Origin of the sequence: Salinicola sp. DM10 (assembly GCF_017306975.2) — a bacterium.
Lineage (GTDB): Bacteria > Pseudomonadota > Gammaproteobacteria > Pseudomonadales > Halomonadaceae > Salinicola.
Window position 1 is genome coordinate 1,101,906 of the sequence record NZ_JAFLEN020000001.1, and the last position, 57,671, is coordinate 1,159,576.

Sequence of the window (57,671 nt, forward strand, 5' to 3'; positions counted from 1 at the left end):
ACTCTCACTCGAGCAGCCTAGCAACGTGCTGCTAAAGCTCTCTCCTGACCAGATCGGAGAAGTGGTACGCCAAGGCGACGACCTGATCGTAACGCTGTCAGATGGTCAGGTCCTGCGTATCACCGATTTCTACGGCTACGGCGAAACGGCCACCAGCCAACTTTATCTGCTGGGTGAGGATAACCAACTTTATCTGGCGGATCTCGGTGTTGCCCAGAGCAATGGTTTACTCGTTGCCGACTATATCCCGCTCGATGACAGTTCGGGCCTTCTCGCGCTCGCCGGCGATACCGCCGGTGGTGGCGGCCTTTCCGCCGCCGGCATCGCGGCCATCGCCGCCGGGGTGGGTGTAGCGGGTGCGGTGGCAGCAGGTAGTGGCGGTGGCGGCGGCGGCGGAAATGCCCCCGACGATGGTGGCAACAATGGCGGTGGTGGCGATGCCCCTGACGATGGTGGCAACGATGGCGGTGAGGGGAATGGCGGCGACACTCTACCGCCGAGCGCCCCGACACTGTCACTGGCCACCGATACCGGCGCAGATACCGATGACGGCATTACCGGGGACCCCACAGTCAACGTTTCGGGCCTTGAAGCCAACGCGACCTGGGAGTATTCCACGGACGGTGGTACGACCTGGGCCACAGGAACCGGCACCAGCTTCGAACTGCCGGCGGGAAGCTGCGCCGATGGTGCCATTCAGGTACGTCAGACCGATAGCGCTGGCAACACCAGCCCGGTCGGCAATCTAGGCGCCATTACCATCGATCTCAGCGCGCCCGCGGCGCCGGTCGTCAATCCGACCGACGGCGAGATCGTCACCGGCACGGCCGAAGCCGGCAGCACGGTGACCCTGACCGATGGCGACGGTAATCCCATCGGCTCCACCACCACCGATGCCAACGGCAACTGGTCGTTCCAGCCCGGCACCCCGCTCGCCGACGGCAGCGCGGTCAACGCCGTCGCCACGGATGCCGCCGGCAACGCCAGCGCACCGACCTCGGCCACCGTGGAGGGTGATCTCAACGACACCACCCCGCCGGCCGCACCGACCCTGACCACCGTCAGCGACGACGTCACGCCGCAGACCGGTGCGCTCGCCAGCGGCGACAGCACCAATGACACCACCCCGCGCTTCACCGGCCGCGCGGAAGCCGGCAGCACAGTGACGGTCTACGCCAATGGCGATGCAATCGGCACGACCAGCGCCGATACTCAGGGCAACTGGAGCTTCACGCCGGACGCACTGGCCCAGGGTGATTACGACTTCACCTTTACCGCCACCGATAGCGCCGGCAACGACTCGCCGGCCAGCGCCCCCTTCACCCTGACGGTCGATACCCAGCCGCCCGCGGCGCCGGTCGTCAATCCGACCGACGGCGAGATCGTCACCGGCACGGCCGAAGCCGGCAGCACGGTGACCCTGACCGATGGCGACGGTAATCCCATCGGCTCCACCACCACCGATGCCAACGGCAACTGGTCGTTCCAGCCCGGCACCGCGCTCGCCGACGGCAGCGCGGTCAACGCCGTCGCCACGGATGCCGCCGGCAACGCCAGCGCACCGACCTCGGCCACCGTGGAGGGTGATCTCAACGACACCACCCCGCCGGCCGCGCCGACCCTGACCACCGTCAGCGACGACGTCACGCCGCAGACCGGTGCGCTCGCCAGCGGCGACAGCACCAATGACACCACCCCGCGCTTCACCGGCCGCGCGGAAGCCGGCAGCACCGTGACGGTCTACGCCAATGGCAATGCAATTGGCACGACCAGCACCGATGCCCAGGGCAACTGGAGCTTCACGCCGGACGCACTGGCCCAGGGTGATTACGACTTCACCTTTACCGCCACCGATAGCGCCGGCAACGACTCGCCGGCCAGCGCCCCCTTCACCCTGACGGTCGATACCCAGCCGCCCGCGGCGCCGGTCGTCAATCCGACCGACGGCGAGATCGTCACCGGCACGGCCGAAGCCGGCAGCACGGTGACCCTGACCGATGGCGATGACAATGAACTCGCCACGGTGAACGTGGACCGCAATGGTAATTGGTCCTACGCACCGGATACGCCACTGGCCGATGGCAGTACCGTCACCGCCGTCGCAACGGATGCCGCCGGCAACGCCAGCGATCCCGGTAGCGCCACCGTCGACTCGGACCTGGTAGATAACCGTCCGCCGGCAGACCCGGTCATCATCACGTCTCTGGATACCGAAGCTCCCATCACCGGCGAAGTCGGAGATGGCGGTACCACCAACGACACCATGCCGACGCTGATTGGCACCGCAGAAGCGACCAACCGCGTACAGCTTTGGGCGGATAGTGGCAGCGGCATGCAAATGTTGGGAGAGACTCAAGCCGATAACTTCGGTAACTGGAGCTTCCGCATCCTTTCGCGGCTGGCCAGCGGCAACACCACTTTCCGGGCACTCTCTTTCGATCCCACGGGACAGACATCCCAGCCCAGCGGCCCATTCGCCATCAATGTGGACACCACTCCGCCTGACGCGCCCTCTATCGATACCGTGGTCGACGACGTCTCCCCCGCCGGCGACCTGGCCAGCGGTGACATCAGTAATGACAACACACCCGCACTAAGCGGCAGCGCAGAGCCCGGTAGTAGTATCAGCGTGTTCGCCGGCGGCGTGCTGCTGGGCAACACGATGACCGATGCCGAGGGCAACTGGTCGTTTACGCCAGATGCACTGGCTGACGGCAGCTATGACTTCACGGTCACCGCCACTGATGCGGCGGGCAATACATCTCAGGAGAGTGCAGCGTTCTCGCTGAACATCGATGCCACGGCCCCAACCGCACCGACGATCTCACTGGCCACTGATACCGGCGCGGATATCGCCGATGGCATCACCAACGATGCCACCGTGACTGTCGACGGCCTCGAAGCCAACGCCACCTGGGAGTACTCCACCGACGGCGGCACCACCTGGACCACGGGCACCGGCACCAGCTTCGAGCTGGGTGACGGGACCTATGCCGACGGTGATGTGCAAGTTCGCCAGACCGATGTCGCGGGCAACGTCAGCCCCGTCGATGCCTTGGGACCAATTACTGTCGACTTGAGCGACCCCCTTACACCGACGATTTCGCTGGCCACTGATACCGGCGCGGATATCACCGATGGCATCACCAACGATGCCACCGTGACTGTCGACGACCTCGAAGCCAACGCCGCCTGGGAATACTCCACCGACGGCGGCACCACCTGGGCCGCGGGAACCGGCACTAGCATCGAGCTGGCTGAGGGGGCCTACGCCGACGGTGCCGTGCAGGTCCGTCAGACCGATGTCGCAGGCAATGTCAGCCCCGTCGATGCCTTGGGACCGATCACGGTCGACTTGAGCGCGCCCACCGCACCGACGGTCGCTCTCCAAACCGATAGCGGTATCGATACCACCGATGGCATCACCAACGACGCCACTGTGACTGTCGACGGTCTCGAAGCCAACGCCACCTGGGAATACTCCACCGACGGCGGTACCACCTGGACCGCGGGCACTGGTACCAGCTTCGAGCTGGGTGAAGGCACCTATGCCGACGGTGCCGTGCAGGTCCGTCAGACCGATATCGCGGGCAACACCAGCCCAGTCGGCAACCTGGGCCCGGTCGTCGTGAACCTCAGCGCACCCACCGCACCGACGCTCTCGCTGGCCACTGATACCGGCGCGGATATCACCGATGGCATCACCAACGATGCCACCGTGACTGTCGACGGCCTCGAAGCCAACGCCACTTGGGAATACTCCACCGACGGCGGCACCACCTGGACCACGGGCACCGGCACCAGCTTCGAGCTGAGTGAAGGGACTTATGCCGATGGCGCCGTACAGGTTCGCCAGACCGATATCGCGGGCAATGTCAGCCCTGTCGATACCTTGGGGCCAATTACTGTCGACTTGAGCGAGCCCCTCGCCCCGACGATCTCGCTGACCAACGATACCGGCGCGGATATCGCCGATGGCATTACCAACGACGCCACGGTCAATGTCGACGGCCTCGAAGCCAACGCCACCTGGGAGTACTCCACCGATGCTGGTACCACCTGGACCGCTGGCACCGGTACCAGCTTCGAGTTGGGTGAAGGGACCTATGCCGACGGTGCCGTGCAGGTCCGTCAGACCGATATCGCGGGCAACACCAGCCCGGTTGGCAACCTGGGCCCGGTCGTCGTGGACATCAGCGCTCCAGCTGCGCCAACGATCTCACTGGTCACTGATACCGGCGCGGATATCGCCGATGGCATCACTAACGATGCCACCGTGACTGTCGACGGCCTCGAAGCCAACGCCATCTGGGAATACTCCACCGACGCTGGTACCACCTGGACCACGGGCACTGGTACCAGCTTCGAGCTGGGTGAAGGGACCTACGCCGATGGCGATGTGCAGGTGCGCCAGAACGATGTCGCCGGCAACACTAGTCCGGTAGATAGTCTGGGCCCGGTCGTCGTGAACCTCAGCGCACCCACCGCACCGACGCTCTCGCTGGCCACTGATACCGGCGCGGATATCACCGATGGCATCACCAACGATGCCACCGTGACTGTCGACGGCCTCGAAGCCAACGCCACCTGGGAATACTCCACCGACGGCGGCACCACCTGGACCACGGGCACTGGTAACAGCTTCGAGTTGGGTGAAGGGACCTACGCCGATGGCGATGTGCAGGTCCGTCAGACCGATATCGCGGGCAACACCAGCTTGGTTGGCAACCTGGGCCGGGTCGTCGTGGACCTCAGCGCACCGACCGCACCGACTCTCTCGCTGGCCAACGACACCGGCGCGGATATCACCGATGGCATCACCAACGATGCCACGGTCAATGTCGAAGACCTCGAAGCCAACGCCACCTGGGAGTACTCCACCGACGGTGGCACGACCTGGACCACGGGCACCGGCACCAGCTTCGAGCTGGGTGAAGGGACTTATGCCGATGGCGATGTGCAGGTGCGCCAGACGGACGTCGCGGGCAACACCAGCCTGGTTGGCAACCTGGGCCCGGTCGTCGTGGATCTCAGCGCTCCAGCTGCGCCAACGATCTCGCTGGCCACTGACACCGGCGCGGATATCACCGATGGCATTACCAACGATGCCACCGTGACTGTCGACGGTCTCGAAGCCAACGCCACCTGGGAGTACTCCACCGACGGCGGCACCACCTGGACCACGGGCACCGGCACCAGCTTCGATCTGGATGAAGGGACCTACTCCGATGGAGATGTGCAGGTGCGTCAGACCGATGTCGCCGGCAATATCAGCACTATCGATAGCCTGGGGCCGATCACGGTCGACTTGAGCGCACCTGTCGCACCAACGATCTCGCTGGCCAGCGATACCGGCGCGGATATCGCCGACGGCATTACCAACGACGCCACCGTGACTGTCGACGGCCTCGAAGCCAACGACACCTGGGAATACTCCACCGACGCTGGCACCACCTGGACCACGGGCACCGGCACCAGCTTCGAGTTGGCTGAAGGGACCTATGCCGATGGCGATGTGCAGGTCCGCCAGACCGATATCGCGGGCAACACCAGCCCGGTTGGCAACCTGGGCCCGGTCGTCGTGGATCTTAGCGCCCCCCTCGCACCGACAATCTCGCTGGCCACTGATACCGGCGCGGATATCGCCGATGGCATTACCAACGATGCCACGGTCAATGTCGATGGCCTGGAAGCCAACGCCACCTGGGAGTACTCCACCGACGCTGGTACCACCTGGACTACCGGAACCGGCACCAGCTTCGAGTTGGGTGAAGGGACCTACGCCGATGGCGATGTGCAGGTGCGTCAGACCGATGTCGCCGGCAATATCAGCCCTGTCGATGCTTTGGGACCAATTACTGTCGACTTGAGCGCCCCCCTCGCACCGACGATCTCGCTGGCCACTGATACCGGCGCGGATATCGCCGATGGCATTACCAACGATGCCACGGTCAATGTCGATGGCCTGGAAGCCAACGCCACTTGGGAGTACTCCACCGACGGCGGCACCACCTGGACTACCGGAACCGGCACCAGCTTCGAGCTGGGTGAAGGGACTTATGCCGATGGCGATGTGCAAGTTCGCCAGACCGATGTCGCGGGCAACGTCAGCCCGGCCGATGCATTGGGACCAATTACGGTCGACTTGAGCGCACCGACCGCACCGACGCTCTCGCTGGCCACTGACACCGGCGCGGATATCGCCGACGGCATTACCAACGATGCCACCGTGACTGTCGACGGCCTGGAAGCCAACGCCACCTGGGAGTACTCCACCGACGCTGGTACCACCTGGACTACCGGAACCGGCACCAGCTTCGAGTTGGGTGAAGGGACCTATGCCGATGGCGATGTGCAGGTGCGCCAGACCGATGTCGCCGGCAACGTCAGCCCCGTCGATGCTTTGGGACCAATTACTATCGACTTGAGCGCGCCCACCGCACCGACGCTCTCACTGGCCACTGATACCGGCGCGGATATCGCCGATGGCATTACCAACGATGCCACCGTGACTGTCGACGGCCTGGAAGCCAACGCCACTTGGGAGTACTCCACCGACGGCGGCACCACTTGGACCACTGGCACTGGTACCAGCTTCGAGCTGGATGAAGGCACCTATGCCGATGGCGATGTGCAGGTGCGTCAGACCGACGTCGCGGGCAACGTTAGCCCTATCGATAGTCTAGGACCGATCACGGTCGACTTGAGCGCCCCCCTCGCACCGACAATCTCGCTGGCCACTGATACCGGCGCGGATATCGCCGATGGCATTACCAACGATGCCACGGTCAATGTCGATGGCCTGGAAGCCAACGCCACCTGGGAGTACTCCACCGACGCTGGTACCACCTGGACTACCGGAACCGGCACCAGCTTCGAGTTGGGTGAAGGGACCTATGCCGATGGCGATGTGCAGGTGCGCCAGACCGATGTCGCGGGCAACGTCGGCCCCGTCGATGCCTTGGGGCCAATTACTGTCGACTTGAGTGCACCTGTCGCACCGACGATCTCGCTAGCCACTGACACCGGCGCGGATATCGCCGATGGCATTACCAATGACGCCACAGTGACTGTCGACGGCCTGGAAGCCAACGCCACTTGGGAGTACTCCACCGACGGTGGCACCACCTGGACCACGGGCACTGGTACCAGCTTCGAACTGGCTGAAGGCACCTATGCCGATGGCGATGTGCAGGTCCGCCAGACCGATGTGGCGGGTAATAGCAGCGTAGGCAATCTCGACCAGGTCACTATCGACCTCACACCGCCTCCCGCGCCTACCATCGATCCGACCAACGGGCAGATCATCACCGGCTCTGCCGAACCCAATAGCACGATCACATTGACCGATGGCGACGAAACGTTCCTAGGTGAGGTCACCGCCAATGCCAACGGTGACTGGTCGTTCCAGCCAGCGACTCCCCTCGCCGACGCGACGCAGGTGCAGGCGACGGCGACAGACGTGGCGGGCAATATCGGCGGTACCGACTCTCAAAATGTGGATGTCGACCTCGACGATACGACGCCACCGCCTACACCCATGATCGACTTCGCGGTCGACGACGTGGACCCTGTCGGAAATCTCGCCAATGGCGACAGCACCAACGACACGACGCCCACCTTGAGAGGGAGCGCGGAAGCTAGCAGCACCGTCACGATTTTCCTGGGAGGTATCCAGCTAGACACGGTAATCGCTGATGACACCGGCAACTGGAGTTACACACCGGCAGCGCTTGGCGAGGGCAATTATGACTTCACGGTCACAGCAACCGACGCTGCGGGCAACACGTCTCAAGAGAGCGCTCCATTCTCACTGAGCATCGACCTTAGCGCCCCCCTCGCACCGACGATCTCACTGGCCACTGACACCGGCGCGGATATCGCCGACGGCATCACCAACGACGCCACGGTCAATGTCGACGGCCTGGAAGCCAACGCCACCTGGGAGTACTCCACCGACGGTGGTACCACCTGGACTACCGGAACCGGCACCAGCTTCGAGCTGGGTGAAGGGACTTATGCCGATGGCGATGTTCAGGTCCGCCAGACCGATATCGCGGGCAACGTCAGCCCGGTCGATGCCTTGGGGCCGATCACGGTCGACTTGAGCGCACCTGTCGCGCCGACGATCTCACTGGCCAATGACACCGGCGCGGATATCGCCGATGGCATCACCAACGATGCCACGGTCAATATCGACGGCCTGGAAGCCAACGCCACCTGGGAGTACTCCACCGACGGTGGTACCACTTGGACTACCGGAGCCGGCACCAGCTTCGAGCTAGGTGAAGGGACCTATGCCGATGGCGATGTGCAGGTACGCCAGACCGATGTCGCCGGCAACATCAGCCCTGTCGATAGCCTGGGGCCGATCACGGTCGACTTGAGCGCGCCCACCGCGCCGACGCTCTCGCTGGCCACTGACACCGGCGCGGATATCGCCGATGGCATTACCAACGATGCCACCGTGACTATCGACGGCCTGGAAGCCAACGCCACCTGGGAGTACTCCACCGACGGCGACACCACCTGGACCACGGGCACCGGCGCCAGCTTCGAGCTGGATGAAGGGACCTATGCCGATGGCGATGTGCAGGTACGCCAGACCGACATCGCGGGCAACACCAGCTTGGTTGGCGACCTGGGCCCGGTCGTCGTGGACCTCAGTGCGCCCCTCGCACCGACAATTTCGCTAGCCAGCGATACCGGCGCGGATATCGCCGATGGCATTACCAACGATGCCACCGTGACTGTCGACGGCCTGGAAGCCAACGCCACCTGGGAGTACTCCACCGACGGCGGCAACACCTGGAGCGCTGGCACCGGCGCCAGCTTCGAGTTGGCTGAAGGCACCTATGCCGATGGCGATGTGCAGGTCCGCCAGACCGATGTCGCCGGCAATATCAGCCCTGTCGATGCTTTGGGACCAATTACTGTCGACTTGAGCGCTCCCCTCGCACCGACGGTTTCGCTGGCCACTGACACCGGCGCGGATATCGCCGACGGCATTACCAACGACGCCACCGTGACTGTCGACGGCCTCGAAGCCAATGCCACTTGGGAGTACTCCACCGATGCTGGTACCACCTGGACCACGGGCACTGGTACCAGCTTCGAGTTGGGTGAAGGCACCTATGCCGATGGCGATGTGCAGGTTCGCCAGACCGACGTTGCGGGCAACGTCAGCCCTGTCGATAGTCTGGGCCCGGTCGTCGTGGACCTCAGCGCCCCGACTGCACCAACGCTCTCGCTGGCCACTGACACCGGCGCGGATATCGCCGACGGAATTACCAACGACGCCACCGTGACTGTCGACGGCCTCGAAGCCAACGCCACCTGGGAGTACTCCACCGACGGCGGCAACACCTGGAGCGCTGGCACCGGCGCCAGCTTCGAGTTGGCTGAAGGGACCTATGCCGATGGCGATGTGCAGGTCCGCCAGACCGATGTCGCCGGCAATGTCAGCCCGGCCGATGCCTTGGGACCAATTACGGTCGACTTGAGCGCACCGACCGCACCGACGCTCTCGCTGGCCAATGACACTGGCGCGGATATCACCGACGGCATCACCAACGACGCCACGGTCAATGTCGATGGCCTCGAAGCCAACGCCACCTGGGAGTACTCCACCGACGCTGGTACGACCTGGACGACTGGCACCGGCACCAGCTTCGAGCTGGGTGAAGGCACCTATGCCGATGGCGCCGTACAGGTACGCCAGACCGATGTCGCGGGCAACACCAGCTTGGTTGGCGACCTGGGCCCGGTCGTCGTGGACCTTAGCGCGCCCACCGCGCCGACGATTTCGCTAGTCAACGACACCGGCGTGGATATCGCCGATGGCATTACCAACGATGCCACGGTCAATGTCGACGGCCTGGAAGCCAACGCCACCTGGGAGTACTCCACCGACGGCGGCAACACCTGGAGCGCTGGCACCGGCGCCAGCTTCGAGCTGGATGAAGGGACCTATGCCGATGGCGATGTGCAGGTGCGCCAGACCGATATCGCGGGTAACACCAGCCCAGTCGATACCTTGGGGCCGATCACGGTCGACTTGAGCGAGCCCCTCGCACCAACGATCTCGCTGGCCACTGACACCGGCGCGGATATCACCGATGGCATCACCAATGACGCCACCGTGACTGTCGACGGCCTCGAAGCCAACGCCACCTGGGAGTACTCCACCGACGGCGGCACCACCTGGACCACGGGCACCGGCACCAGCTTCGAGCTGGGTGAAGGCACCTACGCCGATGGCGATGTGCAGGTGCGCCAGACCGACGTTGCGGGCAACGTCAGCCCTGTCGATAGTCTGGGTCCGGTCGTCGTGGACCTCAGTGCCCCGATCGCACCGACGCTCTCGCTGGCCACTGATACCGGCGCGGATATCGCCGATGGCATCACCAATGACGCCACCGTGAGTGTTGACGGTCTCGAAGCCAACGCCACCTGGGAGTACTCCACCGACGGCGACACCACCTGGACCACGGGCACCGGCACCAGCTTCGAGTTGGGTGAAGGCACCTATGCCGATGGCGATGTGCAGGTTCGCCAGACCGACGTCGCGGGCAATGTCAGCCCAGTCGGCAACCTGGGCCGGGTCGTCGTGGATCTTAGCGCCCCCCTCGCACCGACGATTTCGCTGGCCACTGACACCGGCGCGGATATCGCTGATGGAATCACCAACGATGCCACCGTGACTGTCGATGACCTGGAAGCCAACGCCACCTGGGAGTACTCCACCGATGCTGGTATCACCTGGACCACGGGCACTGGTACCAGCTTCGAGTTGGGTGAAGGCACCTATGCCGATGACGATGTGCAGGTCCGCCAGACCGACGTCGCCGGTAACACCAGCCCTGTCGATAGTCTGGGCCCGGTCGTCGTGGACCTAAGCGCACCCACAGCACCGACGCTCTCACTGGCCACTGATACCGGCGCGGATATCGCCGATGGCATCACCAATGACGCCACCGTGACTGTCGATGGCCTCGAAGCCAACGCCACCTGGGAATACTCCACCGACGGCGGCACCACCTGGACCACGGGCACCGGCACCAGCTTCGAGCTGGGTGAAGGGGCCTACGCCGACGGTGCCGTACAGGTCCGTCAGACCGATATCGCGGGCAACACCAGCTTGGTTGGCAACCTGGGCCCGGCCGTCGTGGACCTCAGTGCCCCGACCGCACCGACGATCTCGCTGGCCACAGATACCGGCGCGGACATCGCTGATGGCATCACCAACGACGCCACCGTGACCGTGGATGGCCTCGAAGCCAACGTCACCTGGGAATACTCCACCGACGGCGGTACCACCTGGACCACCGGAACCGGCACCAGCTTCGAGCTGGGTGAAGGGACCTACGCCGATGGCGATGTGCAGGTGCGCCAGTCCGACGTCGCCGGCAATGTCAGCCCCGTCGATGCATTGGGACCAATTACGGTCGACTTGAGCGCACCGACCGCACCGACGCTCTCGCTGGCCACTGACACCGGCGCGGATATCGCCGACGGCATTACCAACGACGCCACCGTGACTGTCGATGGCCTCGAACCCAACACCACCTGGGAATACTCCACTGACGGCGGTGCCACCTGGACCACGGGCACCGGCACCAGCTTCGAGCTGGGTGAAGGGACCTATGCCGACGGTGCCGTGCAGGTCCGTCAGACCGATATCGCGGGCAACACCAGCCCGGTTGGCAACCTGGGCCCGGTCGTCGTGGATCTCAGCGCCCCGACTGCACCAACGATCTCTCTGGCCACTGATACCGGCGCGGATATCACCGACGGCATCACCAACGACGCCACGGTCAATGTCGACGGCCTCGAAGCCAACGCCACCTGGGAGTACTCCACCGACGCTGGTACCACCTGGACCACGGGCACCGGCGCCAGCTTCGAGCTGGGTGAAGGCACCTATGCCGATGGCGCCGTACAGGTACGCCAGACCGACGTCGCGGGCAACATCAGCCCAGTCGGCAACCTGGGCCCAGTGCAGGTGGATCTCACGGCACCCACCGTCGAAGACACCGCGGTACCGATCTCGGAGTCCGAGCTGTTCTTCGTCCCCGCCATCACCACCACCGGCACGCTCGATTTTGCCACTGGCAGCGGCGTGGGTGAGCTGGATATCAGCGCCCCGAGCGGTATCACCAGCGCTGGCGTCAGCGTGAGCTGGAGCCTCACCGAGAACAACGGCACCTATCGCCTGAGCGGCAGTGCCGGCGGCGCCGAGGTCGCGGTGCTCGAGATCACCAGCGACGGCAGCTACACCTTCACGCAATCGCGTCCGTTCGATCATCTCGCAGCAGGCGCGGACGTGCTCAGCCTTGGCTTCGATATCGCGGTCACCGACCTGACCGGCAATCTCGGCAGCGGCACGCTGACCTTCGATGTCGAGGATGCCACCCCGACCGCGGCAGCGGATCAGGTCTTCGGCCTGGGTACGGAGGGCACCTCGGCGAGCGGCACCCTGGTGGCCAGTTTCGGCGCCGATGGCGGCTATGTGCAGAGCCTCGGTATCGGCGGCTACACACTGACCTATGACCCGGACAGCGCCAGTGTCACCACCAGCGGTAGCGATACCTTCGCACTGCAGCAGAGCTTCGATGCCGACAGCGGCCAGTTGACGATCGAGATCGGCAACGCCGAGACGCTGATCGTGGACATGACCACCGGCGAGTATCAGTACGGCAGCGTGGCATTGGGTAGCGCACCACAGGTCAGCCTCGATCCGTCGAACGATCTGCTAGGCCTGGTCGGCGTGGATGCGGTCGGCGGGCTGGTCTCCAACAGCAGCAACCAGGCCTTCCAAGTATCGGACCCGGACAACGACACCACGCGGGTCGCCATCAATACCGCGACCGGCAGCCTGCTGGGCCTGAACATCGCGGTCGGCAATGCCAGCCTGGCCTTCACCTACTCGCAGACCCTGGCCCAGGCGTTGGGCGTCGATGTCCAGCTGACCAGCAATATCCAGCAGACCACGGTCCTCGGCATCAGGATCATTTCGTCGATGAACGCCTCGATCACTCTGACCGGGCTCAATGGCGGCACCATCAGCAACCAGCAGCTCAACGCCCTGCTCTCGACCGTCCGGCTCGAGCAGTCCGGGGTCAATATCCTCTCGCTGACCGGCTCGTCGCTGTCGCTCTCCGCCACCGACGCCGCCGGCAATACCAGTACCACCTCCGACACCAGCGGGCTCAACGTCGATCTACTGACCGGTAGTGGGGGTGGAGCAGGCAGCATCATCGACCCGACCGCCACCGCTGGCGACGACGTGCTGGTGGTCGCCAGCGCCAGCGGCAGCCTCTCCGGTGGCGAGGGCAATGACTGGCTGCTGGGCGGTACCGGCGCCAACACCCTGATCGGCGGCGCGGGTAACGATGTGGTCATCGGCGGACGTGGCAACGACACCCTGACCGGCGGCGCGGGCAACGACACCTTCCTGTGGCAGTCCGGAGATGCCGGTAGCGTCGGCGCCGCCGCCACCGACACCATCACCGACTTCAGCGCGCAACCCGTGCGCGGTGGCGGTGATCGGCTCGATCTGCGCGGCCTGCTGGAGGGCGGCCGCGCCCGCGGCACCACCGCCGGCAACCTCACCAGCTACCTCTTCTTCGCCCTGGTCGGCGGCACCACCGTGCTCTACGTGAGTTCCGAGGGAGCGTTCGCCGACGGCATCACCGAAGCCTCGGCGCAGGCACAGGCGGATCAGGTGATTCGCATCGAAGGTAGCGATCTGGTAGGCGAGTTCGGCGCCAACCAGGCGGCGATCATCAACAATCTGCTGGCCAACGGCAATCTGCTGGTCAATCGCGAGACCGTCGATTCCAGCGCCGAGCTGCCGGACCAGACCGTGGTCGACGCGACGGTGGTCGATGGTGACGGCGACACCGACACCACCACCGTGACCGTCGATCGCAACAGCACCGACAGTACCAGCGCCAACGCGCCCATCGTGCAGGCCGACGATGGTTCCCTGCTGGGGCTGCTCGGTGTCGAGGCGCTCGGCATCATCGACCTCGATCAACAGTCGTTCATCGCGCTGGACCCCGATAACGACCTGCGACAGGTGGAGATCACCTATCAGGCACTCGCCGCGCTCTCCCTCGGCAGCGTCGCCTTTACCTACTCGACGGCGATGGCGCAGGCCTTCGGCTATCAGGTGAACGTAGAGACCGGCGCCCTCGCCGGGGTGCTGGTGCCTAATACCACCATCACCATCACTGCGCGCGACGGCGGCACGCTCGACAACCTGGAGATCAACGAATTCCTCGCCACACTGCAGCTCGACACCGGCTCGCTCGATCTAGCCGGGCTGAATCTGGACGCCGGCTTGAGCGCGCTGGGGAGTTTTACCGTCGCCGCCACGGATATCTCCGGCACCACCACCGCAGATGCCGCCGGCAACCTGGTCAGTCTCCAGGCGATCAACCGCCTGCTGGGACTGGATGGCAGCGACTTCCTGCTCGAAGGTGGCAGCGGCAACGACGTGCTGAACGCCGCTGACAGCGGCCAGCGGCTCTACGGCTACGCCGGCAATGACACCCTCAACGGTGGTGATGGCAATGATCTGCTGAACGCCGGCTCCGGCAATAACGTGCTCAACGGCGGCGCCGGCAACGATCTCCTGATCGGCGGCAACGGCGCCGACACCCTTGATGGCGGCACCGGCGACGACACCATCGTGGTCAGCGGCAACGCCTTCGCCTCGGTCGACGGTGGCGACGGCTTCGACACCCTGGTCCTGGATGGCGGTATCGATCTCGACATGATCGCGGGCGGCATCGGATCGATCGGCAACATCGAGCGGCTCGATCTGGGCAGCGGCGATGGCAGCAGTCGCGCCACGCTCAGCGCTCAGAACGTGCTCGACATGACCGACGACGACAACGTGCTGCAGATCACCGGCGACGAGCAAGACACCCTGAGCGTTCAGGGCGCCACGCTCACCGGCAGCGTGACGCTGGAGGGAACCGCCTATGACCAATACACCTTTGGCGACGCCACGCTGCAGGTGGAACACAACACCATCGTCGTGGAGACCTGAATCGGCCGCGTGACTAGCGCAAGGGATCGGGGCGCCAGCCGGCGCCCCGCGAGTCGAATCTGACAGATCGAGAATGCATGCGCAGCTACGCACGACCCCGCGCCATGGCGCCACGCGCGAGACGCGCCCTCGTGGCAGCTCCCCGACACCGGGGACTGTCTTCCGTTTCCACGCTGCTGCTGCTGGCGAGCCTGACACCGCCAGCGGCAGCGGCCAGCCACGCCGGCTGGTGGCAGGCCGCGTCGCTGCACCCGGCCACGCCACCGCGCATCACCCTGCCGGCGCCGGCGTGGTCGGCGTCACCGGTCGCGGCCGGGACGCCGACGCCCCCAGCGTCGGACGTACAGCCGATATCGCCCCCCGCCGGGTTGACCCTGGCCGAGGCGATCCGCCGCGGCCTGGCGATCAACCCATCGGTACGCGCCGCCGTGGCCGATCTCGAGAGCGCGGGTACCGAGGTCGATATCGCCCGCTGGGGCTACTACCCCGAGCTGAGCCTCTCCGCAGGGCCCGAGGACTTCCCCTTCCGCGAGTGGGGTTACGACGCCTCGGCCCGTCAGATGCTCTACGACTGGGGGCGTGTCGAGAGCCAGGTGGAAAATGCCGATGCCGCCGCCCGGGAGGCCCGCCGGGCCCTCGGCGTGGCCGAGGAGAAGGCCGCGCTCGAGATCGCCGAGAGCTATCTCGATATTCTCGCTGCCCAGCGCCGGGTGACGCTGACACAGCGCTATATCGACAGCCTCACGGCACTCGACGAGCTGACCCAGGCCCGCGGCCAGCAGGGCTACACCGACCGCAGCGAGCGCGCCCGGGTGGCGCTCGACCTGGCCCAGGCGCGTGATGACCGGATCACCGCCGCCGGCGAGCTGGCCGATGCCCGGCGCCAGTTTCGCGTGCTGGTGGGGCTGGCAGCCGACGACCTCACCGCGCCGGACCCGGCCACGCTGACCCGCCGGCTGGAGGCCAGCGGCACCTTGGACGACTGGATCGCCCAGGCGCCCGCCTACCGCCAGGCGCAGGCCAAGGCGGCGCAGGCCAGAGCGACCCTCGATGAAGACCTGGCCGCGCTCAAGCCGCAGCTCAATCTCGAAGGCTCGCTGCAGCGGCGCCAGATCGGTGGCGACCTGCAGAACGATTCGGTGATCGGCCTGCGCCTGCGCATGGATACCCTGCAAGGGTTGGCCAGCTTCGAGCGGCCCAAGGCCTCGCGTCAGCGTCTCGAGGCCGCCACCTATCGTATCGAAGAAAGCCGCCGCGAGATTCGGCGCGAAGTCCTGACCCTGATCGAGAACGCCGAGGTCTATCGCCAGCGTCAGCAAGTGCTCGTCGAGCAGGCGCGAGAAGCCGACTCGGTGGGCACGCTCTACCAGGATCAGTTCGGTGTCGGTCTGCGCGATATCAATGACCTGCTGACGATCCGCCAGGAGGCATTCAACGCACGCCGCCAGTTGATCGACGTGGAGAGCCAGCAGAAGCGCATCGAGTATCGCGCCGCCGCCCAGCTCGGCCTGATTCATCCCTTGATCGCCGACGCTCTGCCGCTGCCACCCACCGCCAGCACGGCAGCCGCCGCGAGTGATGGCGACCCGCGCCGGGAGAAACTGCCATGACCGCCGCCAACGCCAACAGCGATAACGCCAACAACGCCAAAAGCACCAGCAGCGCCGACAGCGACCCGCTGCGCGACGGGTTGGTGCTGCTCTGCGCGCGCCTCGAGCGCCCGACCTCCGTCAGCCAGCTCGGCGATGGACTGCCGCTGGTCCAGGGCAAGCTGCCGCTGGCAGAGGTCCCACGCGCGCTACGCCGCGCGGATGTCAGCGCGCGGGTGATGTCGCGCCCGCTGACCGGTCTCCCGGCCACCCTGCTGCCGGCGCTGCTGCTGCTCGATGACGGCAGCACGCTGCTGCTGGAAACCCTCGACGACGACAGCGCCGAGGTCGCCATCCCCGAGACCGGCGGCGGTATCCAGACGCTCAGCCGCGAGACGCTGGAGGCGCGCTACGCCGGCCTGGCGGTCTTCGCCCGCCCGCGCCACCGCCACGACGACCGCGCCGAGGGCTTCGCCAAGGCCGCACCCGAGCACTGGCTCAAGGGGCCGCTGCGCGCCTGCTGGCCAGCCTACGCCGAAGTGGGCATGGCCGCGCTGGCCGCCAACTTGCTGGCGATCTCGACCGCGCTGTTCGCGATGCAGGTCTACGACCGCGTGGTGCCCAACGCGGCCTTCGACACCCTCTGGGTGCTCGCCAGCGGGGTGGCTCTGGCGGTGGTGCTGGAGTTCGTGCTCAAGGGGCTACGCGCCCACCTGCTCGAGGTGATCGGCAAGCGTCTCGATCTCACCCTCTCCTCGCGCCTGTTCGCCCAGGCGACCCGGCTCAAGCTGGCGGCCAAGCCCGCCTCCACCGGCGCCTTCACCAGCCAGGTGCGCGAGTTCGAATCGGTGCGTGAGTTCTTCACCTCGGCCACCGCCGGGGCGATCAGTGATCTGCCCTTCGTGCTGGTCTTCGTACTGCTGATCGCCTGGATCGGTGGGCCCGTGGCCTGGGTACCCGTGGCCGCCATCGCCGGGATGATTCTCCCCGGGCTGCTGCTGCAGCGTCATCTGGCGCGTCTGGCGCGGGAGAACCTGCGCGAGGGCGCGGTGCGCAACGGCGTTCTGCTGGAGTCGCTGGATCAGCTCGAAACGCTCAAGGCGACCCGCGCCGAAGGGCGCAACCTGGCGCTGTGGGAGTCGCTCTCGGCGCAGCTCTCCAGCGCCTCGATCCGCCTGCGCGCCACCACCAGCCTGCTCGGTCACGCCGCCTCGATGCTGCAGCAGCTCGGCTATGTCGGCATCGTCATCGTCGGCGTCTATCGCATCAGCGCGGGAGAGATGACTATCGGCGCGCTGATCGCCTGCTCGATCCTGGGCTCACGGGCGATCGCTCCGATGGCCCAGACCAGCGCCCTGCTGGCGCGCTGGCAGCACGTCAAGGCCGCGATCGAAGGGCTGGACGAGATGATGCGGGCGCCCACCGAGGGCGGCAGCGGCCAGCGCGTGCGCAAGCCCGCGCTGCGCGGCGACTACCGCCTGGAGGAGATCGTGGTGCGTCACGGAGAAGACGCCCCGCCAGCGCTGCAGATTCCGGAGCTGCGCCTGGAAGCGGGCGCCCGGGTGGCACTGCTCGGCGGCAACGGCGCCGGCAAGTCGACCCTGCTGCGGCTGCTCTCTGGCTTCGCCGAGCCGCAAGGTGGCCGGGTGATGCTGGACGACGTCAACCTGGCACAGATCGACACCGCCGACCGCCGCCGTGCCATCGGCTACCTGCCCCAGGATATCGCGCTGTTCTACGGCACCCTGCGCGACAACCTCACCCTGGATGGCGGCGGCTACAGCGACGACGAGCTGTTCCAGGCCCTCGACGGCGTCGGCCTGGGCCGCTTCGTACGCGCGCATCCGCTGGGACTGGAGCTGCCGATCGCGTCCAGCGGCAGCGTCTCCGGCGGCCAGCGCCAAGCGATCGGGCTGGCGCGATTGGTCCTGCAGGATCCGCGTATCGTGCTGCTCGACGAACCCACCGCCGCCTTCGACCAGGCCAGCGAGAAGCACACCGTGGCGTTCCTGCAGCGCTGGATGAGCGGGCGCACGCTGGTCGTCTCGACCCACAAGCGGCCGCTACTGGCGCTCACCGAGCGGGCCATCGTGCTGCGCGACGGCCGGCTCGCCAATCAGGGCAGCATCGAGCAGATGGTGTCGGGCAACCAGGTCGCGGGTAAACGGGAGGCCAGCTGATGTCGACACACTACGAGGACGCGCGCCTGCGCCGCGACCTGGGGGACCCCAGCGAAAGCCTGCGCCACCCGCTGGCACGCCCCACGCTCTGGGTGGTGCTGCTGGCGCTGGCGAGCTTCATCGGCTGGGCGGCCTGGGCCGAGATCGCCGTGGTCACCCATGGCGAGGGCCGGGTGGTGCCGGTCAGCCGCATCCAGACGATCCAGAGCCTGGAGGGCGGCATCATCGCGCGCATCCCGGTCAAGGAGGGGGACATCGTCGATGAGGGGCAACTGCTTGTACAGCTCAACGGCACCCGCTTCGAGAGCGCCTACCGCGAGACCCGCAATCAGGTGGTCGCGCTGCAGGCGACCGTGGCCCGGCTGCAGTCGGAAGTCCTCGAACGCGAGTCGATCGAGTTCCCCGCCGAGATCGACCCGGACAGCTCGCTGGCCCAGTCAGAGCGCGAGCTATTCCGTGCCCGTCGCGACAAGCTACGCGCCGCCACCGACTCGCTCGAGCATGAGATCGGCATGGCCAATCGCCGGCTCGCGCTGATCGAGCCGCTGGTGGCGCGTCAGGCGGTGAGCCAGATGGAGGCCCTGCAGCTGCGCCAGGATATCGCCTCGCTGCGCGGCAAGCGCGCCGAGATCCAGAACAGCTACGTGCAGGATGCCTACACCGAGCTGACCGACAAGAAAGGCGAACTCGCCTCGCTCGAGCAGGTGCTGGTGCAGAAGCGCGATCAGTTCGAGCGCACCGAGATCCGCTCGCCGGTACATGGCCGGGTCAACGCCATCAACTACACCACGCGTGGCGGCGTGGTGCCGCCGGGGGAGACGATCATGGAGGTGATCCCGCTGGAGGACCGGCTGCTGATCGAAGCCAAGATCCAGCCCAGCGATGTCGCCTTTCTCGCCCCCGGCATGCCCGCCAGCGTCAAGATCACCGCCTACGATTACACCATCTACGGCGACCTGCGCGGCAGCGTGGAGCAGATCAGCGCCGACACCATCGAGGAGGAGACGCCGCGCGGCAAGGAGTCCTACTACAAGGTCTATATCCGCACCGACAGCGGCTCGCTCGAGCACGGCCGCGAGGCGCTGCCGATCATCCCCGGCATGATCGCCCAGGTGGATATCCAGACCGGAGAACGCAGCGTGATGGACTACCTGCTCAAGCCACTGCTCAAGGCGAAGCTCTACTGACCCGGCCCGCACGACAGCGAACCGGGAGGCGTCGGCAGCGACGTCTCTCGGGGGCGGGTAGCGAGGTTTTCAAGGACAGAGGTCTTGAAGAGCTGGAGTTTTGAAGAGCTGGAGTTTTGAAGAGCTGTAGTTTTTAAGAGCCAGAGTTTTGAAGAGCCGGGGTTCTGGAAAGGAAGTTCGAGCTCCACGCGTCTAGGCCAGAGATGCGAGAGCCGCGGCCAGAGACACGCGACTCGAGACGTTCAGCCTTGCCGCGCCAGCCATTGCCGCACTTCCTGACGCAGCGCCTCGTCCGAGGCTCTACCCTTACGCGCCTGCCCTTCCACCGCCCGCTCGGCGTACTGGCGGGCCTCGGCGTGCTGACCCTGATCTTCCAGGTACTGCGCATAGTAGAAGTTGGTATCGATGCCGTCGGGGCGAATCTCCACCGCACGCTTCAAAAGCTCCCCTGCCTTGTCGTCGTCGCCGAAAGCGATGGGCCAGCCCGGCGCGTGCTGATAGAGCGCACCCAGGGTGACATAGGCCGAACCGTTCTCGCCCTGGGGGTCGATCTGGATCGCCCGCTCCAGCGCCTTGCGCGCCTGCTTGGCCAGATCCAGCGCCCCCAGCCCACCCTTGGCCTTGGCGTAGGAGGCCAGAACCACGCCCTGCGCCGTCAGCACGTGGGCGTTATCGGGGTAGCGTTGGGCCAGCGCATCGACCTCCTTGACCAGGCTCTCGAAGGCACGCTGCTGGGCATCGCCCTGCATCTCGTACTCGACGTTGCCCCAGCGCTGCATCAGCGGGAAGAGCTCGTTCTGCTGGGCTGCGGCGCTGCCGATCAGCCCCGCGCTCAGCACTACCCCAGCGGTGATGCCCATCATCGTCTTGGTAAAGCGTGGCATGAGTCGTCGCTCCGGTTGCGATCCTGGGGAAAATCTAACGAGCGTTTGAATGCACGGCCATTGTGTTTTAGTCGCATCCAGTTCCGAGGGAGCTTACGCGCGTGGTCGCGGCGCCGTTCGATGCGTTAATCTAAATGGCCAGCCACTGTCAGCAAGCCCCTCCAGAGACAACGCATGCAAGGACGCAACATGACCCGCTGGCGCGATCCCAAGAAGGATCCGCGCCAGGAGAAAAAGAGCAACCTGATCACCCCTCAGGGTTATGATCGATTGCAGGGTATCCATGACCACCTCTCGCGGGTCAAACGCCCCCAGCTCTCGGCCAAGGTAGGCGAAGCCGCCGCGCTGGGCGACCGCAGCGAGAATGCCGACTACACCTATAACAAGAAAGAGCTCAATCGGGTCATCGCGCGCATCCGCTATCTGCGCAAGCGCCTCGATGAATTGCAGGTGGTCGATCGCTTGCCCGCAGACACTGGCAAGGTCTACTTCGGCGCCTTCGTCACCCTCGAGGACGACGACGGCGAGGAGTTGTCGATCCGTCTGGTCGGCCACGACGAGACCGACACTGCCAAGCACTGGATCAGCATCGACGCCCCGCTGGCTCAGGCCGCGCTGGGCAAGGCGCTGGACGACGACGTCGTGGTCGCCGCGCCGGGCGGCGAGACCCACTACATCATCACCGCGATCGACTACGCACCAGGCTGAATCGGGCCTCGCAACCAAAGCCGCCTTCAAACTTGATTGGTAACGGCCGATAGAACGCCCTGCAGGGGCGGCAGTGGCCAGGCCCGACACTCATGAGGAGCTTGCCATGTCAGCGCTCTCCGACCCTCATCAGCCCTCGGTGCTGTTCGCGCGTCAGCCGATCTTCGACAGCTCGCGTGAGATCGTCGCCTTCGAGCTGCTGTTCCGCCCCACCGACGGTGGGCCCATGCCGCTCCCCTTCGACGGCAATCGCGCCACCAGCACCGTGCTGCTCAATGCCTTCACCCAGGGCGATCTGAAGACCGTGGGCCAGGGCAAACAGCTCTATGTAAACTTCACCGCGGATACCCTGGCCGGCGAGATTCCGTTCGACAACGTGCACATGGTCGTGGAGATCCTCGAAGACACCCCCTGCACCACCGCCGTGTGCCAGCGCCTCATGGAGCTGCGTGAAAAGGGTTTCACTCTGGCGCTGGACGACTATACCGAGCACGATGCCACCCACCCCTTCCTGCCGCTGGTGGATATCGTCAAGCTGGAGTATCCCCACTACTCGAACGATGAGTTCTACTGGATCATCGACCAACTGCGGCGACACCACCCCCATCTCAAGCTGCTGGCCGAGAAGCTCGAAACCGAAGCGGAGCTGGAGCACTGTCTCGACGCCGGCTGCGACTACTTCCAGGGCTACTTCCTGGCACGCCCGCAGATCGTCCACGGCAAGCCGGTGACCACCGCCCGCCTGACCATCCTCAAGCTGATCACCGAACTCAACCAGCCCGATATCGGCACCCGCCATGTCGCCACGACGATCGAGCGCGACCCGGCGCTCGGCATGCGCCTGCTGCATCTGGTCAATACCACGCAATATCAGCGCCCCGGCGAGATCGATTCGCTGCACCAGGCGGTGAGGCTGGTCGGGATTCAGCGGGTCCGCAGCCTGGCCACGCTGCTGGCGCTCAGCAAGCTGAACGACAAGCCCCACTCGCTGCGCCAGCTGGCGCTGACCCGGGCAAGCCTTTGCCGGGAGCTGGCGATCGACGACCCGCAGCTCTCCGAACGCGCTTTCATCGTTGGCCTGTTTTCTTATCTCGAGGCGTTCTTCGACCGCCCGCTGAAGGATCTGGTCGCCATCCTACCGCTGCACCCCACGATCAACGCCGCCCTGCTGCTGCACGAGGGGCCGCTGGGCGCGCTGCTCGACACCGCGATCAAGCTGGAGCACGGCGACTGGAACGAGATTCCCTGGGCGCGACTACAAGCCCTCGGCATTCAGCCCATCGACGTCGGCGCCGCCAACCAGCGCGCGCTGAAAATCGTCGGCGAGCTGCAGGCTAGCGGCGGCTTTTGAACGCACGATAGACCCGATAACGGCGATCATCGGCGAGGGTCTCGAACTTACCGAACGCCGCCGTCAGCCAGTCGGGATACGGCAGGAAGGCGTTGACCACCAGCAGCAGCACCCCACCAGCCTCGAGATGCGCCGGCGCCTCCTCGATCAGACGTGCCGCCGGGCCATAGTCGACCGCCCGCTCCTGATGGAACGGCGGATTGCTGACGATCAGCGCAAAACGCTCCGGCACCGCCTCGAACACATCGCTCTGACGCGTCTCCCCTTCCAACTGATTGAGCGCCAGGGTGCGCTGGGTTGCCGCCACTGCAAAGCCACTGACATCGGTGGCCGTCACCGCCTGACCACGGCGCGAAAGCCACGCCGCCAGGATGCCGTCGCCGCAGCCGATATCCAGGGTAGGCCCGGCAGGCAGCTCGCCGCGCTCGGCGAGTATTTCCAGCGTCTCCAACAGCAGCCGGGTGCCATCATCGAGCTTGCCGTGGCCGAACACCCCCGGGTGGGTCGCCAGCGCCAGCCCGTGGGTCTCGAAGCGTTCCCAGCCCGCCTCCGGGTCGGGCGTGGCCTCTCCCGCCTCGGTCGCGAACAGGGTGCAGCGGCGGGCGTTATCCAGCTTGCGGCAGGCGTGGCCCATGGATGCGAGTACCTTGGGCACTCGTTTGATCCCGCCCTGGTGCTCACCGACGACCTGGATCGGGGTGCCGGCGGGCAGGGTCGCGCTCAGGGTGCGTAGCCACCACTCGCCCAGGGCGTGGCTCTTGGGCCAGAAGAGCACCGCGCCGGGGGGCGCCAGCGGCGGCAGCGCCAGCTCCGCGTGGGCTTCGCGCCCGGCCGCCCGCCACGCGTTCACCACGCCGAGATCGGCGCTCCACACCACGCCCTCGCCGCTCTCCAGCCAGCTATCCCGCGGCGGCGCCACCCACAGCCAGCCGCGGTAGTCCGCGTCCTGGCGCGCCAGCAGTTCACACGGGGGCGTTTGTGCCTTCATCGGCTCTCTCCTTGCAGGTGCGCGTCTCGCAGGGGTTCGCTCCCGGCGGGGACAGCGGGACGAATCAGATAGTGCAGGTAGCGGCCCAGACGCCAGTGCGGCTCGGTCTCGCAGTAGCGGCGCTCCAGCGCAATCAGCTTGGCCAGGTCGGCCTCGCTGGGCTCGCGCTCGCGCAGGTAGTCATGGAAGATGCGCACCCCGGCGACACGCTCGATCTCGAGCCCGCAGGCCCCGCACCAGCGCACGATATCGGCATGGGTCAGCGGCGAGATCGGCGTCAGCCGCTGGCGCTGACCGGTACCCGACAGGCGATCCTCCATGGCCTTGTCGAGATTGCCCTTGACCACGTTGGAAAAGCGCAGCGCATCGCGGTTGAACACCATCAGCGACAGCCGCCCCTGCGGCGCCAGCAGTGCCGCGAGCTGGCGCAGCCCGGCTTCCGGGTCGGCCAGCCACTCCAGCACCGCATGACACACCACCAGCGGCCACGGCCCGGGGGCCAGCTCGCCGAGCGCCTGCAGCGGCGCCTGCAGAGCCTGCACCGGCATCGCCGACGGGGTTTGCGCCAGAGTCTCGCGAGCCCGGGCCAGCATCTCGGCGGAGGGCTCCGCCAGGGTGACCCGATGCCCCCGGGCAGCGAGCCAGGCGCTCATCTGGCCCAGACCACCGCCGACATCCAGTGCCGCCGAACCATCCGCCGGCAACGCCTGCTCCAGCAGCGGCGTCAGCACCGCCAGGCGGATACGCCCGCGCGCGCTGGCATACAGGCTAGAGGCGAACTTGTCGGCCAGACCGTCGAAGATGCGGTCCTGCGCCACCGGCACATCGTTGCCATGGCGGTTGTCATGACGATTGCCATGCAGACCATCGGAAGGCGCGGCACTATCGGCGCGATCAGGCATGAAAAAGCTCGAACATGAACGGGCAAGCCCTGCATCCGGGAAAGCCGGGCATTGTAGCAATGCCCAAGGCGGGCGTCCCGGCGCGGCGGTCATGAGGCTATTGCCAAGGCGTATTTCCCCGTATGGATACGAGCTGGCAAGATAGCGCGCCTTCGACCCCACCCGTGAACCCACACATGGCGATACCTACCCCATGGTGAAGCAATATCTGAGCAAGATGAAAGGCGCCCCGGTCTCGCGCCCTGCCCCCAACTGGCGCGACGCGCTGTGGTCCTGGCTCGGCGCCTTTCTGGGCATGGCCGGCGTGGGCTGGCTCAGCACCCAGGCGGCCCAGGCCCATCCACTGCTGATGGTCGGCTCGTTCGGCGCCACCTCGGTGCTGCTCTACGCCGCACCGGAGAGCCCGCTGGCCCAGCCGCGCAATGTGCTCGGCGGCAACGTGCTCTCGGCGCTCTGCGGCTTCGTCACCTGGTCGCTACTGGGTGACGGCTGGATCGCCGCCGCGGTCGCGGTCTCCACCGCCATCCTGCTGATGCAGCTCACCCACACCCTGCACCCGCCCGGCGGCGCCACTGCGCTGATCGCGGTGATCGGCTCGGGCGACCTGCACCAGCTCGGCTGGATCTACGCCTTCTTCCCGGTCGGCCTCGGCTGCATCCTGATGCTCAGCGTGGCGGTGGTGATCAACAACCTCGCCCGGCACCGGCGCTATCCGCAGCACTGGTGGTGAGGTAGCCCAAACGTTTCCCAAACCGCGGATGACGAGCGCATCTGCGGGACTCTCTCAGACACCCCACTCTTCTGCAGTGATGGCGTAGCGCTCGTGGTCGCGCCATTCGCCATCGATGCGCAGATAGCGCGGCGAGAAGCCTTCATGGCGAAAGCCCAGGGACTGCACCAGCCCGATCGAGCGGCCGTTGGCGGGTTGAATATTAGCCTCCAGCCGATGCAGGCCGTGCCTATCGAAGGCGCGGGTAATCACCTCGCTCAGTGCCTGTTTCATCCATCCCCGGCCCTGGTGCGGCGCAAAGCCGTAATAGCCTAGATAGGCGGATTGCAGCGCACCGCGGACGATCTCATTCAGATTGACGCAGCCGATCAGGCTGCCATCGGGGGCAACGGCGAGGTAGCTCACGTGGGTCTCCGCCGCGTAGCGGGAGAGAAAGTCGGCGTAGGCTTGCGGCGTTGCCGGCGGGAAGACCCAGCCACCCAACAGCGGCTGGCTGTGCCGAACGGCGGCCAGAAAGGCCGACTGGTGCGCCTGCGTGGGGTGAACGAGTGTCAGCGTCATTAGACTCGGGCCTTTTCGAGATCCAGCCTGCACCTGCGAGCGTTACCGAGCCAGCCAGGGTTTGCGGGGGCTGAAACGAAAATACCCGGCCCAAGGGGCCGGGTTCAAACGCAGGCCCAAACGGGCACCCACACAGGATAACGAATCTCACCGCCCGCCATAGGACCAGTTTTCTAAGACTATCTGGTCCAACTTTGTAAGAGATCTCGCACAAGGCAATGGTCGATGACTACCCCAGGCCGCCTGGGGCCGCTTTTCGAGAGGCGTCTGAGCGCTCTATGGCGATGTGGGAGCCGTTCAAGGGCGAGCAGCCTGGGGGCAGGGCCTCGTCACGCTGTCCCTTGCGATAAGCACGGAAAATCGAGGGAGAGGCCCGAGAATCCGCGCTGCCGCAGATAAGCTTTTCAATCACAGCCAAGGGTATCGATCCATGTCAATTCAAGTGAGAGAAGCGAGAGAGACAGACATCGGGGAGATCTTCGACATTCGCACCAGCGTGGCGGAGAACCACCTTTCGCTCGCGCAGCTTGTCGAAATGGGCATCACGCCGGAGACCATCGCCGCCGAGCTCGCCAAGGAACCTTGTCTTTGGGTTGCAGAGATTGATGGAGTACCCGTGGGCTTTTCAATGGTTCGCAATGAGACCGGGTGCGTGTTTGGACTGTTCGTCCGGGCCGACCATGAAGGGCAAGGGGTGGGCCGCAGTCTTCTCGAACGCGCCGAGCGCCATCTATTCGCCAAATTCGACGAGATTTGGCTGGAGACCGAGATCGGCAGTCGAGCTCATGCATTCTACGAGCGTGCCGGCTGGCTTCCCGTAGAGAAACGGGATCGCGGCTTAATGAAATTCGTCAAAGTCCAAGCCGTGGCTAATAACCTTTGAGTGGCAGCATTCGGCCAGAGGCGGCATTTTAGAAGCCACTGATATAGCACTTTAACGCCCGAGTTTACGGCTAGCTGGGAGCGCAGCGAAAACCAGCTCAACAACATGCAATTGTTATACGGCATCTTGATAAACCCGAATTTCCCAAAAATCCCAAGAACCCCTTTCAACCCGTCTAAATTTAATAAGAATCGTAACTCCCTTCCGGTTGGGTTCGTCATTAGCTAGCGTCCATGACATCTCTTGTACTTCAGACCACTTCCACACGGGCAGGGTTCATTACGACCAATTTTTCTTGAGTTAATAGGTTTCGACGAAGCCGCCCGCCGTGAATTTACCATTTTTGCTTTTTGGCTCATACGGTTAGCATCGTCGAAGATATGCGCATTTTCATCAGACTGTTTGGAGGGAGCCTCAACCTTGAAGTACTGAGCATTTACATAGCCCCCTCCCCTACCAACCTCAACAAACACGCCCACAATTTCGGGGCAAACAACACACAGCGCGGCCGCTTTTGCTTTGTCATTTATTTTTTGCCAATCAAGAGGACGCCCTTTTCTTTGCATCCAGACAAATAGCGGCTGCCCATTGCCAGAAAATGCGAAGTAGCGTTCGGGGTGCTGTCCTACCGTGCTTTCCAAATTCGACAACAACTTAGCAAGGTCCTTACGTGCTTGCCCTCCATAGTTACGAATAAGACTTTCGGCTGAAAGCCATCCCTTTTCTCGGGTAATGCCGAGTGCTTCAAGAAGCTTCATTAATTCATTCGGGAAATCCTGAGTCGGAATGGGGTTGTCTTCCCAACTCTCCCCCTCGAAGCTTCTGTCGATGGCATTGCTCATTCCATTCCACACCACTAAGCTCGCTTCATCTTGCCTCAGCTGATCAGCCATGTCCTCATCAAAACGGTTTTTGGTTATGTACGCTCCAAGATGATCAAACTCATCAAATAGATGAGCGCGTCTCATTCCAGCAACTGCCTGGCGCACTTCCATGTAGTGAGCAAATATTCCAGGTGTCGGTAGGATACGCTTTAGGACAAACAGGTCGTCAATCGACATTGAGATAAATGCATGCTTCCCGAGAAGCGGCTTTACCTGAGGCAGTTCCTTGCAAAAAGATGAGAATGGAGAGAATGACTCAACTGTCAATCCAATGGGAAGCATCACACGAAAGTTAGAGCACCGGATTCGACCACACTCTATATATTTGCCATCCACCCGATTATAGAGCGGCACCTCATCCGCAGAGTTAATATAATTGAAGAAACGCTCGCATTGACTATAAGCTTTAAGAATCAAGTCCTTTACTGACTGGGCGTGCCGTTTAAAATCGAGCGCTGGCGAAGCAATAGTTGCTGCTGCACCCGCTTTAGCTTCAACGAGATAAAGCACATCATCGACCAGGACCAAGGTGTCGTTTTCCGACCACTGTTTAGTCACCGGGTCTTTATAATAAACCTCTTGATATATTATCGCCTCCGGCAACTGATCAGTGAGAATGTTTTGAAATGCTCCTTCGCTCATTATCTTTTGACGGTCTTCGAAAGATTTCTTATAGTCCGGTTTTTTCTGCAACAAATTAAAAAGGAGTGCACGATACCCTGAATCTCGGGTAAAACAGGGGTCAACAGCATAGTAGTCCGACCCAAGTTGAATCAGGGGCTTTTTACGGGCAGGTAGTGTTCTGTATGGGGTTCCAGACAGATCGCCTTCAGCAAAAAACTCAGTATCTTCACCGCGTTGATACGCCAGATCCACCAATAGTTCTGGTGGTAACTTCGTGTGACGACTGACATTGGAAATTCCGCCTCGGAGCATGTCATCCATGGCCCGTGCAGCTGCTTCCGATTGATCTGCATTTGACGCAACCCACTCTTCCATAACTTCTTCAAGAGGCTTTTCCTGCTCCAAAGCAAAATTCTGCGAAGCTTGGAACTGACTCATCATTTCTTCTATGGCGTTCGCATGGCCCGCACGAGTAGCATTAGCCATATCTTGGAAGCCTTCCGCAACCTCAGTGGCTCCGACCCCATAGACCTCTTTCAAGACATCATCGTGTGGCGCAAGCACATAACTATAAAATTCTCCTTCTAGAACCTGATAACGGTTCCCTCTGAGCAAAACCCATGTCGACTTTATGTGAAATTCAATATCCGCAGTGTCAGGCCCAAAATCCTCATTCTCTGTAACAGCAGACGAAGCCATGGCGAAGAGCATGGCTTGTTCTTTCAACTTGGAGCTTAGTGCGAACAACTCTGTGCATTTTGTCTCATCGAATTCGACTTTATCGGGAGCCGTATCCGATGCCAATACGGCATGAACGTACTCAAGCAGAAACTGCACTTCATTAATCGTGTCATCTGGACCTTCGTTGTCGCTTTCTGTTGAAGCTTCAGCGCTGCCAGCCACAATTTTCATCATGCGTTGAGCGTAAATGTATCCAAGAAGATCTTCCGGGGGCATGCTGACTATTAAGGCACGCATATCGGCAGCAGTTGCTTCCATTTTTTTCATTAGCGCGGCAACCGCTTCTTTTTGTTTTTGTTCAATAGTTAGCAATGTCATGAGCAACCTTGATTAAATAATAGCTCCGAGAAGCCTTTGCTCGCTTGAGCCCTATTTATGTGAAATAGGTACATTGAGTACCGTACCGATTTCAAGGCATATAACGCCCGCATTTGCGGCTGGTTTGGAGCGCAGCGGAAAACCAGTTCGACAACATCCGCTTGTCAAATTCATCTTCGCTTGTGCTCTGTTCTAGATGCAATGTCCGGGATCGAGTCGGCAGGACTGACAACGATTTGTACGTTTGCGCGCTCTTTCAACCGCTTCTGCGCTACAAAAGCGAATGATTTACCTGTTCGCTCAGCTTCTTGCTGTATTTCGTATATTTCTTCACCAGAAATTGGATTGTCCCTTGCGTCAATCATCGTCGAAAAATGATAAGTAGCCTCATCATCACTATCAGAACGACTGGTATGCTCAAGTATATCGTCTAGCTGGATACTTACAGCTTCCTGCATACCTGAGCCAATTGCCCCAAAATTATGCTTGAACCAGCCACCTTGTTCCATACTGTTTTTCAATATGAAAAGATCGTGATCAGTGAATGGGACATGAAAATCATTGAAGTTGATAAACTGCCTACCATCAATTCTCATTTGAAAGTGGTAATGGGGGTAGTCAATTGACGTCCCTTGATGCCCTTGAAAATCATTCTTGGAGCAATCAAACGTCCATTCAATATTTTTCCACTTGACGGTATATGACAAAACTTTTCCATCTAATCTCTCGTCTTCAAGGTCATTTATATTCGAAAGCAAACGCTCTTGGTTCGCGCACCATCGGATAAACGCAGCTATATTCCCATAACCGTATTTTTCGTAAATCTTGGGAAAATCCTTTTTCTTAAACTTACACTGTCGCAATGGCCAGTGTAAACATGGACCGTCTTTGCTAATGGTCTTAAAAGGTTTATTACAGAGGTAGCAAACCTCCTTCTCATAGCCGCTCTTGAACGCATCGGCTTGTTTTTGATGTTCCTCATCATTCAGCCGATTCATCTCCTCAATTTCTTCGGGGGACATCCCTTCAAAAACCCTTTTATACTTCTCAGTATCGTGCTGCACCTGACTTCCTTTTCAAATTTTACAGCGTGTTGCTCAGCACGCTCTATGACTGAATGAACCTGCTGGCATTTTTTCGGCAAATGCAGCCAGCTAGACCCTATCAAGCCTATGACTCTTTTAGGTATTAATTTCCGTTAGGCTATATATCCAAAACTCGCGCTCCTGCTGCATTTCCCGGCATGGCCGCTTTGGGTCGGTACCTGTCAGCCGTTTCAAGCCCTGTTAGGAACACTTATGGTATCAATCCGCCATACTTCGTTGCTCTTCTCCATGCAGCACCACCACTTCTCATCAGTTAATCTGCAAAACGCATCATTTCGCGCTATTTCTCGGGCCCATAGTCGGGCCGCTGATACAGCGCTGGTCCAACTTGGCACCCTCGCAAAGCTGCATCAAAACCGGCCTAATCGTCGCGTTGGCGGGGCGGGGAGTAGACAGTACGCCAGCGTCACAGGCAGAAATCCCGCGACTCAGCCCCCAATTAGCGATCATCGCTGATCTCTTTGTTGCCATACGTAACACTTAGCACATTTCTGTCTTTATTAGGAATACCCCCACACCCTGTCATTTGGTCGCATGTCGCAATCAGGAATGTTTCCCGAAATTGGCTTAGGGAAAAATGTTGCAGATATTTAGATAAATCCTCGGCGCTACCCGAGGCTTATAGCAGTACCAGTGGGAGTGCGACGTATGATTTGTCGGAGCCTGCGCAATTGCTGCCTCCTTTAGCTCACGGGCCGGGCGGGGTTCTGATCGTGCGAGAGGGAGACTGGCTCGGGAAGCAGTAGATGATCGAGATTGGCCACCAGTGCAACTCAGGGGGCACTGAGGCTATCGCACCCCGCTCCTATCGCGGGCTGAGCATGCTCCTCGGGGAACCATCACTACGGATAAGGTGATGCTTACAGACTCAGCAGTCTGGCCGCTATCTGCTTGGCTCTCTCGACCGGTTCAAGATTGCCTTCGCGTAGTACGCCCATGACGGCACCGTCGATCAGTAGTTGAAAATCGCGGGCGAGTTCCTCGCTCGATGAGTGGCCGGCTTGCCGGAGCTGGCGAGCGATGATCTCTATCTGAGCCAGTTTGTGCGCTCTGGCAATGCGGTGGGTCTCGCTGCTCCGGTCGGCGGCTTCGACCATGGCGTTGATAAAGGCACAGCCGCGAAAGTCGGCTTGCCCGTAGCGCTCGGCGACCACATCGAACACATCCAGGGGCGAGCCATCGCTGCCGGCAAGAGCTGCCTCGAAGGCGGCCAGCGCCCTCTCATTGCGGTGGCGTAGCACGGCATGCACCAGGGCGTCCTTGCTATCGAAGTGACGGTAGAAGGAGGCACGCCCCACGCCAGAGGCATCGATCAATTCGCTGATGCCGACCGCCTGGATGCCGCGTTGATAGAAGAGCGCTTCCGCCGTCGCTATCAGTCGTTCACGCGCCTGTGTCGCCATGGCTTATCCCTTCTGTGAGATTGACATGGGATGGTAATGATCAGTACCGTTCTACGCAAACGGTACTGATCGGTTCCGAACAGCAATGGCATGTCATGGCCTGTTTCGCTGCGAGAGACCGCACTCGGAGATGAAGGCTCATGTCGCCACTCACCACGCTCGCCATGACGGCAATGCTGTTGTTCGGCTCTCCGGGGCCGGGCCCCATGACCATCGTGGCGACATCCGCCACTTTTGGGGTACGCAAGACGCTCTCGCTCTATGTGGGCATTCTGACCGGGCTGGCGATATCCATGGTGGCCGCTGCCCTGGGCCTAGCGGCGCTACTGGCAGCCTGGCCAAGCGCGAAGCTGACACTACAGATCGTGGGCGGGCTCTACGTGCTCTACCTCGCCTACCGCATCGCGACCACGCCACTCGACACCCACACAGCCGAAGGTGCCCGCCTGACGATGCGCGATGGTGTCCTGCTCAACGTGCTCAACCCGAAGTCCTACGCGGTACTACTGGTGATCTACTCGCAGTTTCTGCTGCCGATCTCGCCAGCGGCCATCGCTTATGTGGCCACCATGGGGGTTTGCCTGGCGGTTGCCGTGTTCACCAATATCTTCTGGATGTGCGTCGGCGGCGCCATTCGGCCCCTTGTGCAGCGCCCTCTCTTCTCCCGGTTGCTACGTCTCACCTTCGCTATGCTGATGATCGGCGCTGTCTCCTGGGCCTTCATACAGAGTTGAGCCCTCTTGATGTGCCAAGAGAACCATGGCCGAGACGGCTTGGTCGATTCGATCTTTCTAATGCGTAGCGGCACGTGGGTAGACGGCTGCGCACCGAACGGAGAGCCATACCTCACTGCATAACCCTGCGTATGCAGAGGCTGGTGGCGCCTAGCGGATAGCAAAAAAGTGGGGCAACGAGGAAGGTCACTTGGTGCCCCCGATAGGATTCGAACCTATGACCTGCCCCTTAGGAGGGGGCCGCTCTATCCAGCTGAGCTACGGGGGCGTGGTGGCGAGACGGCATGGCGCCGCTGTTTCCAAGCGGAGCACAGTATAAGCGCCGGATTCTCCGAGATAAACCCGTTGTGGCCCCGAGTGCTGCCGGCCCGGGCCGTGCGGCAGATGGGTCGGCACTCAGCGGGTGCCGAGCAGGCCGCGCCAGCGCGCCGGAGAGAGGCCATAGGTCCGCCCGAAGGCGCGGGTCATGTGGCTCTGGTCAGCGAAGCCGGCGGCATGCGCCGCCTCGACCAGGCCAGTGCCTGCGGCGATCTGCTGGCGGGCTAGCGCTAGCCGGCGCTGGGTCAGATAGCGGTAGGGGCTGGTGCCGAAGAGCGCGCGAAAATCCCGCGACAGCGTCCAGCGCGGCTGGCCGGCGATGGCTTCCAGCTCATCCAGCGAGACGCCGTTCAGCAGCGCCGCGTCGAGCCGTTCCCGCACCCGCTGCGCGGCACCATAGTCGGGCAAGCGCTTGGGCGGGCCGCGGCGGGCATCTCCGTTGGCGGCCAGGGCATCGGCCAGCTCGGCGATGCCGTCGCTCTCCTCAAGCGGGTCTAGCGCGCCGTCGAGACTGGCCAATAGCGTCTGCACTGCCGTGGCAAGTCGCGGCTCGCGGCAGAGCCCGCCAGCCACGAACGGCAGCGGCTGCCCGCCCAGGGCACTCTGGATCAGCGCCGGCTCAATATAGAGCATGCGGTAGTGAAACCCACGGGCGTCGCCGGCATGGCCGTCGTGGGGTTCGTCCGGATGCAGCACCAGCACCGTGCCGGGCAGGCTGTGGCGATAGCCACGGCGGTAGTGGAAGCTCTGCACGCCGTTCAGGGTCAGGCCGATGGCGAAACTGTCGTGCCGATGCATGTCGTAGGCATGCCCCTGGAAGCGCGCTTCGATTCGCTCCACCCGGGATGTCGGCGATGCGATCAGCCAATCACTAGTCCGTCTTCCTTCCGCCTCTGCCATGTCATCTCCTCAGCGCAGTGCTGCCCAGACATCGCTATACCAGACATAGTCACGCAACATCAGGATCGCCACGACCACCAGCAGCAGCGCCATCAGCCGATGGCACAGGCGGAATACCTCGACCCGGGCGATACGCCGGCCAATCAGATGGCCGGCCAGCGCGTAGAGCGCGGGTGCCCCGCCGCCGCCCAGGGCGATCGCCGCCGAACATGCCAGCAGCTCGCCACCGGCGATGCCGCGCCCCGGGAACATCACCGTGGCGATGGGGATCACCACCAGCGAGTTCTTGGGGTTGAGCAGTTGCATCAGAAAGCCATCGCGAAACATCAGCCTGGCAGCGGGCGCTGTCTGCGCATCGAGCGACACCGGCGCGCGGTACACCTTGAACGCCAGGTAGAGAATGTAGGCGCTACCGGCGAAAGCGATATAGGGCAGCACACGCTGGACCACTAATAGCTGCCCGGCAAAGCCAATCACCACGAACCAGACGAACATCGCCAGGGCCACTCCCAGGAAAAACCCCAGGCTCTCCCGCGGCGAGCGCGTGAGCCCGGCGTTGAGCCCCAGCAGGTTGACCGGCCCCGGGGTGTACATGACGGTAAAGGCGTACAGCACGATCTCCATGATTGACTCGCTACCTCTCGGTGCCATTCACATGAATGCGTCGCCAGTGTGAAGGCGCCCGAGGGAGCGGTATTGAACGATCGTGCAGTCGTGTACTTGCCGCGCCGCTCTCAGCTAGCGTCGCTCGAGATCAGCAGGCGCAGCGCCTCGCGGTTCTCGATCATATCCGCCAGCACGTAGCCATCCAGCACCTGCATGAACGCCTGCTGGGCGGACCACAGCACGTGCTTGAGCCGGCAGGCGGGGTCGATCGGGCAGGTCGAGTTGGGCCCGAAGCACTCCAGCAGTTCGAGGTTCTCGGTCTGCCGAATCAGCGCGCCGATATTGATCTCTTCAGGCGGGCGATTCAGGCGCAGGCCGCCGCCCCGCCCACGCAGGCTGGAGACATAGCCCAACTGCACCAGCGTCTGCGAGACCTTGGCCAGGTGGTGCCCGGAGATACCGTAGTGGCCCGCCGCCGATTGCACGGTCGCGGGCATGTCATCGCCCCGGATCGCCAGATAGATCAGCAGCCGCAGCGCGTAGTCGGTGTGCGTGGTGAGTTTCATGATCGCTTGACAGTCATAAAGTGGTAAATGATACTCCAATTTAAATTGGTAGATGACATACCAATTAAGGAACGCTGGTGCCAGCCGCCAGCCCTACCCGCCATCGGGGAGTCACCATGCTCAGTCCAGACCAGATCGCCACCGTCAAGCAGACCATTCCCGTGCTCGAGGCTCATGGGGAGACATTGACCCGCCATTTTTACACTCGCATGTTCGCGCACAATCCCGAAGTGAAGCCTTACTTCAATCCCGCGCATCAGCGCGAGGGCGCGCAGCAACGGGCCCTGGCGGGGGCGATCCTGGCCTACGCTCGCCATATCGATGATACGGCCGCGCTGGCGCCGGCGGTGGAGGTGATCGCGCACAAGCACGCCTCGCTGACCATTCGCCCGGAGCACTATCCCATCGTGGGTGAGAACCTGATCGCCTCGATCCAGGAGGTTCTGGGCGATGCCGCCACACCGGAGATCATTGACGCCTGGAAGGCAGCTTACGCCCAGCTGGCTGCGGTGTTCATCGGCCGCGAGCATGAACTCTACACTCAGCAGCGCGAGACCCAAGGCTGGTCCGGCTTTTTGGCGTTCACCATCGTACGCCGCCAGGCGGAGAGCGAGAACATCGTCTCCCTCTATCTGGCGCCGAGCGACGGCCGCAAGCTGCCGACCCACGTAGCCGGTCAATACGTGACCCTGCGGCTGACGGATGCGGCAGGCAACTGGCTCATGCGCCAGTACAGCCTCTCCAATGCCCCCGGCAGCGAAACCTATCGCCTCAGCATCAAGCACGAGACGGGTAACGCCGAGCAGCCGGCAGGCCAGGTATCACCACAGATTCATGCCACGCTCGCCGAGGGGGATCAGGTCGAGCTCACACCGCCCTATGGCACCTTCGAACTCACGCTGCCGGAAGACCCGGCCCGCCCGGTGGTGCTGATCGGCGGTGGCGTGGGGATTACCCCGCTGATCTCGATGGCGCATGCTGCCCTGGCCGCGTCACCGAAGCGGCAGGTGGTGATGATCCAGCTTGCCCGGCACGCCGGTGTGCGTGCTTTCGGCGAAGAGCTGGCGGAACTGGCCCGGGCCCACGCCAACTTTTCGCTGCATCTGTGTTACGACGAACCGCGCGCCGATGAGCCCGCCGACTCGGTGGCCGGAATCAAGCATGGCCTGCTGGAAGCGGCAGATCTCGCTGCCTGGGTGGGTGACTCGGCGGCCAGCTACCATGTGTGCGGGCCGCTGCCGATGATGCGCGCGCTGGACCGGCTATTGGCCGAACAGGGGGTGAGCGCGGAGAACCGCCACTACGAGTGCTTCGGCCCAGGGCAGATGCTGGCAAGCTGATCCCGCCGTGTCGGGTGAAAGACCGGATAAAAGAGAAAGGCCGGGTAATACAGAAGGACTCAGTGAAGGTAAACGATTCAGCTAAATAGGTGACCCGTGAACCCACGATACGCTTCGACACAGGCGCTGTTTCAGGCGCTGACGCTGCCGCTGCTGCAGGCGCCCATGGCCGGCACGGCCACCCCCGAGTTGGCAGCGGCAGTCTCCAATGCCGGCGCGCTGGGCGGGCTGGGCCTGGGGGCCGCGGCCCCGGCGGCGGCACATGCGGCGATCCTCCGCACACAGGCGCTGACCGCACGCCCCTTTCAGGTCAACCTGTTCTGCCATGCAGCACCGGCACGCGACAGCGAGGTCGAGTCGCGCTGGATCGAACGCGCCCGGCCGCTGTTCGAGACCTTCGCCAGTACACCGCCGCCAGCGCTGGAGGAGATCTATCGCCCTTTTCAGCTGGACCCGGCGATGCTGGAGGTGCTGCAGGAGACCCGCCCGGCCGTGGTCAGTTTTCACTTCGGTCTACCCACGGCGGCGCAGATCGAGGCACTACGTGGCGCAGGCTGCCTGCTGCTGGCCACCGCAACATCTATGGAGGAAGGGCGCCGGATCGCCGCCAGTGGCCTGGATGCGATCATCACGCAAGGGTGGTCGGCGGGTGGGCACCGCGGCATCTTCGACCCCGAAGGTGATGATGAACGTCTCTCCACCGAGGCGCTGACGCGCCGACTGGTGGCGGAATTCGAACTGCCGATCATTGCCGCCGGCGGGCTGATGGATGGCGTGGATATCGCTCGGGCGCTATCCTGGGGCGCCAGCGCGGCGCAGCTGGGTACGGCCTTTGTCGGCTGCCCGGAGAGCGCCGCAGACCCGGCCTACCGAGAGCGCCTGGCAGCCGGGGGCAAGACCGTCATGACCCGGGCGATTTCCGGGCGTCCGGCGCGCTGCCTGGAGAACGGTTTCACGGCCTGGGCGCGTGACGCACAGGCGGATGAGATACCCGCCTATCCCTGTGCCTATGACCTGGGCAAGGCGCTGAACGCCGCCGCCAAGGCCAGCGGCAATGGCACCTACGGCGCCCAGTGGGCCGGCGCCGAGGCTGACCGGGCGCGAGCGCTACCCGCGGCGGCTCTGGTCGAGACGCTCGCCGCAGAGTGGCGCCGGGCCAGCCGAGGCTAGGCTTTTTGCAGCTCGCTATGCAGCTTCAGCACACGCGAGCCATCCTCCTGCTTGATCAGATACGCCGGGTTGGCCTTGGAGCCCTTACGGGTGACTTCGCTGCCCTGCAGCTTGCGTGTCACCGGCTCGTGAAAACGCTTGGTCACCTGCCCTTCGGCCCAGTTCGGCCCCCACTTCCACTTGACCCACTCACGCTGCTTGAAGGTCGACGTCGACATCGCCAGTTCTCCGTTTCCAACTCTGCACGAATTGTACTCCTAATTATACTTGTACAAGTTTTGTGAGTGTGCCACTCTGCCATCACGCCGCAGGGATTGTGGCTTCTGGAATCAGCATCGGATGCTGGAACCACCTGGCAAGGATTGCCACCTTTGAGTACCGCCGGTCAGGAAGATCGGCGGCTGGATGCCGAGGAAGGCCCCAAAATGAAACACGATATTGCCTGCCACCGCTGTGGCCATGACCAGGGTCACTCCACCGACACCGCCCAGGATTGGGACGAGATCAGCTGCGTCGGTTGCGGCGAGTTCATCGCCACACGCGACCACAACGCCACCTTCGGTTCGCATAACCATCGCCTGCACACGTTGAGCCTCTCCGTTGAGACGCTGGTGCGTATGGCGCGCGAAGAGCCGGGCGATGCCAGTCTCATCGGCATCACCGGGGAGGCGGCATGAGCGCGGTGCGTCTCGATGTCAGGTGCTGGGTCTGCGGCCACGACAGATTCGATGTGTCGCTCACGCCGGAGCGAGCCATCTGCGAGCGCTGCAACGCCCACCGCCAGTTGGGGCGTTCACGGCCCGCTGCCGCCTTCGGCGCGCATCGCGCTACTGACGCCGCGGTCATCGATGGGCAGCACAGCTCACAGCGCGCGAGCGCCGGGCGCTGAGCCCCTACGTGGCCCCGACTTCCCTGTTCGGGATGATGCTTTTGGCAGCAGCTTGCCTAGGCGTCTCGTCCCGCACGGGCCTCGGGCGATATTTTCTCGCCTCAGCGAAAATATCGTTTGACACTTCAGGCCCAAAGCTGCACCCTGAGGCAGGTAGGTAGCAAGTCGCATATTGTCAGTCGCAGTCGAGTCAATCGGTAGCCTGGTTATATCCCCTTGTTTTGCCCACTAATTCGGGTATTACCCGGCAACTTTTGAGCGCAAGCTCACGTATTGAGGAATTCGACACATGGCAACTGGCACCGTTAAGTGGTTCAACGACTCCAAGGGCTTTGGCTTCATCACTCCGTCCGAAGGCGGCGACGACCTGTTCGCGCACTTCTCTGAAATCCAAGCGAGCGGCTTCAAGTCGCTGCAGGAAGGCCAGGAAGTCTCCTTCGACGTGACTCAAGGCAAAAAAGGTCTGCAGGCTTCCAACATCAAGCCGCTCTGATCTCGCTAGCCCTGCGCCACGGCGCAAGATAGCATCGACGAAGCCCGCATCTGCGGGCTTCGTTGCGTTTGGGCCTCGACTCTCAATCGAGGCGACGAATCCACTGGCGCACCCGCCAGCGCTGCAGCCGGCTGGCATAGCGCCTGGTATCGATGGAGACCGGTACCAGCACGCAGGTATCCCCGTCTTCCTCATGCTCCATGCGAAAGCGGCGAGCGGCACCAATGGGATGGTCCTCGCTGCCGTAGATCGCCACTACCCGCACATCGAGATGGTGCAGCTTGGCCCCGTTACTGGTATGCCCCTGAGCGAAGTCGATATCGTGGCCGCGGCAGATCTGCTGGATGATCGCGCGGAAGGTACCGATATGGCTGAAGCTGCCGGAGAGCATAGGCCCCTGGCTGGAAACGTGCTGACTATCGGACTCCGCCTCTCGCAGATAGTTGACCTCTTCGTCGATCAGATCCTTGGTCAACCAGCCTTCACTGGTATGCAGTGAGACGATCACGTGCTCGAGAAAGATCGGCTCGGAACTCATGTTGCTGATCAGGCAGCGCGCCCCGAGGCCGTTGCCATGACCCCGATTGATGATGATCCTGGGCCGCCGAGTGCGCGCAAAATTACGGTAGAGAATCTGGGCGTAAAAGATCCAGACAAACAGCGTGAACAAGCTGCTCACGGCGGTGATTGCCCGGCTGTTCTGTGCGAACCACTCCATGGATCGGCACCTCCTTATGAAAGTGCCGCCACTCTAGAGCCTCTCCACCGGGCGCTACGATAACCTATGTGGTCCTTTGCCACGTGCTTGCGCAATACCAGCACCCGGCCCAGTCATACCGGGCTTTCTGGGCTGTCAATAGCCAATATCTTACAACAATACACGCTATTTACCTACATTGACTTATATTTACAATGCAGCGCCATTTCATTAAGGTGACCACCGATCTTCAGAAGTTGCTTTCATTCAGCGTCTGACTAATCAAAGAAACGGCCAATGCCAATACGCCGTCAAAAAAAGCAAAAAGGGAACCTTCTACGTGACGTTCAAAGCCACGCTCTCCGCCCTACTCGCACTGGGTACTCTCGCCCTGACCGGCTGCGCCTCCATCGTCGGCGACAGCAATCAAACGATCGCCATTTCCAGCACCCCGTCACAGGCGCATATCGCCATCGTCGACGAGACCGGCAAGCAGGTCTTCGAGGGCCAGACCCCGACCACCGTGACCCTGGCCAAGAGCGATGGCTCCTACTGGGGCGGCAAGGACTACCGGCTCTCCCTCGACAAGCCCGGCTATGCGCCGCTGACGCTCAACATCAGCAGTTCGCCCAACGGCTGGTATCTGGCCGGCAACCTGGTCTTCGGCGGTCTGATCGGCTGGTTCGTGGTCGACCCCTTCTCGGGCAAGATGTATTCGCTCAGCCCGGATGCGGTGGACGCCACCCTGGGAACCGCGGTCTCTTCCACCAGCGACGATGGGCACAAGCTCAACGTAGTGCTGCTCGAAGACGTACCGCCGGCGCAGCGCGGCAACCTGCGCTACCTGGGCCAGATCTGACAGGCCCAAGCCGGGGGCAGAGAACCGCCCCCGGCATTGCCCGCGACATTTCGTGCCCACCCGCCACGGCGCTATACTCGTCTGCCCTGTCACTCCCCAGCGACGCCGAGCGCCATGCATTTCGATCTCGCCGATCTTCGTATCTTCGTTCACGTCGCCGAGGCACGCAGCCTTACCGCCGGCGCCAGCCGCGCGCATCTCTCCACCGCCGCGGTCAGCGGGCGGATCAAGACTCTCGAACAGCAGCTCGATAGCCGCCTGTTCTATCGCAGCGCCCAGGGTGTGGAGCTGACGCCCGCCGGAGAGCGCCTGCTGAATCATGCACGCCTGATCCTGCGCCAGGTGGAGCGGGTCAAGAGTGACTTCTCCGCCTACGCCGATGGCGCCAGCGGGCATCTGCGCATCTTCGCCAACACCACTGCGGTGATCGAGTTCATGCCCGAGGTGCTGGCCGAATTTTTGGCCACCCGGCCTGGTGTGACCGTCGATCTGCAGGAGCGCATGACCAGCGATATCATTCGCGGCGTGCTCGATGGCACCGCCGACATGGGGGTTCTCGGCATCATGGTGGGGATGGAGGTGCCGCCGCGGCTACGCTCGCTGCCCTTCAGCCGCGACCGGCTGGTTCTGGCCACTCCGTGGGAACACCCGCTGGCGACCCGCGACGCGGTGACCTTCGAGGATGCGCTCGACTTCCCGCATGTCGGGCTCCACGAGGGCAGCACGCTGTTTCATTTCCTGCAGGTGAAAGCGCTCGAACTCGGCCTGCCGTTGCCGGTGCGTATTCAGGTGTTCGGCTTCGAATCGGCCTGCCGCATGATCGAGGCCGGGGTCGGCGTGGGAATCATTCCCGAGTCATGCGCGCGGCGCTATCAGGCCAGCATGAAGCTGCAGGTACGCCATCTCGGCGATGCCTGGGCCTACCGCGAGCGCACGCTGCTGATTCGTGACGAGGGCGTGCTGCCCGGCTGTGCTCAGGAGCTACTGGATACCATTCTGAATGGTGAGATGGGCCCACTCGGCGCACCGCCGGCCTCCTGAGGCAGTTTCTAGAGGCCGTCACCCAAGACCGCCGACCTTCCTCTCAGGGCTTTCTCAAAGACCTTTCTCAAAGACCTTTCCCTAAAACCTGCTCCAGAGCCACCCTCTCTTGAACGCATTCGGTTGAGAGCGTCCGGCGGGCTGACACCGGCATGTCATCGACGTGAAAAGATCGAGCGCTAGCGTGAATGGCATGGCGCACGGCCAAGCCGCAAAGACGTCGTACGCGCCAGAACGCAGGCCACATAAGCTGACCCAGAGTTGTACTTTAAAAAATCCTTGTACAGTTTTGCGGGTTATGCCAAGTTTAGGGTGTCACACACGGACAGGATGTCCCGAAGGCCAGCCTCCCCCGCACTGGCCGGACCGGCAAGGAAGCCGACCCCCTGGACACCGGAAGTCCACTCTCAGCGCCAAGGAGGGAAGTCATGAACTACCAGATCTCATGCACCCGCTGTGGAAGTCAGCACGCCATCGCCCCGGATACCGCCCACGACTGGGACGAAATCACCTGCACCGACTGCGGTGAATTCATCGACACCTGCGGCCACTACGCCGATACCCACGGTGTCTCCTACCCCATGCATGCGCTCAATCTGTCACGCGGGTTGATCCTGCAGATGGCACGCTCAAGCCGGGCGCTCAACGATTCCACCGCGCGGCGTTCGGCGTGAGCCGAGTGCAACTCGAGCAGCCGTGTCTGATCTGCGGCTTCCGCGAGTTCTACGTCGCCTCGGGGCCGGGTGAAACGCGCAAGTTGCGCTGCGCTCAGTGTACGGCGCACCACTTCGAGTCACCCCGCTACGAACCGCGTCGTGCCGATACGGCGGTGGCCGCGATGAGCGAGAGTCGCTCATCCATGGCCGCCGTGTAAGCCTCTGGTTCAGTCGCACCGCCAGCTTCTACTGGCTTGCTATGTTCGAATGTTTTGTCCAAGCCCTTTGGCCGCCTCCCCCCGTCTCGGCGGCCTTTTTTATGCTCGCTCGCGACTCTTTCGCTACCCCCTCTCTACTCTCTCGCTATCGCCTTTCCACTTTCTCGCTACCCTCTCGCGATCCTTTTGGTCGGGATGCCTGCTCCAGACATTAAAAAACCCCGCCGAAGCGGGGTTTATCGGGTACCACCTGGTAACGCCGGCCTTCAACCCAGGCGCTGGCGATAGTCCTCGTAACCAAAGGTCCTGACAGTGCGCACCTCGCGGCTCTCGGCGTCGACCCGGCAGATCGACGGCAGACGAATGCCGTTGAAGGTGGTGGTCTTGACCATGGTGTAGTGGGCCATGTCGGTGAACACCAGCCGATCGCCGATGGCGAGCGGGGCGTCGAACGCGTAGTCGCCGATCACATCCCCGGCCAGGCAGGTCGTGCCGCCCAGGCGGTAGGTGTAGGCCTTCGCACCCGGCTCGGCCGCACCGAGAATCTCTGGGCGATACGGCATCTCCAGCACGTCGGGCATATGCGCGGTGGCGGAAGTGTCCAGAATCGCAATGGGGCCGCCATTGTCGACGATATCCAGCACCGTGGCCACCAGGAAGCCGGTATTCAGCGCGATCGCCTCGCCCGGCTCCAGATAGACCTCGAGATGCGGATGGCGGGCACGAAACTCGCGAATCACCCGCACCAGCCGCGCGACATCGTAGTCGGCCCGGGTGATGTGGTGCCCGCCGCCGAAGTTGACCCAGCGCAGCCCACCCAGATACTCGCCGAACCGAGCCTCGAACGCCGCCAGGGTCGCCTCCAGCGCATCGCTGTTCTGCTGGCACAGGGTGTGGAAGTGGAGCCCTTCCAGCCCTTCGAGATCCCCCGGGCGCAGCTCGGATGCCCGCGTGCCGAGGCGCGAGCCCGGCGCGCAGGGGTCATAGAGCGCGACCTCGCCGGTGGAGTGCTCCGGATTGACCCGCAGCCCGCAGGAGACCGGCCGCGCCGCCGCCGCGACGGTGTCGCGGAAGTGGCGCCACTGGCCGGGCGAGTTGAAGCTGAGATGGTCGGCATAGCGCAGCACCACCTCCATCTCCGGCGCGGTGAAAGCGGGCGAGTAGACATGCACCTCGCCGCCGAAGGTCTCCGCGCCGAGACGCGCCTCGTCCTGCCCGCTGGCGGTGGTTCCCACCAGATAGCGGCTCACCAGCGGGAAGGTATCCCACATGGCGAACCCCTTGAGCGCCAGCAGTATCTTGGCACCGCTCTCGGCCTGGACCCGCGCCAGCAGTTCCAGATTGCGCGTGAGGCGCGCGTCGTCGACCACGTAGGCCGGCGACGGGCAGGCGTGGATATCGAAGCCGCAGATCTCCGCCGGCGTCGCGTGCGTGGAATCGCTCATCGCATCAGCCATTACGCCGGCCCTCAGGCCAGCGGGTCGACGTCGGGATCGAGCTCGACCATCTGCCACGGCAGGCCCATCTCACCGATGCGCTCCATGAACGGGTTGGGGTCGAGCTGTTCGACGTTGAACACCCCTTCGCCCTTCCAGATGCCCTCGAGCATCAGCATGGCGCCGGTCACCGCAGGCACGCCGGTGGTGTAGGAGATCGCCTGGGACTGCACTTCGGCGTAGCACTTCTCGTGGTCGCAGATGTTGTAGATGTACACCTTGCGCCGCTTGCCATCCTTGATGCCGTCGAGGATGACGCCGATGTTGGTCTTGCCCTTGGTGCGCGGGCCGAGCGATGCGGGGTCCGGCAGCACGCGCTTCAAAAACTGCAGCGGCGAGATCTGGGCACCGTCGACCTCGATCGGCTCGATGCTGGTCATGCCGACGTTCTCGAGCACCTTGAGATGGGTGATGTACTTCTCGGAGAAGGTCATCCAGAAGCGGATGCGCTCGAGCCCCTTGATGTTCTGGGAGAGCGATTCCAGCTCCTCGTGATAGAGCAGGTAGAGATCCTTCTCGCCGATGCCGTCGAAGTCGAAGGTGCGCTTCTCGGCCAGCGGCGCGGTCTCGACCCACTCGCCCTTCTCCCAGTAGCGGCCATTCGCGGTGATCTCGCGAATGTTGATCTCCGGGTTGAAGTTGGTGGCGAACGGATAGCCGTGGTCGCCGCCGTTGGCATCCAGGATATCGATGCGATGAATCTCGTCGAACAGGTTCTTCTGGCCGTAGGCGCAGTAGATGTTGGTCATGCCGGGGTCGAAGCCGCAGCCCAGCGTGGCCATGTTGCCGGCCTTCTGGTAGCGCTCCTGAAATGCCCACTGCTCCTTGTACTCGAACTTGGCTTCGTCCGGATGTTCGTAGTTGGCGGTATCCAGATAAGGCACGCCGGTGCGCAGGCACGCCTCCATGATGGTCAGATCCTGATACGGCAGCGCCACGTGAATCAGGACGTCCGGCTTGAACGATTCGATCAGCGCCACGATCGCGTCCACGTCGTCGGCGTCGACCTGGGCGGTCTGGATGGGGCGCGGCAACTGCTCGGCGATCGCCTTGCACTTGGCTTCGTTGCGGCTGGCGAGGCAGATTTCCGTGAACACCTCGGGATGCTGCGCGCACTTGTGCGTGACGACACCGCCGACGCCACCGGCGCCAATAATCAGGACTTTGCTCATGAGTTCGATTCCAGATCGGGAAAAGTCAACAGTGGAAGGTCTTATCGGTAGTGGGCAACTCATCTGTCGTGCAGATTCAGCGCACCCCGACCCGATGCCACCCCGGTCTTGGTCCTCCGCCGGCCACAGCGACCGATGGAAGGGCGCAGATAATGGCCCCGACGAAGGCTGGCCTCAAGTATTTTCCGCGTCAAATGTGAAACTGCGTCGACATCTACCTTCCGATACCTCGCGACGATGAAAGCCCCGGGCTGGGCCGGGGCTTTCGTCGTCAGGGAGCGGGTGGCGCACTCGAGCGTATCAGCGGCGTCCGAGCAGGATACCCAGGAACACCCCGACGCCACCGGCGATCGCCAGCGCGCTGATCGGATTCTTGACCGTCGCCTCGCGCACGCTATCGAGCTTCTCGCCGTAGTTGGCCTGCAGCTTGCCCGCTGCATGGCGCGCGCGGCCCTCGTCGCGCAGCTCCTCGTCATCGGTGAACCGGCCCACGGCTTCCTGCGCCTGGCCCTTGAGGGACTCCGTGCGTCCTTTCATCTGCTCTTCGTACATGCGACCTCCTTGATCGTATAGGGCGCTGGGCGGGTTGCCGCCCAGACAGCCTCTAGAGCGTAGTTGGCCCGTGGAAGTCACACAAAGGTCATACCCCTATCACTCTCGTCGAAAGGCCATCGTGGTGATTGCCGCCTCGACCTTATGTCGATATTCTTGGACATATGGACACTAATGACGCTCTCGACGCCTTCGCCGCGCTGTCGCAGCCGACCCGGCTGGCGGCCTTTCGCCTGCTGACCCGACACGAACCCGACGGCCTCGCCGCCGGCGAGGTGGCGCGTCGCCTCGACGTGCCGCACAACACGCTGTCGGCGCATCTGGCGGTGCTCAGCCGCGCCGGTCTGATTCATGCCCAGCGCCAGAGCCGCTCGATGATCTACCGTGCCGACCTCGCCGCCGTCGGCGCCCTGGCCGCGTTTCTGGTCAGCGACTGCTGCCAAGGCAGCCCCGAAGTCTGCGCGCCACTGGATAGCCTGCTCGGCGGCTGTGCCAGCCTCGCACCCAGCCCATCGACCGATCCTTCATGAGAGACACCATGAACCCCGTGATCTATCACAACCCGGACTGCGGTACCTCGCGTAACGCCCTGGCGATGATCGAAGCCTCGGGGCAGACGCCCCAGGTGATCCACTATCTCGAGACCCCGCCGGATCGCGCCCAACTGGTGGCCCTGCTGGCGGCCACGGGGCTGTCGCCGCGCGAGCTGCTGCGACGCAAGGGCACCCCCTACGACACGCTCGGCCTGGATGACCCGACCCTCGACGACGAGACGCTGATCACGACGATGCTGGCCCATCCGATTCTGATCAACCGCCCGATAGTGATCACCGGCAAGGGTGCTGCGCTGTGCCGCCCCTCGGAGGTGGTGCTGTCGCTGCTGGATCATCCTGTCGCCACCTTCACCAAGGAAGATGGCGAGGTCGTGCACCCGACACCGTCGTCCAGCCATCCGCTCGCCGCCGAGTAAACACCATGTCTGCGTCATTCGACACCTTGCCCCAGCTCGACCCCACCGCCTTCGCGCCCATCGATGGCGAGGCCCTGGCGGGCGACGCGGGGCCCCATCATCCGCCGCGCATCCTGGTGCTCTATGGCTCGCTGCGCGAGCGCGCCTATTCGCGTCTGGTGGCCGAGGAGGCGGGCCGGCTGCTGGAGGCCTTCGGCTGCGAGGTGGCCACCTTCGACCCGCGCGACCTGCCGCTGCCGGATGCCGCGGCACCGGAGCATCCGCGGGTGGCGGCGCTACGCGAGCTGGCCACCTGGGCCGAGGGCATGGTGTGGGTGAGCCCGGAACGCCACGGCGCCATGACCGCGGTGATGAAGGCACAGATCGACTGGCTGCCGCTGTCGCTGGGCGGCATCCGCCCCACCCAGGGCAAGACCCTGGCGGTGATGCAGGTCTGCGGCGGTAGCCAGAGCTTCAACGCGGTCAATCAGATGCGTATTCTTGGCCGCTGGATGCGCATGCTGACCATCCCCAACCAGTCATCGGTGCCCAAGGCGTTCAACGAGTTCGATGACGCCGGGCGCATGCGCGCCTCGCCCTACTACCAGCGCATCGTCGATGTCTGCGAGGAGCTGGTGAAGTTCACCTGGCTGACCCGCGGGCACGCGGCTTATCTGACCGACCGCTACTCGGAGCGCGTGGAGAGCGCGGCCCAGCTCTCCGCCCGGGTCAATCAGCGCGATCTGTGATCGCATTCCCTAATCGATTATCGGGTGCCCGTGCTGGGCGGTGCCTCGCGCCGCCCGGCTCCCGCCCCCTTCGTGGAGAGTCTTGGCATGCTGGCGCTGGCCATCTTCGTCGTCACCCTGATCCTGGTGATCTGGCAACCCCGCGGCCTGGGTATCGGCTGGAGCGCCGTCGGCGGCGCCGTGCTCGCACTGGCGACCGGTGTCGTCCAGCCGGGCGATATCGGCACGGTCTGGGATATCGTCTGGGACGCTACCTTTACCTTCGTCGGCCTGATCGTCATCTCGCTGATCCTCGACGAGGCCGGTTTCTTCGCCTGGGCGGCGCTGCACGTGGCGCGCTGGGGCAATGGCCGCGGCCACTGGCTGTTCCCGCTGGTGGTGGTGCTCGGCGCGGTGATTTCGGCGTTCTTCGCCAACGACGGCGCGGCGCTGCTGCTGACACCGATCGTGCTGGCGATTCTGCTGCGTCTGGAATTCTCTCCCCAGGCGGCACTGGCGTTCATCATCGCCACCGGCTTCGTCGCCGACTCCACCAGCCTGCCGCTGGTGATCTCCAACCTGGTCAACATCGTCAGCGCCAACTTCTTCGGCATCTCGTTCTCGCGCTACGCCTTGGTCATGCTGCCGGTCAATCTGGTCTCGCTGCTGGCGACCCTGGCAGTGCTGTGGCTCGCCTTCGGCCGCCGGGTGCCCAAGCGCTACGCGCTGGAGAAGCTGGACCCACCACACACCGCGATCCGTGATCCGCTGGTGTTCCGTGCCGCCTTTCCGCTGCTGATCACGCTGCTGGTGGCCTACTTCGTCACGCCCGCCTGGCACGTGCCGGTGGCCTTCGTCACCGGCGCGGCCGCGCTGTCGCTGATCGTCATCGCCGGGCGCTGGTGGCAGGCTGGCCGCGGCGCGGTGGTCTCGGTCGGCCACGCCCTGCGCCACGCGCCGTGGCAGATCGTGTGGTTCTCGGTGGGCATGTATCTGGTGGTCTACGGCCTCGGCCATGCCGGGCTCACGCCGCTGGCCGCCGGCGTGCTCGAGTGGCTGGGCCAGCACGGCCCGCTGGTGGCCACCGTCGGCACCGGCTTCTTCAGCGCCCTGCTCGCCTCGGTGATGAACAACCTGCCTTCGACCCTGGTCGGGGCCCTGGCGATCCACCAGGCCGACGTGCCGGCGGTGACCCGCGAGCTGATGATCTACGCCAACGTGATCGGCAACGACCTGGGGCCCAAGTTCACCCCGATCGGCAGCCTGGCGACCCTGCTGTGGCTGCACGTGCTGGCCAAGAAGGGCTATCGCATCGGCTGGGGTCGCTACATGAAGATTGGTCTGCTGATCACGCCGCCGGTACTGCTGGCCACGCTGGTCGCGCTGGCGCTGTGGCTGCCGCTGATCTCCCCCTGAGCCGTGACCGGGAACATCGACGGGCACGACAGCAGGGGCGACAGCGGCCACGGCAGTGGCTCAGGGCGAGGCGGCATCCGTGCGCAGCGAACGGCGCACGTAGAGGTCGTAGCGGCTGGTCTTGCCCTCGATCACGTGCTGAGGCGCCGGGCCTGCGATGGGCGGCGCCTTGCGCGGGCGCTTGACCACCACCCGGTGGGTGGCCAGATCCAGCGCCGCTGCCAGCAGCTGCGGGGCGTCGTCATCGGCACCGGCCAGCTCGCGGAACAGCCGCATCTCCTTCTTGACCAGCGCGGACTTCTCCCGATGGGGAAACATCGGGTCGAGATGGATCACCTGCGGCGCATGCGGCCAGTCGGCGATGGCATCCGCCAGCGCCGTGGTGCCATCGGCATGGCGCAGCGCCAGCCGTGCGGCGATCTCGCCGAGTTCGTCAGCAACCGCCAGCCGCGCGAGGGCGTCGTCGAGCAGCGCATGGATCGCGGCCACGCGCTCGACCATCAGCACCTCGGCGCCCAGCGAGGCGAGCACGAAGGCATCACGCCCGAGCCCGGCGGTGGCATCCACCACCCGGGGTACCACGCCCTTGCCGAAGCCGCACGCCTTGGCCACCAGCTGGCCACGGCCGCCGCCGAAGCGGCGCCGATGGTCGGCAGCGCCGGTGACGAAGTCCGCACGCACAGGGTGGCCGTAGAGCGCCGGATCACCGGCGATCTCCAGCCCTGCCTCGCCCTGGCGCAGGGCCAGCCCCTCGGCTGGCGGCTCGGCGCGCCACGCAAGCCCGTAGCGAGCCGCCAGCGGGCGCAGCGGCTCGCCCACCACGACCACCGCCTCCCCCACCGGCACAGCGCCGCTCAGGTCGCCCATACGAACAGCACCACGCCGAGCAGCAGACGATAGATCACGAACGGCAGCATGCCGATGCGGTCGAGCGCAGCCAGGAACAGCTTGATGCAGAGCCAGGCGGCGACGAAGGAGAAGCCCACGCCGAGGGCGATCTCGTGCCACTGGGTGGCGGTACCCGTCTGCGCCAGCTCGACCCCCTTGAGGGTACCGGCGGCCAGGATCAGCGGAATCGAGAGCAGAAACGAGAAGCGTGCCGCCGCCTGCCGGGTGAAGCCGAGCATGAGCGCGGCGGTCATGGTGATACCCGAGCGTGAGGTGCCGGGAATCAGCGCCACCGCCTGGGCCAGGCCGATCAGCAGCGCGCGCTTTAAGGTCATCGCCCCCAGCGGCTCGACCCGGCTGCCGCGGGCATCGGCGATGCCCAGCAGCACGCCGAAGACGATCGTGGTGGTGGCGATCACCAGCACCGAGCGCCCGGCGGATTCGACCCAGTCGTCGACCAGCAGGCCGAACACCACTGCCGGTAGCGTGGCGACGATGATCGCCCAGCCCAGCCGGCTCTCGGGGCTCGACCCGCGCGCGCCGAACTGCCCGAACCAGGCGCAAAGAATCTTGATCACCTCATGGCGGAAGGCCACCAGCACCGCGCCCAGCGAGCCGATGTGCACGGCGACATCGAATGCCAGCCCCTGATCCGGCCAGCCGAGCAGCTGCGACGGCAGGATCAGATGGGCAGAGGAAGAGATCGGGAGGAATTCGGTCAGGCCCTGGATCAGCGCCAGCGCCGCGAGATGCAACACATCCATGATGAAGCGTTTCCTTGCAGAGGGGGCCAACGGCCCCGGGATAAGCGTGGAGTGGCCACTGCCGCCGCGAGCCACCTACCCTGCCGGACTCGGCCCGTCCTGGGCCTTTCCACGTTGTGGCTATGCTTTCAATGACCTGGTTTTTCGTGACCAGGCTTTGCGTCACTAGGCTTTCAATGACTAAGCCTTGCGCCACGCCACCTCATTGCGCAGATAGACCGGCGTCACCGCATGCGGCGGCGCGCCGCGCTCGCCACGCGCCCAGGCAGCGGCGGCGAGATGCGCAATGTCTTCGGCCGCCGGCAGTTCGTCGGGCAGGGTCTGGGGCAGCACGGCCTGTATTTCGACCGGCATGCGCGCCAACAGTTGCCAGCCGCTGCCGATACCCAGCCATTCGCGATCGTCGCTCTCCGCCGGCAGGCGCAGCCGCTCGGGGGCGATCACGCGCTCCTCGAGGCAGGGCGTCAGCTCGCCGTCGGCACAGCGATAGGCGCCAACGTAGATCTCGTCCATGCGCGCATCCAGCGCCGCGATCACGTGACGCGCATGCCACTTGCGGTGTGCCGCCAGTGCCAGCGCCTCGAGGGTGGAAACCCCCATCAGCGGCAGCTCGGCGCCGTAGGCCAGGCCCTGAGCAATACCCGCAGCGATGCGCAGCCCGGTGAACGAACCGGGGCCATGACCGTAAGCAATGGCATCCAGCGCGGTGAGATCGAGATCCGCCTCGGCAAGGAGCTCGTCGACCATCGGCAGCAGCCGGCGGGTATGTTCGCGCGGGGCGATTTCAAAACGATGAATCAGGTCGTCGTCCCGCCAGAGCGCGCAGGAGCAGGCGGTCGAGGAGGCGTCTAGGGCCAGCAGCGTCGACATCGGTTTCCCGGGGTAACTACAAAAAGAGGGGCGAGTATAGCGTGTGAACGGCGTGACGACGACCGCCCCGCCGAGTGGCGGGACGGTCGCGCGGTCTCAGCCCTCGAGGGCGGCGAGCACGCGGGAGCGGATATCGTCGACGCTGCCGACGCCCGCAATACGGTGGTAGGCCGGCGCCGCCTCGGGGTCTTCGGCGGCCCACTCCTGGTAGTAGTCGACCAGCGGCGCGGTCTGATCGTGGTAGACGGAAAGGCGATGACGCACGGTCTTCTCGCTATCGTCGTCACGCTGGATCAGCGGCTCGCCGGTGACATCGTCCTTGCCCGGCTCGCGCGGCGGCTTGTACTCGAGATGGTAGACGCGCCCGGAATCCGGGTGGACGCGGCGCCCGGCCAGACGCTTGACGATCTCTTCGTCGTCGACCGCGATCTCGACCACGTGATCCAGCTTGATGCCGGCATCCTTCATGGCGTCGGCCTGCGGCAGGGTGCGCGGGAAGCCGTCGAACAGGAAGCCGTTGGCGCAATCCGGCTGCGCGATACGCTCCTTGACCAGGGCGATGATCAGGTCGTCCGACACCAGCGAGCCGCTGTTCATGGTCTCCTTGACCTTGATCCCCAGTTCGCTGCCTTCCTTGACGGCGGCACGCAGCATATCGCCGGTGGAAATCTGCGGGATATGGAAGTGCTCGCAGATGAACTGAGCTTGGGTGCCCTTGCCAGCGCCAGGGGCGCCCAAGAGGATCAAACGCATCGATACAGCTCCTTCGTGAATGGCATCGTTCTTATGTGACCTCACGGTCGCCCGAGGCGACGCCGGTGACATCGTCAGTGGCACATGACGATACCTTTCGCCACTCGGGCGCACAAGGCTCGGTTGGGCGCAGAGCGGGCCCGAGGTGAGAAATCATGGGGGATAGGGGCGCGAAAACGCCGATGGCGCTCTATACAACCGCACAAGAAACGCCGATGGCTATTTATAAGAACGCCGGTGGCTATTCGCACAAACGCCAATGGCTCTTCATGAAAGCTGATGGCTCTTCATAAAAACGCCTATGGCGCTCTATAAAACCGCCACAAAAAACGCCGATGGCTCCCGCAGGAGCCATCGGCGCTGGTACTGCCGAACCGCGCGCTTAGACCAGCATGCGGCGGATGTCGGTGAGCACCTGGGCCAGATAGGCGGTGAAGCGCGCCGCATCGGCACCGTTGACCGCACGGTGGTCGTAGGAGAGCGACAGCGGGCACATCAGCCGCGGCTTGAACTCCGAGCCGTTCCAGACCGGTTTCATCTGCGACTTGGAGACCCCCAGAATCGCCACTTCCGGCGTGTTGACGATCGGTGTGAAGGCGGTACCGCCGATCGAGCCCAGGCTGGAGATGGTGAAGCAGCCACCCTGCATCTCGTCGCGCTTGAGCTTGCCCTCCTGGGCGCGCCCGGCGAGGTCGATCACCTCCTTGGCCAGCTCGATGATGCCCTTCTGATCCACATTGCGGATCACCGGCACCATCAGGCCGTTGGGGGTATCCACCGCCACGCCGATGTGGAAGTACTTCTTCTGGATGAGCTTGTCGCCATCCGGATGCAGCGAGACGTTGAACTGCGGGAACTTCTCCAGCGCCTTGGCCGCGGCCTTGATCATGAACGGCAGCGGCGTGAGCTTGGCGCCCTGCTGCTGGGCTTCGTCCTTCATCGCCTTGCGGAAGGCTTCCAGCTCGGTGATGTCCGCCTCGTCGAACTGGGTGACATGAGGCACGTTGAGCCAGCTGCGATGCAGGTTGGTCGCCCCGGCCTTCATCAGGCGGCCCATCGGCTTCTCTTCGATCTCGCCGAATTGGCTGAAGTCGACCGCCGGCACCGGCGGGATACCGGCACCGCCGCTGGCCGCGGGCGCTGCCGTTTGCCCACCGCCCTGCTTGCGTGCCTGCATCACCTGCTTGACGAAGCCGTCGACGTCATCCTTGAGGATGCGCCCCTTGGGACCGGAGCCCTTGACTTCGTTCAGCTCGACACCCAGCTCGCGGGCCATCTTGCGCACCGCGGGGCCGGCGTGCACGTGGGCACCGGCGCTCTTGTCATCGCCGTGCTTGTGCCGCGCTTCCGGGCTCGGCTCGCCGTTCTGCTGCTTCTGCGCGCGCGAATCGGTCGCGGCCTTGGCATCGTCTTTCTTGGCCGCCGGCGCTTTCGACTCGGCCTTGTCCTTGCCCTTGTCACCCGCGGGCTTGGCAGACTTCTTCTTGCCGCCCGACTGGCCGGCGACTTCGACGTAGCCGATCAGGTCGCCCTCGGAGACGCTGTCGCCCTCCTTGACCGCCAGCTCGACCACCTTGCCCTTGACCGGGCTGGGCACGTCCATGGAGGCCTTGTCGGACTCCAGCGTGATCAGGGTGTCTTCCTTGTCGATCTCGTCGCCTTCGCTGATCGCGACTTCGATGATCTCGACGCCTTCGCTGCCGCCGATATCCGGCACGCGAATCTCCTGACGGCCGCCTGCGCTGTCGTCGGTGTCTTCGTCGTCACCCTCTTCGTCGGCGCTATCGTCTTCAGCATCGGCGCTGTCGTCGCCACTCGGCGCTTCGGCATCGTCCGCCGCGGGCGCGTCGTCTTCGGCGTCGTCTTCGCCTTCACCGGCGATCTCCATGGTGCCGATCAGGTCACCTTCGGAGACGCTGTCGCCCTCCTTGATCGAGAGCGAGACGATCTTGCCGCTGTAGGGGCTGGGCACGTCCATGGAGGCCTTGTCGGACTCCAGCGTGATCAGCGTGTCTTCGGCGCTGATCTCGTCACCCTCGCTCACCGCGACTTCGATGATCTCGACGCCGTCGCCGCCGCCGATATCCGGCACCTTGACCTCGACGGTGCGCTTGCCGCCGCCGGACTTCTTCTTCGGCGCCGCTTCGCTGGCGGAGGCGTGCTCGGACTCAGCGTCCTGGCTCTCTTCCTGGGCGTCACCCGCTTCGGCGTCACTCTCGTCCTGCTCGGCGTCGGCGTCACTCTCGCCTTCTGCTTCGAGTTCGAGGATGTCGTCGCCTTCGGAGACGGTGTCGCCCTCCTTCACCAACACCTTGACGACCTTGCCGGCCTTGGGTGCCGGCACGTCCATCGAGGCCTTGTCGGACTCCAGCACGATCATGGTGTCTTCGGCAGCGATGACGTCGCCCGCCTGCACCGATATCTCGATGATTTCGACACCGTCGCTACCGCCGATGTCGGGAACTTTGATGATTTCGCTACTCAAGGTCGCGCTCCTCTGATCATCCGCCAGCGCGTGATGCACACGCGCCGGCTCAACTGGACGCGGTCACCGCCCCTGGAGGCGGCGACCCTGCGATGGAAACTGCCGATCAAGACACCAGCGGGCTGGGCTTGGCTGGATCGAGGCCATATTTCTTCATCGCGTCGTTGACGACCTTGCCGTCGATCTCACCGCGTTTGGCCAGGGCGCGCAGCGCCTGAACGGTGACGTAGTAGCGGTCGACCTCGAAGAAGTGACGCAGCTGCTCACGCGTGTCGGAGCGACCGAAGCCATCGGTACCCAGGACATGGAAGTCACCCGGCACCCAGGCACGGATCTGGTCGGCGTAGAGCTTCATGTAGTCGGTCGCGGCGATCACCGGACCTTCGGTGCCTTCGAGCTGCTGCGACACCCACGGCTTCTCGCGCTTCTCGTCGTAGTCGAGGAACTGCTGACGATCGTACTCCAGCGCTTCGCGGCGCAGCTCGTTGAAGCTGGTCACGCTCCACACGTCGGCGACCACGCCATGCTCTTCGGCGAGCATCTCGGCAGCGGCTTCGACTTCGCGCAGGATGGTACCGCTGCCCAGCAGTTGGACCCGCGGCTGCTTCTTCTTGGCCGCGGCCTTGCCTTCGTGCAGGCGGTACATGCCGCGCACGATGCCCTCTTCGCTGCCTTCCACCATCTCCGGATGCGCGTAGTTCTCGTTCATCACGGTGAGGTAGTAGAAGCAGTTCTCCTTGTCCTGGAACATGCGCTTGAGGCCGTCCTGGACGATCACTGCCACTTCGTGGCCGTAGCAGGGGTCGTAGGCGCGGCAGGTGGGCACGGTGGACATCAGGATGTGGCTGTGGCCGTCCTGGTGCTGCAGACCTTCACCGTTGATGGTGGTACGCCCGGCGGTGCCGCCGACCATGAAGCCGCGCGCCTGCAGGTCGCCGGCTGCCCATACCAAGTCACCGATACGCTGGTAGCCGAACATCGAGTAGTAGATGTAGAACGGCATCAGCGGCAGGTGATGGTTGGCGTAGGCGGTCGCCGCGGCGATCCACGCCGACATCGAACCGGCTTCGGTGATGCCCTCCTCGAGGATCTGACCCTTCTTGTCCTCGCGGTAGTACATGATCTGGCCGGCATCCATCGGCTCGTACTTCTGGCCTTCAGCGGCGTAGATACCGAGCTGACGGAACATGCCTTCCATGCCGAAGGTGCGCGCTTCGTCGGGGATGATCGGCACCACCCGCGAGCCCAGCTGCTTGTGCTTGACCAGACCGTTGAGCACGCGCACGAAAGACATGGTGGTGGAGACTTCGCGGTCGCCCGAGCCCTTGAGCTGGGTGGCGAACATCTTGTCGTCGAGGCCGGGAATCTCCAGTGCCTCGAAGTCCGACTTGCGCGCCGGCAGGAAGCCGCCGAGCTTCTCGCGCTGGAGATGCAGGTACTTCATCTCCGGGCTGTCGTCGTCGGGCTTGTAGTAGGGGATGTCGCCGCTCTCGATCTGCTTGTCGGAGACCGGGATACCGAAGCGGTCACGGAACGCCTTGAGCGCGTCGACGTCCATCGACTTGATCTGGTGCGCTTCCATGTCGGCTTCACCGTGGCCGCCACCCATGCCATAGCCCTTGACGGTGTGCGCCAGGATCACGGTGGGACGCCCGTTGGCGTTGTTGACCGCCTCGTGGTAGGCCGCGTAGACCTTCTGCGGGTCGTGGCCACCGCGGTTGAGACGGAAGACCTCCTCGTCGGAGTAATCCTTGACCATCTCGGCGGTCTCTTCGTACTTGCCGAAGAAGTTGTCGCGGGTGTACTTGCCACCCTGGGCCTTGTAGTTCTGGTACTCGCCGTCGACCGCCTCGTCCATGCGCTTCTGCAGCATGCCCTTGGTGTCTTTCTCGAACAGCGGGTCCCACAGACCGCCCCAGACCACCTTGATGACGTTCCAACCGGCACCGCGGAACACGCCCTCGAGTTCGTCGATCACGCGCGAGTTACCGCGCACCGGGCCGTCGAGACGCTGCAGGTTGCAGTTGATGACGAAGATCAGGTTGTCGAGCTTCTCGCGGCTGGCCAGATGCAGCGCGCCGAGGGATTCCGGCTCGTCACACTCGCCGTCGCCGAGGAAGGCCCAAACCTTGCGGTCCTGCATGTCCTCGAGCTCACGCGAGTTGAGATACTTCATCACGTGGGCCTGATAGATCGCCTGGATCGGACCCAGCCCCATGGAGACGGTGGGGAACTGCCAGTAGTCCGGCATCAGGTAGGGGTGCGGGTAAGAAGGCAGACCTTCGCCGTCGACTTCCTGACGGAAGCTGTCCATCTGCGTCTCGTCGAGACGCCCTTCCAGGAAGGAGCGCGCGTAGATGCCCGGCGTCACGTGGCCCTGGATGTAGAGCAGATCACCCTTGTGGTCACCGTTGTCGGCGCGGAAGAAGTGGTTGAAGCCGACTTCGTAGAGGGTCGCACTGGACTGGTAGCTGGCGATGTGACCGCCCAGCCCCTTGTGCTTCTTGTTGGCCCGCAGCACCTGGACCATGGCGTTCCAGCGAATCGCCGAGCGGATCTTGCGCTCGATGAACATGTCGCCGGGGATCTTGGCTTCACGATGCACCGGAATGGTATTGCGGTGCGGCGTGGTGCCGGAGAACGGCGGCGAAGAGCCGTCACGACGCAGGCGATCAGCCAGCCGACTCAGGATGTACCGAGCGCGCTCCTCGCCCTCATGCTCGACGACCGAGGCCAGGGAGTCCAGCCATTCCGTGGTTTCGACCGGATCGAGATCTTCTCGTGTCTCCAGACTCATAGACAACTCTCCGAATGGGAAAAGGTTTGCCATTCGCCCGGCCGTGGCGGGTAGCCGCAGCGGGGCTTGGGAATATGCGCTCTTCGGTGCAGGTGCAGCTCTTTTGGGGCCGCTTTCCGAGATTGTTCGGCTGTAACTGAATTACAGCGGGCGTGCGTGACGCGGAAAATCCGGCGAAGAAGATACCGCAAACGCGCACCGCTGCCAATTCGTC

Annotated in this window: 43 protein-coding genes and 1 tRNA gene (1 of these 44 only partly in view); 22 read left to right on the forward strand and 22 right to left on the reverse strand. The window is 63.7% G+C overall.

Annotation, left to right across the window (positions count from 1 at the left end):
- The 4 genes from J0A90_RS04890 to J0A90_RS04905 form a co-directional block, all read left to right on the forward strand.
- A protein-coding gene (locus tag J0A90_RS04890) for an Ig-like domain-containing protein (protein WP_233076507.1) crosses the window boundary here: on the forward strand, nucleotides 1–15,061 show its 3' portion. It extends 77 nt beyond the left edge of the window; 15,061 of the gene's 15,138 nt are visible here — the last part of the coding sequence; its start codon lies beyond the left edge, outside the window; its stop codon occupies nucleotides 15,059–15,061.
- A 131-nt stretch (nucleotides 15,062–15,192) separates the two neighbouring features.
- Entirely contained in the window at nucleotides 15,193–16,671 is a 1,479-nt protein-coding gene (locus J0A90_RS04895) for a TolC family protein (RefSeq protein ID WP_207031816.1), read from the forward strand.
- Nucleotides 16,668–18,830, forward strand: coding sequence for a type I secretion system permease/ATPase (locus J0A90_RS04900; protein ID WP_207031817.1), 2,163 nt, complete (start codon nucleotides 16,668–16,670; stop codon nucleotides 18,828–18,830). Before J0A90_RS04895 ends, J0A90_RS04900 begins: the two co-directional genes overlap by 4 nt.
- Nucleotides 18,830–20,017 carry an HlyD family type I secretion periplasmic adaptor subunit gene (locus J0A90_RS04905; RefSeq protein WP_207031819.1) on the forward strand — a complete coding sequence of 396 codons (1,188 nt, stop codon included), beginning with the start codon at nucleotides 18,830–18,832 and terminating at the stop codon, nucleotides 20,015–20,017. The genes J0A90_RS04900 and J0A90_RS04905 overlap by 1 nt, the downstream gene beginning before the upstream one ends.
- A gap of 242 nt (nucleotides 20,018–20,259) precedes the next feature.
- Here J0A90_RS04905 and J0A90_RS04910 read toward each other — a convergent pair whose 3' ends face one another.
- A complete protein-coding gene (locus J0A90_RS04910) occupies nucleotides 20,260–20,901 on the reverse strand; it encodes a hypothetical protein (RefSeq protein ID WP_207031821.1) in 642 nt (213 codons plus the stop codon).
- 174 nt (nucleotides 20,902–21,075) lie between these two features.
- Here J0A90_RS04910 and greB point away from each other — a divergent pair, with 174 nt between their 5' ends.
- Both greB and J0A90_RS04920 read left to right on the forward strand, forming a co-directional pair.
- The gene (gene greB, locus J0A90_RS04915; RefSeq protein ID WP_207031831.1) at nucleotides 21,076–21,609 is read left to right on the forward strand and encodes a transcription elongation factor GreB; all 534 of its coding nucleotides are present in this window, start codon (nucleotides 21,076–21,078) and stop codon (nucleotides 21,607–21,609) included.
- Nucleotides 21,610–21,715: 106 nt separating this feature from the next.
- On the forward strand, nucleotides 21,716–22,960 hold the full coding sequence (locus tag J0A90_RS04920; RefSeq protein ID WP_207031833.1) for an EAL and HDOD domain-containing protein: 1,245 nt from the start codon (nucleotides 21,716–21,718) through the stop codon (nucleotides 22,958–22,960).
- Here J0A90_RS04920 and J0A90_RS04925 read toward each other — a convergent pair.
- Both J0A90_RS04925 and J0A90_RS04930 read right to left on the reverse strand, forming a co-directional pair.
- Nucleotides 22,944–23,948, reverse strand: coding sequence for a class I SAM-dependent methyltransferase (locus tag J0A90_RS04925; RefSeq protein ID WP_207031835.1), 1,005 nt, complete (start codon nucleotides 23,946–23,948; stop codon nucleotides 22,944–22,946). The genes J0A90_RS04920 and J0A90_RS04925 overlap by 17 nt on opposite strands.
- The gene (locus tag J0A90_RS04930; RefSeq protein WP_207031837.1) at nucleotides 23,945–24,850 is read right to left on the reverse strand and encodes a methyltransferase domain-containing protein; all 906 of its coding nucleotides are present in this window, start codon (nucleotides 24,848–24,850) and stop codon (nucleotides 23,945–23,947) included. The genes J0A90_RS04925 and J0A90_RS04930 overlap by 4 nt, the downstream gene beginning before the upstream one ends.
- A gap of 193 nt (nucleotides 24,851–25,043) precedes the next feature.
- Here J0A90_RS04930 and J0A90_RS04935 point away from each other — a divergent pair, with 193 nt between their 5' ends.
- Nucleotides 25,044–25,580, forward strand: coding sequence for an HPP family protein (locus J0A90_RS04935; RefSeq protein WP_207031840.1), 537 nt, complete (start codon nucleotides 25,044–25,046; stop codon nucleotides 25,578–25,580).
- A 54-nt stretch (nucleotides 25,581–25,634) separates the two neighbouring features.
- Here the strand turns inward: J0A90_RS04935 and J0A90_RS04940 are convergent, their stop codons facing one another.
- Nucleotides 25,635–26,141, reverse strand: a complete 507-nt coding sequence (locus tag J0A90_RS04940) for a GNAT family N-acetyltransferase (RefSeq protein ID WP_207031842.1) — start codon at nucleotides 26,139–26,141, stop codon at nucleotides 25,635–25,637.
- 430 nt (nucleotides 26,142–26,571) lie between these two features.
- On the opposite strand from J0A90_RS04940, the gene J0A90_RS04945 reads away from it, so the two are divergent.
- Nucleotides 26,572–27,024 (forward strand): GNAT family N-acetyltransferase, encoded by a 453-nt coding sequence (locus J0A90_RS04945; protein WP_207031844.1) that lies wholly within the window; start codon nucleotides 26,572–26,574, stop codon nucleotides 27,022–27,024.
- 224 nt (nucleotides 27,025–27,248) lie between these two features.
- On the opposite strand, the gene J0A90_RS04950 is transcribed toward J0A90_RS04945, so the two are convergent.
- From J0A90_RS04950 to J0A90_RS04960, 3 genes are all read right to left on the reverse strand, one after another.
- Nucleotides 27,249–29,591, reverse strand: a complete 2,343-nt coding sequence (locus J0A90_RS04950; protein ID WP_207031846.1) for a YecA family protein — start codon at nucleotides 29,589–29,591, stop codon at nucleotides 27,249–27,251.
- A gap of 170 nt (nucleotides 29,592–29,761) precedes the next feature.
- The gene (locus tag J0A90_RS04955) at nucleotides 29,762–30,655 is read right to left on the reverse strand and encodes a hypothetical protein (RefSeq protein ID WP_207031848.1); all 894 of its coding nucleotides are present in this window, start codon (nucleotides 30,653–30,655) and stop codon (nucleotides 29,762–29,764) included.
- A 902-nt stretch (nucleotides 30,656–31,557) separates the two neighbouring features.
- Nucleotides 31,558–32,100: a TetR/AcrR family transcriptional regulator gene (locus tag J0A90_RS04960; RefSeq protein ID WP_207031850.1), complete on the reverse strand. Its 543-nt coding sequence runs from the start codon at nucleotides 32,098–32,100 to the stop codon at nucleotides 31,558–31,560.
- A 140-nt stretch (nucleotides 32,101–32,240) separates the two neighbouring features.
- On the opposite strand from J0A90_RS04960, the gene J0A90_RS04965 reads away from it, so the two are divergent.
- Complete coding sequence (locus tag J0A90_RS04965) at nucleotides 32,241–32,834, forward strand: LysE family translocator (RefSeq protein WP_207031859.1); 594 nt, start codon at nucleotides 32,241–32,243, stop codon at nucleotides 32,832–32,834.
- A 191-nt stretch (nucleotides 32,835–33,025) separates the two neighbouring features.
- Here J0A90_RS04965 and J0A90_RS04970 read toward each other — a convergent pair.
- The 4 genes from J0A90_RS04970 to J0A90_RS04985 form a co-directional block, all read right to left on the reverse strand.
- Nucleotides 33,026–33,102, reverse strand: a tRNA-Arg gene (locus J0A90_RS04970).
- A 128-nt stretch (nucleotides 33,103–33,230) separates the two neighbouring features.
- Nucleotides 33,231–34,052, reverse strand: coding sequence for an AraC family transcriptional regulator (locus J0A90_RS04975; RefSeq protein WP_207031861.1), 822 nt, complete (start codon nucleotides 34,050–34,052; stop codon nucleotides 33,231–33,233).
- 9 nt (nucleotides 34,053–34,061) lie between these two features.
- On the reverse strand, nucleotides 34,062–34,676 hold the full coding sequence (locus tag J0A90_RS04980; protein WP_233076509.1) for a LysE family translocator: 615 nt from the start codon (nucleotides 34,674–34,676) through the stop codon (nucleotides 34,062–34,064).
- 110 nt (nucleotides 34,677–34,786) lie between these two features.
- Nucleotides 34,787–35,224, reverse strand: a complete 438-nt coding sequence (locus tag J0A90_RS04985) for an Rrf2 family transcriptional regulator (RefSeq protein WP_035475983.1) — start codon at nucleotides 35,222–35,224, stop codon at nucleotides 34,787–34,789.
- Between the two features lie 116 nt (nucleotides 35,225–35,340).
- Between J0A90_RS04985 and hmpA the strand changes: the two genes are divergently transcribed.
- Both hmpA and J0A90_RS04995 read left to right on the forward strand, forming a co-directional pair.
- Nucleotides 35,341–36,564 carry an NO-inducible flavohemoprotein gene (hmpA, locus tag J0A90_RS04990; protein ID WP_207031863.1) on the forward strand — a complete coding sequence of 408 codons (1,224 nt, stop codon included), beginning with the start codon at nucleotides 35,341–35,343 and terminating at the stop codon, nucleotides 36,562–36,564.
- Between the two features lie 96 nt (nucleotides 36,565–36,660).
- Entirely contained in the window at nucleotides 36,661–37,734 is a 1,074-nt protein-coding gene (locus J0A90_RS04995) for a nitronate monooxygenase (protein ID WP_233076511.1), read from the forward strand.
- Here the strand turns inward: J0A90_RS04995 and J0A90_RS05000 are convergent.
- Nucleotides 37,731–37,952, reverse strand: coding sequence for a DUF2945 domain-containing protein (locus J0A90_RS05000; RefSeq protein ID WP_035475979.1), 222 nt, complete (start codon nucleotides 37,950–37,952; stop codon nucleotides 37,731–37,733). The two genes, J0A90_RS04995 and J0A90_RS05000, sit on opposite strands and share 4 nt — an antisense overlap.
- Nucleotides 37,953–38,159: 207 nt before the next feature.
- Between J0A90_RS05000 and J0A90_RS05005 the strand changes: the two genes are divergently transcribed.
- The 3 genes from J0A90_RS05005 (at nucleotide 38,160) to J0A90_RS05015 (ending at nucleotide 39,116) form a co-directional block, all read left to right on the forward strand.
- The gene (locus J0A90_RS05005; RefSeq protein WP_207031866.1) at nucleotides 38,160–38,411 is read left to right on the forward strand and encodes a hypothetical protein; all 252 of its coding nucleotides are present in this window, start codon (nucleotides 38,160–38,162) and stop codon (nucleotides 38,409–38,411) included.
- Entirely contained in the window at nucleotides 38,408–38,623 is a 216-nt protein-coding gene (locus tag J0A90_RS05010) for a hypothetical protein (RefSeq protein WP_207031868.1), read from the forward strand. Before J0A90_RS05005 ends, J0A90_RS05010 begins: the two co-directional genes overlap by 4 nt.
- Before the next feature lie 289 nt (nucleotides 38,624–38,912).
- On the forward strand, nucleotides 38,913–39,116 hold the full coding sequence (locus J0A90_RS05015) for a cold-shock protein (RefSeq protein ID WP_035475974.1): 204 nt from the start codon (nucleotides 38,913–38,915) through the stop codon (nucleotides 39,114–39,116).
- A gap of 82 nt (nucleotides 39,117–39,198) precedes the next feature.
- Here the strand turns inward: J0A90_RS05015 and J0A90_RS05020 are convergent, their stop codons facing one another.
- Entirely contained in the window at nucleotides 39,199–39,834 is a 636-nt protein-coding gene (locus J0A90_RS05020) for a hypothetical protein (RefSeq protein ID WP_207031877.1), read from the reverse strand.
- Nucleotides 39,835–40,153: 319 nt separating this feature from the next.
- On the opposite strand from J0A90_RS05020, the gene J0A90_RS05025 reads away from it, so the two are divergent.
- From J0A90_RS05025 to J0A90_RS05040, 4 genes are all read left to right on the forward strand, one after another.
- Nucleotides 40,154–40,672 (forward strand): hypothetical protein, encoded by a 519-nt coding sequence (locus J0A90_RS05025; RefSeq protein ID WP_207031879.1) that lies wholly within the window; start codon nucleotides 40,154–40,156, stop codon nucleotides 40,670–40,672.
- A gap of 114 nt (nucleotides 40,673–40,786) precedes the next feature.
- Nucleotides 40,787–41,713, forward strand: a complete 927-nt coding sequence (locus tag J0A90_RS05030; protein WP_207031881.1) for a LysR family transcriptional regulator — start codon at nucleotides 40,787–40,789, stop codon at nucleotides 41,711–41,713.
- Nucleotides 41,714–42,141: 428 nt separating this feature from the next.
- The gene (locus J0A90_RS05035; RefSeq protein ID WP_207031883.1) at nucleotides 42,142–42,387 is read left to right on the forward strand and encodes a hypothetical protein; all 246 of its coding nucleotides are present in this window, start codon (nucleotides 42,142–42,144) and stop codon (nucleotides 42,385–42,387) included.
- Entirely contained in the window at nucleotides 42,384–42,587 is a 204-nt protein-coding gene (locus tag J0A90_RS05040) for a hypothetical protein (RefSeq protein ID WP_207031884.1), read from the forward strand. Before J0A90_RS05035 ends, J0A90_RS05040 begins: the two co-directional genes overlap by 4 nt.
- Nucleotides 42,588–42,853: 266 nt before the next feature.
- Here the strand turns inward: J0A90_RS05040 and nspC are convergent, their stop codons facing one another.
- From nspC to J0A90_RS05055, 3 genes are all read right to left on the reverse strand, one after another.
- A complete protein-coding gene (gene nspC, locus J0A90_RS05045; RefSeq protein WP_207031887.1) occupies nucleotides 42,854–44,032 on the reverse strand; it encodes a carboxynorspermidine decarboxylase in 1,179 nt (392 codons plus the stop codon).
- A gap of 23 nt (nucleotides 44,033–44,055) precedes the next feature.
- The gene (locus J0A90_RS05050) at nucleotides 44,056–45,255 is read right to left on the reverse strand and encodes a saccharopine dehydrogenase family protein (protein WP_207031889.1); all 1,200 of its coding nucleotides are present in this window, start codon (nucleotides 45,253–45,255) and stop codon (nucleotides 44,056–44,058) included.
- A 300-nt stretch (nucleotides 45,256–45,555) separates the two neighbouring features.
- Nucleotides 45,556–45,807 (reverse strand): CsbD family protein, encoded by a 252-nt coding sequence (locus J0A90_RS05055; protein WP_035475959.1) that lies wholly within the window; start codon nucleotides 45,805–45,807, stop codon nucleotides 45,556–45,558.
- A gap of 164 nt (nucleotides 45,808–45,971) precedes the next feature.
- Here J0A90_RS05055 and J0A90_RS05060 point away from each other — a divergent pair, with 164 nt between their 5' ends.
- From J0A90_RS05060 to J0A90_RS05075, 4 genes are all read left to right on the forward strand, one after another.
- Complete coding sequence (locus J0A90_RS05060) at nucleotides 45,972–46,337, forward strand: helix-turn-helix transcriptional regulator (protein WP_207031891.1); 366 nt, start codon at nucleotides 45,972–45,974, stop codon at nucleotides 46,335–46,337.
- An 8-nt stretch (nucleotides 46,338–46,345) separates the two neighbouring features.
- A complete protein-coding gene (gene arsC / locus J0A90_RS05065) occupies nucleotides 46,346–46,777 on the forward strand; it encodes an arsenate reductase (glutaredoxin) (RefSeq protein ID WP_207031902.1) in 432 nt (143 codons plus the stop codon).
- A gap of 5 nt (nucleotides 46,778–46,782) precedes the next feature.
- Nucleotides 46,783–47,505: an arsenical resistance protein ArsH gene (gene arsH / locus J0A90_RS05070; protein WP_207031914.1), complete on the forward strand. Its 723-nt coding sequence runs from the start codon at nucleotides 46,783–46,785 to the stop codon at nucleotides 47,503–47,505.
- A gap of 87 nt (nucleotides 47,506–47,592) precedes the next feature.
- Complete coding sequence (locus J0A90_RS05075; RefSeq protein WP_207031916.1) at nucleotides 47,593–48,900, forward strand: arsenic transporter; 1,308 nt, start codon at nucleotides 47,593–47,595, stop codon at nucleotides 48,898–48,900.
- Between the two features lie 60 nt (nucleotides 48,901–48,960).
- On the opposite strand, the gene J0A90_RS05080 is transcribed toward J0A90_RS05075, so the two are convergent.
- From J0A90_RS05080 to aceE, 6 genes are all read right to left on the reverse strand, one after another.
- Nucleotides 48,961–49,767, reverse strand: a complete 807-nt coding sequence (locus J0A90_RS05080) for a class I SAM-dependent methyltransferase (protein WP_207031918.1) — start codon at nucleotides 49,765–49,767, stop codon at nucleotides 48,961–48,963.
- Nucleotides 49,755–50,552: an undecaprenyl-diphosphate phosphatase gene (locus J0A90_RS05085; RefSeq protein WP_207031920.1), complete on the reverse strand. Its 798-nt coding sequence runs from the start codon at nucleotides 50,550–50,552 to the stop codon at nucleotides 49,755–49,757. The genes J0A90_RS05080 and J0A90_RS05085 overlap by 13 nt, the downstream gene beginning before the upstream one ends.
- A gap of 180 nt (nucleotides 50,553–50,732) precedes the next feature.
- Nucleotides 50,733–51,422, reverse strand: a complete 690-nt coding sequence (tsaB, locus tag J0A90_RS05090; protein ID WP_207031929.1) for a tRNA (adenosine(37)-N6)-threonylcarbamoyltransferase complex dimerization subunit type 1 TsaB — start codon at nucleotides 51,420–51,422, stop codon at nucleotides 50,733–50,735.
- A 96-nt stretch (nucleotides 51,423–51,518) separates the two neighbouring features.
- On the reverse strand, nucleotides 51,519–52,175 hold the full coding sequence (gene adk, locus J0A90_RS05095) for an adenylate kinase (RefSeq protein ID WP_207031931.1): 657 nt from the start codon (nucleotides 52,173–52,175) through the stop codon (nucleotides 51,519–51,521).
- Nucleotides 52,176–52,557: 382 nt separating this feature from the next.
- Entirely contained in the window at nucleotides 52,558–54,660 is a 2,103-nt protein-coding gene (gene aceF, locus J0A90_RS05100) for a pyruvate dehydrogenase complex dihydrolipoyllysine-residue acetyltransferase (RefSeq protein WP_233076513.1), read from the reverse strand.
- Between the two features lie 106 nt (nucleotides 54,661–54,766).
- Nucleotides 54,767–57,457, reverse strand: a complete 2,691-nt coding sequence (aceE, locus tag J0A90_RS05105) for a pyruvate dehydrogenase (acetyl-transferring), homodimeric type (protein WP_207031934.1) — start codon at nucleotides 57,455–57,457, stop codon at nucleotides 54,767–54,769.
- Nucleotides 57,458–57,671 lie beyond the last annotated feature (214 nt).

Coding starts and splice junctions, on each gene's coding strand:
- J0A90_RS04945 (WP_207031844.1), top strand. CDS start 26,572: ATGTCAATTCAAGTGAGAGAAGCGAGAGAGACAGACATCGGGGAGATC.
- J0A90_RS05085 (WP_207031920.1), bottom strand. CDS start 50,552: ATGGATGTGTTGCATCTCGCGGCGCTGGCGCTGATCCAGGGCCTGACC.
- J0A90_RS04965 (WP_207031859.1), top strand. CDS start 32,241: ATGTCGCCACTCACCACGCTCGCCATGACGGCAATGCTGTTGTTCGGC.
- J0A90_RS04975 (WP_207031861.1), bottom strand. CDS start 34,052: ATGGCAGAGGCGGAAGGAAGACGGACTAGTGATTGGCTGATCGCATCG.
- J0A90_RS04910 (WP_207031821.1), bottom strand. CDS start 20,901: ATGCCACGCTTTACCAAGACGATGATGGGCATCACCGCTGGGGTAGTG.
- greB (WP_207031831.1), top strand. CDS start 21,076: ATGCAAGGACGCAACATGACCCGCTGGCGCGATCCCAAGAAGGATCCG.
- J0A90_RS04900 (WP_207031817.1), top strand. CDS start 16,668: ATGACCGCCGCCAACGCCAACAGCGATAACGCCAACAACGCCAAAAGC.
- J0A90_RS05010 (WP_207031868.1), top strand. CDS start 38,408: ATGAGCGCGGTGCGTCTCGATGTCAGGTGCTGGGTCTGCGGCCACGAC.
- J0A90_RS05005 (WP_207031866.1), top strand. CDS start 38,160: ATGAAACACGATATTGCCTGCCACCGCTGTGGCCATGACCAGGGTCAC.
- J0A90_RS04935 (WP_207031840.1), top strand. CDS start 25,044: ATGGTGAAGCAATATCTGAGCAAGATGAAAGGCGCCCCGGTCTCGCGC.
- J0A90_RS04905 (WP_207031819.1), top strand. CDS start 18,830: ATGTCGACACACTACGAGGACGCGCGCCTGCGCCGCGACCTGGGGGAC.
- J0A90_RS05060 (WP_207031891.1), top strand. CDS start 45,972: ATGGACACTAATGACGCTCTCGACGCCTTCGCCGCGCTGTCGCAGCCG.
- J0A90_RS04985 (WP_035475983.1), bottom strand. CDS start 35,224: ATGAAACTCACCACGCACACCGACTACGCGCTGCGGCTGCTGATCTAT.
- J0A90_RS04980 (WP_233076509.1), bottom strand. CDS start 34,676: ATGGAGATCGTGCTGTACGCCTTTACCGTCATGTACACCCCGGGGCCG.
- J0A90_RS04960 (WP_207031850.1), bottom strand. CDS start 32,100: ATGGCGACACAGGCGCGTGAACGACTGATAGCGACGGCGGAAGCGCTC.
- J0A90_RS05055 (WP_035475959.1), bottom strand. CDS start 45,807: ATGTACGAAGAGCAGATGAAAGGACGCACGGAGTCCCTCAAGGGCCAG.
- arsC (WP_207031902.1), top strand. CDS start 46,346: ATGAACCCCGTGATCTATCACAACCCGGACTGCGGTACCTCGCGTAAC.
- J0A90_RS04925 (WP_207031835.1), bottom strand. CDS start 23,948: ATGAAGGCACAAACGCCCCCGTGTGAACTGCTGGCGCGCCAGGACGCG.
- J0A90_RS04920 (WP_207031833.1), top strand. CDS start 21,716: ATGTCAGCGCTCTCCGACCCTCATCAGCCCTCGGTGCTGTTCGCGCGT.
- tsaB (WP_207031929.1), bottom strand. CDS start 51,422: ATGTCGACGCTGCTGGCCCTAGACGCCTCCTCGACCGCCTGCTCCTGC.
- aceE (WP_207031934.1), bottom strand. CDS start 57,457: ATGAGTCTGGAGACACGAGAAGATCTCGATCCGGTCGAAACCACGGAA.
- hmpA (WP_207031863.1), top strand. CDS start 35,341: ATGCTCAGTCCAGACCAGATCGCCACCGTCAAGCAGACCATTCCCGTG.
- J0A90_RS04930 (WP_207031837.1), bottom strand. CDS start 24,850: ATGCCTGATCGCGCCGATAGTGCCGCGCCTTCCGATGGTCTGCATGGC.
- J0A90_RS05015 (WP_035475974.1), top strand. CDS start 38,913: ATGGCAACTGGCACCGTTAAGTGGTTCAACGACTCCAAGGGCTTTGGC.
- J0A90_RS05075 (WP_207031916.1), top strand. CDS start 47,593: ATGCTGGCGCTGGCCATCTTCGTCGTCACCCTGATCCTGGTGATCTGG.
- J0A90_RS05035 (WP_207031883.1), top strand. CDS start 42,142: ATGAACTACCAGATCTCATGCACCCGCTGTGGAAGTCAGCACGCCATC.
- J0A90_RS05020 (WP_207031877.1), bottom strand. CDS start 39,834: ATGGAGTGGTTCGCACAGAACAGCCGGGCAATCACCGCCGTGAGCAGC.
- arsH (WP_207031914.1), top strand. CDS start 46,783: ATGTCTGCGTCATTCGACACCTTGCCCCAGCTCGACCCCACCGCCTTC.
- adk (WP_207031931.1), bottom strand. CDS start 52,175: ATGCGTTTGATCCTCTTGGGCGCCCCTGGCGCTGGCAAGGGCACCCAA.
- nspC (WP_207031887.1), bottom strand. CDS start 44,032: ATGAGCGATTCCACGCACGCGACGCCGGCGGAGATCTGCGGCTTCGAT.
- J0A90_RS05080 (WP_207031918.1), bottom strand. CDS start 49,767: ATGGGCGACCTGAGCGGCGCTGTGCCGGTGGGGGAGGCGGTGGTCGTG.
- J0A90_RS05030 (WP_207031881.1), top strand. CDS start 40,787: ATGCATTTCGATCTCGCCGATCTTCGTATCTTCGTTCACGTCGCCGAG.
- J0A90_RS05000 (WP_035475979.1), bottom strand. CDS start 37,952: ATGTCGACGTCGACCTTCAAGCAGCGTGAGTGGGTCAAGTGGAAGTGG.
- J0A90_RS04950 (WP_207031846.1), bottom strand. CDS start 29,591: ATGACATTGCTAACTATTGAACAAAAACAAAAAGAAGCGGTTGCCGCG.
- J0A90_RS05050 (WP_207031889.1), bottom strand. CDS start 45,255: ATGAGCAAAGTCCTGATTATTGGCGCCGGTGGCGTCGGCGGTGTCGTC.
- J0A90_RS04940 (WP_207031842.1), bottom strand. CDS start 26,141: ATGACGCTGACACTCGTTCACCCCACGCAGGCGCACCAGTCGGCCTTT.